Source organism: Streptomyces sp. NPDC058741 (assembly GCF_042746715.1).
Lineage (GTDB): Bacteria > Actinomycetota > Actinomycetes > Streptomycetales > Streptomycetaceae > Streptomyces.
This window is the reverse complement of the sequence record NZ_JBHYQH010000043.1, coordinates 9,378-57,669: the sequence shown is the minus strand read 5'-3', so window position 1 is coordinate 57,669 and position 48,292 is coordinate 9,378. Positions and strand designations below refer to the sequence as shown.

Here is a 48,292-nt window from a genome sequence, read left to right as displayed (position 1 = left end):
CACCGCGCCAAGCGCCACGACGTCGGCAAGACCGTCAAACGCGCCGAGACCATCAAGGAACACGAAGCCCGCCGAGGATAAACGTCAAGCTCAGGTGCCGTGCCCAAACCGATCGGGGACCGGGACCAGCGGCAGTTGTGGGAGAAGGCCATCAAGCAGCTCTCTCTGCCGTTCTCCGCCCAGTTCCTGGCACAGGAGTACCGGCACGTCATCCTCGGTCAGAACCTCCACGATCTCGACGCCTACCTGGGCGCGAGCCGCCGTGGTCGCGGCACCGGTCTCGGTGCTACACGCCGTCGGGAGGTGTGGAGCGGCGTTGAGCGGTTCGAACAGTTCCTGCGGGACCGCGGCGAGACCACGCACCTGCGCATCTGCGCCCGTGCGGCGGCAGTCCTCGCCGGCCGACCGGTGCCGTACGCCCATGTCGTCGTCGACGAGGCACAGGACCTGCACCCCGCACAGTGGCGTGTGCTGCGCGCCGCCGTCGCCCCCGGTGCCGACGACCTGTTCGTCACCGGGGACCCGCATCAGCGGATCTACGACTCCCGGGTGTCGCTGGGTTCGCTGGGCATCGCCACAGCCGGCCGCAGCTTCCGGCTGCGCGTCAACTACCGCTCCACAGAGGAGATCCTCTCCTGGTCCGCCCACCTCCTCGCACCCGTCACCGTCGGCGCGCTCGAGGGAGAGGGAACAGACTCGCTGGCCGGGTACCGCTCCCTGCTCCACGGTCGTCTGCCCCAAGTGCAGGGGTACGCCACCCGGCAGGAGGAGACCGGTGCCCTGGTGGAGCGGGTCCGAGCGCTGCTCGAAGAGGGCCTCGCCCCGCACGAGATAGGCGTGTGCGCACGCTTCAACTTGTCCCTGGACGCGGCCGAGAAGAAGCTGAGCGCCGCCGGCATCCCGGTGCTACGGGTCAGAGGTCAGACCGCGCAGAGGGCGGAGGGCGTGCGGTTGGCGACGATGCACGCGATGAAGGGGCTGGAGTTCCGCGCGGTATCGGTGCTCGGTGCCGCCGAGGGCACCGTCCCGTTCACCCGTGAGATCACCCCGCGTGAGGCGGATCCGCTCCAGCACGAGGCCGACCTGCTCCGCGAACGCTGTCTGCTCTTCGTCGCCTGCACACGTGCTCGCGAAACCCTGAGCGTGACGTGGAGCGGGACCAGGAGCCCGTTCCTCGCGCACAGGGCCTGACGAACCGCCCTGGCCCTGCCCTCATTGCTCCGGCGTCAGGGCGCCCGTCGCGAGACCGTCACGCGCGACCTCGGCGAGCTGCCGACTCAGCTCGTCGACCCTGCGCATTCCTTCCTCGAACGCGAGCAGGGCTCGGAAGGCAGAGCCGTACCGACGCTGATCGTCGATGCCCATGCGGGGGATGCGCGCACCTCTGCCGTCGAGACGGTAGGTCCCGCTCACGCTCGTGGATCTTCGGGCGTTGGCGGTGCTGCGCAGGAATCCCTGCAGATAGTCCGTGTCCAACTGCTCGCTGGCCGAGACGGGATCCTGCCCCTCGTACGTCACGAGCCCGGCGCGGGCGAGATCCGCGACACTGGTGGTGGCACCGTCCAGCGAACCCGACCCACCGCCCGGGGCGAGCCCGGGCAGGAGGGCAATGAGCAGCCGAATCTGGTCCTGCAGTTCCTTGCGCAGGGCGGCGTACTCGCCGGGATAGTCGCGGTGCGGGGGACGAAGATGGCAACCGGGTGTCAGATCGACCGTGTCGTCGAGAAGTTCGATCAGCGGTACGTCGGCGACTTGGTCCGGGCGTGGTTCCAGATCCCCGTCGGGGCTGTTGTCGGTCAGGTCGACCATGCGCACGGTGTGGTTCGTGTCCGCACCTGCTGTGTTCTCGGGGCGCCGGAGACACCACAGATGGACAGGCAGAGCGTGCGAGGTCGCTGTACCCGATGGCAGGGCGATGACCTGGCGCACGACGCCCCGACGTACGAGCTCCGCACGGATGCGGCGACCCGCCTTGCGGTAGGCGACGGAGGCCGGCATGACCATGAGGACATGACCACCTGGCACGGTGTGCGCATAGGCGTGCTGAAGCCACGCGAGCTCACCTTCGGCCTTGGACGGGGTGCCTAGGTCCCAGCGGGAGTCGAGCAGCAGTTCCTCCCGCCCCCACTCGGTCACACCGGCCGGAGGGTCACACACGACCAGATCAGCCTTGAGGTCCGGCCATTCGTCCGCACGCAGTGAATCTCCTGCCACGATGTGCACGCCCGTTCTGCCCAGCAGGTCAGCGCGCAACTGGGCGAACTGGGCACTGTCGGCATCCAGCTCCTGTCCTCGGCAACGCATTCCGGCTCCCGAGGCGACGGACAGGAGCAGCACCCCGATTCCGCAGGCGGGATCGAAGACCGTGGCCTCGGATGACAGTTCGGGAGCGAAGTAGCGCACGGCACGCACCACTCGCTCGGGCGTGATTTGGTCGGATCCGGCACGCCGAGCGGAGTCCATGAATCGTTCGGTCAGTCCGCTCACGACACCGGCGGGCGTTTCGGTGCGGGCCAGCCCTCGTATACGCGCGGCAATGTCATCCGGCACCACGGTTCCAGCCGTTCCGGCCAACACCGCGGCGACCTGCGCCAAGCCCCCGATCATCTGCTCGCCGTACACGGCCCGCATGGCCTGCCACAACTCGACCTCGGGTGAGACCTCCTGGCCTTTGCGTTGCTTGTCCAGCCATTCCTGGACCTCCGCGAGCGAGTAGAGCGGACTGTTCGCGGCCCCTCCCGCCGGAGCGGGAAAGTCGTCGTAGCGCCGACGCCAGTTGGATACAGCAGCCCGGGTGACTCCGGCCAGCCGAGCGATCTCGGCGCCGGTGACCAGTGGTCCGACCGATGAAGCGGCAGTGTCCGTCATAGCCACAGCGTACACGGGCACCAAAAACCTATCCAAGGTATCTTCCGTTAACAACATACACAAGAGTTGTCACTCTCTCCCGTGTACTTGATTCCCTGCTGAATTAGGGTGTCTCCCGGAACAGCTGACACCGAAAGCCGGGCGAGCGGACGCGTGAAGAACACCCCCGCACGGGCACCCGTCCGACATGACGCTCACCAAGCCGATCAGCCACCGCCCCCGGCCCAGCGCCCGGCTGCGCTACGGTGCGGCCGCGGCGGCGGTGGCAGCGGCCGCCGTGGCCGGGGGCAGTGCCGTCGACGCGGACAGCGCCTGGTACCGCACGCTGCGCAAGCCGGACTGGCAGCCGCCGTCCTGGGCGTTCGGCGCGGTCTGGACGCCTCTGTACGGGACGATCGCCTACGCGGCCGGGCACGCGCTCGGCCGCGTCGAGGCCGGGCCCGCCCGCCGGGCACTCGTGGGGAGCCTGGCGGTGAATCTCGCCCTGAACGCGGGGTGGAACGTCCTCTTCTTCGCACGCCGCAGCCCCGGGGCCGGGTTGGCCGGCACGCTGCTGCTCGATCTGAGCAACGCCGACCTGCTGCGGCGCACCGCCCGCGTCGACCGCACGGCGGCGCGGGCCCTCGTGCCGTACGCGGCGTGGTGCGGCTTCGCGACGGTCCTGAACGCCTCGATCGTCCGCCGCAACCGCTGACACCGTCCGCCCGACTGCGGGAAGGGACCCAGCCTGCAGTGGACCGCCAGCCGCCCGGCTGGACGTACCGCTACGGCGACGGCGGCGCCGTGCGACCGCGCCCCGCTGGACGTACCGCCGCCCGCAGGAGACCGCCCGCCGCCCGGCTGGACGTACCGCTACGGCGACGGCGGCGCCGTGCGACCGCGCCCGGCAGACGCGCCGCCGCCCGCGGTGGACCACCGCCAGCCGCCCGGCTTGGACGTGCCGCTAAGGGTACGGCGGCGCCGTGCGGCCCCGCACGGCTGTCGTGTACGCCTCCCAGTCGGCCAGGCCGCCCGCGCCCATGACCCCCGTGCCCGCTGCCAGGTCGGCGGCCGGCGTGCGGCGCATCTCGCGGCGGGCGACGTGGCTGACCAGGGCCGGGAACAGCGGCCTCAGCGGCTGGCACCAGCGCAGCCAGGGCGGTGCGTAGACGTGCGCGGCGCGCCGTTCGGCACCGGTGGTGAGCCAGTCGGCGACCTGGTCGGGGCTGTGCACGCGCCGGGCGAACCAGGGCTGGTGGGTGCGCAGGGCGCGCAGCACCGGATGGTCGTCGATGTCGTTGATCATGTCGGTGCCGGTCCAGTGCAGGTAGGCGATGCCCACCGCGATCCCGTCCGGTTCGACCTCGCCGCGCAGGGCCTGGGCGAAGGACTCGGCGCCCGCCTTGGAGGCGCAGTAGGCGCTCATCATGGGTGCCGACCCGAAGGCCGCGGTGGAGGCGACCTGCAGGAAGTAGCCGCGCGTGCGGGCGAGCTGGGGCAGGAAGGCGCGGGCGGTGTTGGCGGAGCCGACCAGGTTGACGTCGACGACGCGCCGCCACAGGTCGGCGTCGGTCATCCGGAAGGGGCCGCCCGCGGCGACGCCCGCGTTCGCCACGACCACGGACGCGTCGCCGAGCCGGTCGGCCACCTGCCGCGCGGCCTCGTCGAGTGCCTCCTGGTCGGTGACGTCGGCCTCCACGCACAGGCTGGGGGTGGGGAGCGAGGACGCGGCCAGGTGCAGGGTGTGCGCCTCCCGGCCGAGCAGCGCGACGCGCATGCCGGACGCGGACAGGCGCCGGGCCAGTGCCTCGCCGATCCCCCGGGCGGCTCCCGTGACGACGGCGACGCGCCCCCGCAGGGGCGAGTCGGGGGCTGCGGCGGCGCTGGTGCGCGGCCCTGGGGTGCGGTGCATGGCGGTCCTCGCTCTCGGCGGTGTGCGGAACGGCGTACGGTGCCCGCGGACGCCGCCCGTCGCCGTCACACGCGGGGGCGCATCGGGTACCCGGGACGGCGCTCCTCTACCGTCGGCCGGGGCACGTGGGGCGCACGGGGTGCGCGAGGCGGACGGAGGCGGGCGCGGGCGCACACTCGACGCCCTCGACGCCTCCGGCAGCGGGGCGGCCGTGGATCGGCGGGCCCGCGAGGCGGGGCCCGGTGGCCGTCCGGCCCCCGGCGGGGTGCCCGGGCCCCCGCCCGACGGCCCGGCTCCGGGGGCATCGCCCCTGTTCAGGCGGCTGCGGCGCAGCAGCCCGGGGCGGGACGGCCTCGTCGGACGAGGGTTGTCGCTATCGCGTCGCTCGGCGGTTCCGGCCGGTCGGTCCGCGGTCTGCTCGGCACCGGGGGCATGCGAGCAGCGGCCTTTCAGGGCGTAAAGCGACCGAGGAATGGATAGGGGCTATACGGCGCAACGCGGGGAGTGTCCGACGTGCCCGGGTCAGGGTGCGGCGGCGTCAGGGGAGGAGCGCGTATGGCCGGCCGGCCCTTGTATCTCGAACCGCGGCTGGAGCCGCGGCTGAGATCGCTCGTGGCGGCGACGGGGATGTTGCACGCGCTCACCGACGCGCTCGGTTCACCGCTGCACGTGGTGGTGCCGGAGCAGATCGCGGAGAACGTGGAGCGGTTCCGGTCGGTGTACCGCGCGCACCATCTGCCGGGGCAGGTCTTCTACGCCCACAAGGCCAACCGGTCCAGCGCCCTGCTGCGCCGGCTCGCGGCCACGGACGCGGGTGTGGACGTCGCGTCGCTGGGCGAACTGCGGCACGCGCTGGGCGCCGGCTTCACGGGCGACCGGATCACGGCCACGGGGCCGAAGAACCCGGAGTTCCTGTGGCTGGCGGCCCGCGCGGGCGTCACGGTCAGCGTCGACGGTGACGCCGAACTCGACCAGCTCGCCGCGCTGGTGCGGGGGCACGCGCTCGGCCGGGTGCGGGTCCTGCTGCGGCTGTCGGGGTTCGAGGCGTCGGGCGTGCGGGTGCTGAGCCGGCGCAGCCGCTTCGGCACGCCGGTGCCGGAGGTGAAGCCGCTGCTGGACGCGGTCGAGCGGCACACCGACGCGGTCGACCTGACCGGGGTCGCCTTCCATCTGGACACCACGAGCGTCGCGGAGAAGGCGACCGCCCTGGAAGGGTCCCTGGCGGTCCTGGAGGCCTGCCGCAGCCGGGGGCTACGGCCCCGGGCGGTGGACGTGGGCGGCGGGTTCGGCATCAGCTACCTCGCCGAGCGGGAGCAGTGGGACGCCTACACGAGCGAGCTGACCGCCGCCGTCCTGGGCCGCCGTCCGCCCCTGACGTGGGGCGGTCACGGCTACGGGCTGCGCGACGACTCCGGCACCCTGCGCGGCACGCTCGGCCTCTACCCCGGCCACCGTTCCGTCGCCGGCGCCGCGTACCTGGACGAGCTGCTGTCCCAGCCCGCCCCCTCCCTCGGCGGCCGCCCCCTGGCCGCGCTGCTGCTGGAGCACCTCTACGACCTGCACACCGAGCCCGGCCGGGCGCTGCTGGACCAGTGCGGGCTGACGCTGGCCCGTGTGCTGGAGGTCCGCATCCCGCCGTCCGGCGGTGAACTCCTCGTACGGCTGGCCGCGAAGGCCGACGACATCGCCCTGGAGGACCACGGTGTGCTCATGGACCCGGTCCTCGTGCCGAGAGGCGGGGGCGGGCCGGACGACGGGCCCGTCGCCGTGCACCTCTTCGGCAGCCTGTGCCTGGAGACCGACCTGATCACCCGGCGCACGGTGTTCCTGCCGCGCCGCCCGGCCCCCGGCGACCTGCTGGTCTTCGCCAACACCGCCGGTTACGCCATGGACTTCCACGCCACGCGCGCCCAGCACCAGCCCGCCGCCCGCAAGATCGCCGCCTGGCAGGACGGCGCGTCCTGGCGGTGGTGTCTCGACGACCAGTTCTGGCCGATCACGCCTTCGGGGGGAGTCCAGTGAGGTACGACAGCATCACCGAGGCGATAGGCAACACCCCGCTGGTGCGGATCGACCCGGCCGTGCACGGTCTGCGCCACATCGACCTGTACGCCAAGCTGGAGATGCTCAACCCCTTCGGCTCGGTCAAGGACCGGGCGGCCTGGAGCATGGCGGCCCCGCTGCTGCCCGAGGCGGTCGAACGGGGCAGCCAGGTCGTGGAGTTGTCGAGCGGCAACACGGCGAAGGCTCTGGCGGTCGTCGCCGGCATGCACGGCCTGCGCTTCAAGAGCGTCACCAACCGGATGCGCGTGCCGGAGATCAAGGACCTCCTGCTGCTGCTCGGCGCGGAGATCGAGGAACTGCCGGGCCAGAGCGAATGCCTGGACCCGACCGCGACGGACGACCCGCTGACCCTCTTCCACCGGACGCTGTCGGCCTCCGGCAGCGCCTTCCTGCACACCGACCAGTACTTCAACCCGCGCAACACCGAGGCCCATCTGACCGGCACCGGCCCGGAGATCGTGAAGGACCTGGACGGCCGGGTCCCGGACTGGTTCGTGGCGTGCGTGGGCACGGCCGGTTCCTCCACGGGCGTGGCCCGCGCGCTGCGCGAGGAGGACCCCAGCGTGCGGGTGGTCGGGCTGGTCGCGGCCAAGTCCGACTTCATCCCCGGCATCCGCACCATCGACGAGGTGCAGGAGGTCGGCCTGTTCGACCCGGAGACGTACGACACGATGGAGTCGGTGAGCGCCGACGAGGCCATCGAGGGCATGCTGACGCTGAACCGCCGCTGCGGGATCCTGGGCGGTCCCACGGGCGGGGCGGCCTACTTCGGAGCGGTCCGTCATCTGCGCCCGCTGGACGAGGAGTTGGGTTCACCTCACGAGGAGCCGGTCGAGCGGCGGACGGCGGTGTTCATCGTCTGCGACCGCGTGGAGAGCTATCTGGGCTACGTCCGGCAGCGGCGGCCGGACCTGCTGGGCCGGCCGCACCGCAGGAACTCCCCTGCCGACCTGTCGGACGCCGAGATCGCGCGGGCGCCGCAGGTCACGGTGGCCGAGGCCCGGCGCTGGATCGACGCCGGCGACCCGCTCGTGGTCGACCTGCGCAGCCCGTACGCCTACGCGGCCCTGCACATCGACGGGTCGGTCAACATCGTCGACGAGGTCTTCGGCGAACTCGTGCGGGGCGGGCTGCCGTTCAGCCGGAGCCGGCCGGTGCTGCTGGCGTGCCCGGTGGGCGAGCAGTCCGCCCGGTACGCGGCGCTGCTGACCCGGATGGGTCACCCGGACGTGCGCAGTCTGGCCGGCGGCGTCATCGCCTGGCGGGACGCGGGCGCGCCCCTGGTGCGGGACTGACCGCCATGACCGCACCGGCCACCGCCCTGGACGAACTCCGCTCCTGGCACGCGGCGTTGCGCGCCCAGTTCCCCATCGTCACCGCGCACCCGGAGCTGGCCTACCTGGACAGCGCGGCCACCGCGCAGAAGCCGCGGGCCGTCCTGGACGCCGTGCAGCGGTACCTGACGACGTCCAACGCCAACGCCGCGCGCGGCACCTACACCTGGGCCAACCGCACCACCGAGCTGGTCGAGCGGACCCGCGAGCGGGTCGCCCGGTTCCTCGGGGACCCGGGGCCGGACGGCTCGTCCGTCCACTTCACCGGCGGCACGACCGAGGGGCTGCGCACCATCGCCCGCGACTGGCTGCCGGGGTTCCTGCGCGACGGCGACGAGATCGTCGTACCGGACGCCGACCACCAGGCCAACATCGCGCCCTGGCTGGAGGCCCGGCAGTTGCTGGCCCGCCAGGGTGTGCGGGTGCGGGTGGTGCCGATGCCGTACCAGAGCGGCTCCGGGGACTACGACCACCGGGCGCTGGCGCGGCGGGCGGGGCCGCGCACCCGGTTCGTGGCCACCACCCATGTGCACCACGTGTACGGCGGCGACATGAACGTGCGGCGCATCCGGCAGGCCGTCGGCCCGGACGCGGTGATCTGCCTGGACGCGGCGCAGAGCGTCGGCCATCTGCCGGTCTCCGTCGCGGAGCTGGACGTCGACTTCGTCGTCTTCTCCGGGCACAAGGCACTGGCGCTGCCCGGCTCGGGGGCGGTCTGGGCCCGGCAGGCGCGCGGGCCGGCGTTCACGCCCGGCGGGTGGAGCGGCACCCCGAACACCGTGGGCATCGCCTCGCTGGAGGCGGCCCTGGACTGGCTGGACGCGGCCGGTGTGGCGCGTATCGAGCGGTGGACGGCCGACCTGGCGACCCGGTTCACCGACGGGCTGAGGCGGCTGGAGGCCTACGAGGTCCTCGGCTGCCCGCTCAGTCTGGCCGCCGACTCGGCGGTGCAGCGGCGGCGGGGCATCGTCACCCTGCGGCACCGGGCCGTCGACTCGGGCGACCTGGGTTTCATCCTGTTCAGCCACGGGTTCATGGTCCGCTCCGACCACCACTGCCAGGGGAACGCCGGCGAGAAGACGGGTTCGGTGCGGGTGAGTCTGCACGTGTACAACACCGTCGACGAGATCGACCGGTTGCTGTCCGTTCTGGCTTCACTCTCGTGACCGCCGCCTTTCTGCGTAATGAGAACCGTTTCCACCTGTAGGCTCGGAGCGGCAGGTGTCGGAGGCGAGGGCAAGGTGGCACGACCCGATGGGGCTGAGTCTGGCGACGGCGGAGCGGTGGGTGGAGCGCTGGGAGCTCCAGCAGCAGCGGTACGCCGTCGACCGCGAGGAGCGGTTCACGGTGATCGCCGACGTCGTCGAGCACGTCACGGCCGGGCGCCCGGCACCGCCCCTGGTCGTCGACCTGGGCTGCGGGCCGGGCTCCCTCGCGGCCCGGCTGGTGCGGCGGCTGCCGGACGCGGAGATCGTGGCCGTGGACCGGGACCCGCTGCTGCTGGAGCTGGGCCGCACCCACCATCCTGACGCGGCCCGTTACGTCGACGCAGAGATCGGCGCCCCCGGCTGGGTGTGGGCCCTGGACCTCGGCCGCCCCCTGGACGCGGCCGTCTCCACCACGGCCCTGCACTATTTCGACCGCGCCGCCCTGTTGCGCACCTACCGGCAGCTCGCCGGCCTGCTGCGCCCCGGGGGCGTCCTCGTCAACGGCGACCACCTCCCCCAGGACGCCACGGGACCGGCCGGGATCGCCGCCCACGTCGGCCACTGCCACGCCGGCCGGCAGCGGGTGTGCGCGCACGAGGACTGGGACTCCTGGTGGGCCGCCGTCGCCCAGGACCCCGAACTGGCCGACCTCCTCGCCGAGCGCCGCCGCCGGGCGGCCCCTCCCTGCACCGGCGGCCCGGCCGAACTGCCCCTCTCCGCCCATCTGGACCTGCTGCGGAAGGCGGGCTTCGCCCAGGCCGGCCCGGTCTGGCAGTACGGCGAAAGCTGCGTGGTCGTGGCGGTGCGCTGAGGGCCGGCGGCACACTCCCGTCCGTCCCCAGCGTCCCGGAGGGCACCCGTCCGCGCGCTGCCGAGTGGTGGGCCACAGCCGGTCGCCGGACCATGGACGCACAGTCCGCCCCAGGTCCATGCCGCGCGAGGAGCACCCCCATGACCACCGACGAGCACATCCCCCACGACGGCCACGCGCACGCCCACGGCGACGACTGCGGTCACCTGGCGTTCAGCCACGGCGACCACACCGACTACGCCCATGACGGCCACATCCACCGGATGCACGGCGACCACGCCGACGAGTGCGCGAACGGCGGCCACACGGTGCACCGCGACCACGACCACGAGCACGGCGAGGGCTGCGGCCATCTGGCCGTACGGCACGGCGACCACACCGACTACGTGCACGACGGTCACCGCCACGCCGCCCACGAGGGCCACTGGGACGACCACTGAGGCCCTCCCCTACCCCGGACGGACCGCTGGGCGCCGGCGCCGGCGACGGCGACGCGCAGGAACGACGGGACCGGCGGGCGCCCCGTCGAGCAGGGGCGCCCGCCGGTCCGTTCCGCGTGCCGGTCAGCCCTGGACCAGGGTGACCGCCTGTCCCGAGGTGGCGTGGAAGCGGGGCAGCGGCAGGCCGCTGAAGGTGCGCAGTTCCATCAGGGTGGCATCGACGTGCGCGGCACCGGCCACGAGCGCTCCGGCCGCGGTACGGCCCGTGTTCGCCCAGCGGTGCTCGGCGCCGTCGCACACGGCCCGGGTGCCGCCGATGCCGTGGCGGGCGCTGGAGGCGCCCTGGCTCACCGAGGAGCTGACGAAGACCGGCCCGCTGGAGCCGGTGCAGCGGTAGGTGCCGGACAGGGTGACGGTGCCGTCGGCGGCGAGGCGGCCCACGGCGTCGACCGTCACGGCCTCGGCCGGAAGGACGGTGGGCGCGCCCGTGTCCGCGGTGGCGGGCGCGGTGTGCGCGCCGGTGAGCAGAAGCAGCGCGGCACCGGCCGCCGCGCCGAGGAGGGGACGAACACGCATGGGGGGAACCTCACGAAGGGAGTGGAATGACCGTCTTCCACTCGTACCGGCCCCGCGGGTCGCCGCCCGTGACCCTCACTCCTTCGGTGGCGAGTCCGCCCCGGCCGTCGTGGAAGGGTCCCGGGAAGGTCCGGGGCGTGTCACGCTTCACGACGGCCCGTTCCGGTGCGTTCGGGACGGGAGCATCGTCTGTCCGTAGGAGTCATACGAGCCCTGCGGATGACCTACCGACGTGGAGGTGCGCCATGTGTGCCCACGAGCCCCAGTGCCCCGCGAACGACTCCCCCGGCGCGCACGTCGTCGCCGCCCACCCCGAGCAGGGCTGGAGCCTGCGCTGCGACGGGGTGATCGTCTTCGACGACACCGGCGAACTGCTGCCGGACGGCCGCGTGGTGGAGCCCCGCCGGGCGACGGCGGAGCGGCTGGCCGTCGCGGCCTGAGCCCGGGCCCAGGGGCTGTCGTCACACTCCCGTCGTCGCCCGGAGGGCGGCCCCGCGGCGTCCGGTGCGTGCTCTCGGGGTGCCGGGCGGACGTCCTCGTACCGGGCGTACTCGGGCTTTCGCCCGGTGCGGCGGAAGTGGGGGACCCCCCTGCTCGAAGAGCGTGGGGAAGTGCCAGGCGTCGCGGGGCAGACGGGAGTGTGACGACAGCCCCTACGGCAGCACGGCGAAGCCGTCGAGTTCCACCATGGCCTCCTCGTCCCACAGCCGGACGACCTCGACGACCGCCATGGCGGGGTAGTCGCGGCCCGCCAGGCTCCGCCACAGCCCGCCCAGTTCCGGGGCGTGCGCGCGGTACGCGGCGACGTCCGTGGCGTAGACGGTGACGCGGGCGAGGTCGGACGGCGTGCCGCCGGCGGCCGTGAGGGCGGCCAGCAGGTTGGTGAGGGCCCTCCCGAACTGCTCCGGCAGGGTCCCCCCGACCACCTTGCCGTCGGCGTCCAGGGCGGTCTGCCCCGCCAGGAACACCACCCGGGAGCCGGAGGCGAGGACGGCGTGGGAGAAGCCGGCCGGCGGGGCCAGGCCGGGCGGGTTGACGCGCTCGGTGCTCACTCGTCCTCCAGGTCCGCGTACAACTCCTTGGCGATGATGCCGCGTTGCACCTCGCTGGCGCCCTCGTAGATACGGGGGGCGCGCACCTCGCGGTAGAGGTGTTCGAGCAGATGACCGCGCCGCAGCGCCCGGGCGCCGTGCAGCTGGACGGCCGTGTCGACGACGTACTGCGCGGTCTCGGTGGCGAGGAGTTTCGCCATGGCGGAGCGCCGGGGCACGTCCGGGGCCTTCTCGTCGTACGCCGTCGCCGCCGCGTGGACCATCAGGCGGGCCGCCTCCGTGCGCAGGGCCATCTCGGCGACCTGGTGGGAGACGGTCTGGAGGTCCTTGAGCTTCCCGCCGAAGGCGTCCCGGGCGGCGGTGTGGGAGAGGGTCGCGTCCAGAGCGGCCCGTGCCATGCCGACCGCGAAGGCGCCGACGCTGGGGCGGAACAGGTTGAGCGTGCCCATCGCGACCCGGAAGCCCCGGTCGACATCGCCGAGCACGTCGTCGGCCGTCACCGGTACGGCGTCGAAGTCCAGGGCCCCGACGGGGTGCGGGGAGAGCATGTCGAGGCGGGTGCCGGTGAGCCCGGGCCGGTCGGCCGGCACGAGGAACGCGGTGACGCCCCGGGCCCCGGCGCCGGGCGTGGTCCGGGCGAAGACGGTGTAGACGTCGGCGTCGGGGGCGTTGGAGATCCAGCACTTCTCCCCGGTGAGGCGCCAGCGGGCGGGGCCGTCGGGGGTGGCGGCCAGGTCGGTGGGGTCCGGGGCGGATACCGGGTGGGGCGGACGGGCCGAGCCATCGGTTTCCCTCGCCGGCACGGCCGATGCCGTCGTCCCGTCGGCCGCGTGCCGCTCGGCCCTCAGCCCCAAGGCCGCCGCGTCGGATCCCGCCCCGGGCTCGCTGAGCGCGAACGCCGCGATCGCGGTGCCCTCGGAGACGGGGGGCAGCCAGCGGGCGCGCTGTGCCCGGGTGCCGTGGGCGTGGACCGGGTGGGCGCCGAGGCCCTGGAGGGCGAGGGCGGTCTCCGCCTCCGTGCAGCCGTAGGCCAGGGACTCGCGCATCAGGCACAGGTCGAGCGCGCCCGAGGTGAACAGGCGTCCCAGCAGGCCCGTCCGGCCGAGCTCGGCGACCAGGGGCCGGTTCACCCGCCCGGGTTCACCCCGGTCGGCCAGGGGGCGGAACCGGTCCGCGGCCAGGGCGCGCAGGTCGGCGCACCAGGCGAGTTGTGCCGGTTCGAGTGAGAATGCGGTCATCGCCGTTCCCTTCTCCGCCACCCTGCGTTCCGGCCGTGCCGTCCGAGGCTATCGCGTACCGTTGACTGTCGTCACCAGCACGATACGCTCCAGGGGCGAGCCCACCACGCCAAGGGGGCGAACCGTATGAACCCACGGGGCACGGCCCACGTCGACACCTTCGCCCGGGACCATCTGCCACCCCCGGACCAATGGCCCGACCTCCGCTTCGAACTGCCGGAGCTGCGCTACCCCGAGCGGCTCAACTGCGCCGCCGAACTGCTCGGCGGCCCGCCGGGCGACCGCCCCGCCTTCCTCACCCCCACCGGTGAGCCGTGGACGTACGCCGATCTGCGCGCCCGCGTCGACCGCGTCGCGCACGTGCTCACCGACGCCCTGGGCGTCGTGCCCGGCAACCGCGTGCTGCTGCGCGGCCCCACCACTCCCTGGCTCGCGGCATGCTGGCTGGCCGTGCTGAAGGCGGGGGCCGTGGCGGTGACGGTGCTCGCCCAGCAGCGCCCGCACGAGCTGGGCACCCTGTGCGAGATCGCCCGGGCGCGGCACGCCCTGTGCGACATCCGGGCCGTGGACGACCTGGCCAAGGCCGAGGTCCCCGGCCTGCGGATCACGGCCTACGGGGGTGACGCGCCGGACGACCTGCTCCGCAGACCGGCGCCGGACACGCCGTACGAGGCGGTCGGGACAGCGGCCGACGACGTGGCGCTGATCGCCTTCACCTCCGGCACCACCGGCCGCCCCAAGGGCTGCATGCACTTCCACCGGGACGTCCTGGCGATCGCCGACACCTTCTCCCGGCACGTGCTGCGGCCCCGCGCCGACGACGTCTTCGCCGGCAGTCCCCCGCTCGGCTTCACCTTCGGGCTCGGCGGTCTTGTGGTGTTCCCGCTGCGGGCCGGGGCGAGCGCGCTGCTGCTGGAGCAGGCCGGACCCCGGCAGCTGCTGCCCGCGATCGCGCGACACCGGGTGTCCGTCCTGTTCACGGCCCCCACCGCCTACCGCGCCATGCTCGACGACCTCGACGGCCACGACGTGTCGTCCCTGCGCCGCTGTGTCTCGGCCGGCGAGAACCTGCCGGCGGCCATCTGGCGGGCCTGGCGGGAACGCACGGGCCTGCGCGTCATCAACGGCATCGGCGCCACCGAGCTGCTGCACATCTTCATCTCCGCGGCCGACGAGCGGATCCGCCCCGGGACGACGGGGGTGCCGGTGCCGGGCTGGGAGGCGCGCGTGCAGGACGCGGACGGCGCGGCCGTGCCCGACGGCACGCCCGGTCTGCTGGCCGTGCGCGGGCCGGTGGGCTGCCGCTACCTCGCCGACCCGCGGCAGCGGGACTACGTGCGCGGCGGGTGGAACGTCACCGGCGACACCTACGTACGCGAGCCCGACGGGTACTTCCGGTACGTCGCCCGCGCCGACGACCTGATCATCTCCGCCGGGTACAACATCGCCGGACCGGAGGTGGAGGACGCGCTGCTGCGGCACCCGGACGTGGTGGAGGCGGCGGTGGTGGGACGGCCCGACGAGGCGCGCGGGCAGGTGGCGGTGGCCTACGCCGTCCTGAGGGAGGGCGCGCGGCGGCACGCGGAGGAGCTGCGCGCCTTCGTGAAGGCCGAGCTGGCCCCGTACAAGTGCCCCCGCGAGGTCGTCTTCCTGGACGCGCTGCCGCGCACGGCCACCGGCAAGCTCCAGCGGTTCAGGCTGCGCGCGGGCGGCGAGGCCGGGGCGGAGGACCCCGAAGGCGACCGGGGATGATCCGAACGACCTAAGATGATCAACGTGTCCGACCAGCATGCACCACGGTCTCTCATCGTCACGCTCTACGGCGCGTACGGGCGCTTCGTGCCGGGCCCCCTGCCCGTCGCCGAACTGATCCGGCTGCTGGCCGCGGTCGGCGTGGACGCCCCGTCCGTCCGCTCCTCGGTGTCGCGGCTCAAGAGACGCGGACTGCTCGTGCCGGCCCGCACCGCCCAGGGTGCGGCCGGGTACGGACTGTCGCCGGACGCGCGCCAGTTGCTCGACGACGGCGACCGGCGCGTCTACACCTCGGCGCCGCCCGGGGACGAGGGCTGGGTGCTGGCGGTGTTCTCGGTGCCGGAGTCGGAGCGCCAGAAGCGGCACGTACTGCGCTCCCGCCTGGCGGGCCTGGGGTTCGGTACGGCGGCGCCCGGCGTGTGGATCGCGCCCGCGCGCCTCTACGAGGAGACCCGGCACACCCTGCGGCGGCTGCGGCTCGACGGGTACGTCGACCTCTTCCGCGGTGACCACCTCGGCTTCGCCCCGACCGCGGAGGCCGTCGCCCGCTGGTGGGACCTGGCCGCCATCGCCAAGGAGCACGAGGCGTTCCTCGACCGCCACGAGCGGGTCCTGGACGACTGGCGCAAGCGGGAGGACACCCCGCCCGAGGAGGCCTACCGCGACTACCTCCTCGCCCTCGACTCCTGGCGCCACCTGCCCTACGTCGACCCCGGCCTCCCCCCGGAGCTCCTTCCGCGGGACTGGCCCGGCGTCCGCTCCTCCGCGGTGTTCCGCGAGCTGCACGAGCGGCTGCGGGACGCGGGGGCCGGATTCGTGGGACTGTGACGCGGCCCGAGCGGCGCCCCACCGCCCCTCCCCGCTGGACCCTGCGGCCCCGCGGGTACCCGTCACCGCGTTCCCGGACCCCCCACCCCAGGCCTTCCACTCCCCGGCAGACGCGGAGGCACGGAGAGAACGAGCGCCGAGCACGGAACGACAGTCAGGTTCCCGGCAGTCGGCTCTGATCGTGGTCGACATGATCAACGCGTACGACCACGCGGACGCCGAGCTGCTCGCGCCGTCCGTCGAGCGGGTCGTGCCTCTCAATCGCGGAGCTGATCGCCCGCGCCCGCGAGGCGGACGTCCCGGTGATCTACGCCAACGACAACTTCGGACGGTGACGCTCGCACCACGGTGAGCAGGTCGACGCCGCGCCGGCCCGGCCGCGCGCCGACCTGATCGAGCCGATCCGGCCGGACGACGAGTCGCTGTTGGTGATGAAGGCCCGCCACTCCGTCTTCCACGAGACCCCGCTCGCCTACCTCCTGTGGAGCCTGGGGGTCGGCCACGTGGTGCTGACCGGTCAGGTCACCGAGCAGTGCATCCTCTGCTCCGCGCTCGACCCGCACATCCGGCACCTGGACGTCACGGTGCCCAGGGACGCCGTCGCCTCCGTCCATCCACACCTGGCCTCGGCCGCGCTGGAGATGATGGAGCTCAACATGGGCGCCCGGATCATCACCGCGAAGGAGACGGGGTTCACGCGGGCCGGGGACCAGGACGGCGGCGGACGGCACGACGTCACAGACTGAGCCGCGGTTTCGGTGCGTCGGTGCGGCCCGTGCGGGGGCGGCGGCTGCCGGCGCGGTAGGGGGCCGGCCAGACCGCGCCCGGGCCCGTGTAGCCCTGCTCGGCCGCCGCGTGCAGGGTCCAGTGGGGGTCGTAGAGGTGGGGGCGTGCCAGGGCGCACAGGTCGGTACGGCCCGCCAGGATCAGGGAGTTGACGTCGTCCCAGGAGGAGATCGCGCCGACCGCGATGACGGGGACGCCGACGGTGTGGCGGATGCGGTCGGCGAAGGGCGTCTGGTACGACCGCCCGAACTCCGGCTGCTCCTCGGCCACCACCTGGCCCGTCGAGACGTCGATCGCGTCGGCGCCGTGCGCGGCGAAGGCGCGGGCGATCTCGACGGCGTCCTCGGCCGTGGTGCCGCCCTCCGCCCAGTCGGTGGCGGAGATCCGGACCGTCATGGGCCGCTCCCCCGGCCACACGCCGCGTACGGCGTCGAAGACCTCCAGCGGGAAGCGCAGCCGCTTCTCCAGGGAGCCGCCGTAGGCGTCGGTGCGCCGGTTGGTCAGCGGGGAGAGGAAGCCGGAGAGCAGATAGCCGTGGGCGCAGTGCAGTTCCAGCAGGTCGAAGCCGGCGCGGGCGGCGCGGCAGGCGGCTGCCGTGAACTGCTCCCGGACGTCGGTGAGCTGGGCGCGCGACAGTGCGCGCGGGATCTGGCCGGATTCCTTGTACGGGAGCGCGGAGGGGGCCACCAGGGGCCAGTTGCCCTCCGGGAGCGGCTCGTCCATGCCGTCCCACATCACTTTGGTGGAGCCCTTGCGGCCGCTGTGGCCGAGCTGGACGCCGAGCGCGGTGCCGGGTGCCCGGGCGTGCACGAAGTCCGTGATCCGCTTCCAGGCCTCGGTCTGGCGGCCGGTGTAGAGGCCCGCGCAGCCGGGCGTGATGCGGCCCTGCTCGCTGACGCAGACCATCTCGGTCATGACCAGCCCCGCCCCGCCCAGCGCCCGCGCGCCCAGGTGGACGAGGTGGAAGTCGCCGGGGACGCCGTCGACGGCCGAGTACATGTCCATGGGTGAGACGACGACGCGGTTGCGCAGGGTCAGTCCGCGCAGCCGGAACGGGGTGAACATGGGGGGCGTGCCGGGCGGGCAGCCGAACTCGCGCTCCACCGCCTCCGTGAAGCGGGCGTCCCGCAGCCGCAGGTTGTCGTGGGTGACGCGGCGGCTGCGGGTGAGCAGGTTGAAGGCGAACTGGCGGGGCGGCTGGTCCAGGTACAGGGCGAGGTTCTCGAACCACTCCAGGCTGGCCCGGGCCGCGCGCTGGGTGGAGGCGACGACGGGACGGCGCTCCGTCTCGTACGCGGCCAGGGCGTCCGGCAGGGAGACCTGTTCCCGCAGGCAGGCGGCGAGGGCGAGGGCGTCCTCGACGGCGAGCTTGGTGCCGGAGCCGATGGAGAAGTGGGCGGTGTGGGCGGCGTCGCCGAGCAGGACGACGTTGCCGTGGGACCAGCGCTCGTTGACGACCGTGCGGAACGTCGTCCAGGCCGAGTTGTTGGAGATCAGGGGACGGCCGCGGAGGGCCTCGGCGAAGATCTTGGCGCAGCGTTCGACGGACCCGGTCTCGCCGAGTTCGTCGAAACCGGCCGCGCGCCAGACCTCCTCGCGCATCTCGATGATCACCGTGGAGGCGTCCGGCGCGTAGGGATAGCCGTGCAGCTGCATGACGCCGTGCTCGGTCTCGGCGATCTCGAAGCGGAAGGAGTCGAAGGGGAGGTCGGCGGCGAGCCAGATGTAGCGGCAGCGGTGCCCGGTGATCCGGGGGCGGAAGACGTCCGCGTGGGCCGTGCGGGTGACGCTGTGCACGCCGTCGGCCGCGACGACCAGGTCGTGGGTCCGCGCGAGGTCCTGCGGGGCCTCGGTGCGGAACCGCAGGCGCACGCCCAGGTCGCGGCAGCGGGCGTGCAGGATCTCCAGCAGGCGCCGGCGGCCGAGCGCGGCGAACCCGTGGCCGCCGGAGGTGTGGCGGACGCCGCGGTGGACGACGTCGACGTCGTCCCAGCGGACGAAGTCGCGGCGCAGGGCCTCGTAGACCTCCGGGTCGGCGTGCTCGATGCCGCCGAGGGTCTCGTCGGAGAGGACCACGCCGAAGCCGAAGGTGTCGTCGGGGGCGTTGCGTTCCCAGACGGTGACGTCGCGGGCGGGGTCGAGGCGCTTGAGGAGGGCGGCGGCGTAGAGGCCGCCGGGGCCTGCGCCGATGACGGCCACGCGGAGGGGGTGGCCGGTGTCGTGGTGCGGCCGCGGGTGCGTCGCGGCCGGTCGTGCCTCGCGGCGGAGCCGCGGATCGGCGGGGGCCCGCGCCCCTACGGGGGCGTCCACTATCGTCCGCTCCATTTCGGGGGGCGCTTCTCCGTGAACGCCGCGTGGAACTCCGCGTAGTCCTCCCCGGTCATCAGCAGGGCCTGGGTCGAGGCGTCCAGCTCCACCGAGGCCGCCAGGGGCATGTCCAGTTCGGCCGTGAGGAGGGCCTTCGTCTGGGCGTGGGCGAGGGCCGGGCCCTCCGCCAGGCGCCGGGCCAGGTGCCGGGCCCTCTCGTCGGCCCGGCCCTCCTCGGTCAGTTCGCTGATCAGGCCGATGCGCTCGGCCTCGGCGGCGCGGACCGGGTCGCCCAGCATCAGCAGGCGGGTGGCGTGGCCCAGGCCGACGACCCGGGGCAGCAGGTAGGCGGCGCCCATGTCACCGCCGGACAGGCCGACGCGGGTGAAGAGGAAGGCGAAGCGGGTGGTGGGGTCGGCGACGCGGAAGTCGGCGGCCAGCGCCAGTACCGCCCCGGCGCCCGCGGCCACGCCGTGCAGTGCGGCGATCACGGGGAACGGGCACTCGCGGATCGCGCGGACCACCTGGCCGGTCATCCGGTTGAAGTCGAGGAGCCGGGCGGTGTCCATGGCGAGCGTGGCGCCGATGATCTCGTCGACATCGCCGCCGGAGCAGAAGCCGCGGCCCCCGCCGGCGAGCACCAGGGCCCGCGCCGACCGCTCCCGGGACAGCTCCGCGAGCAGGTCGCGCAGGTCGGCGTAGGCGCCGAAGGTGAGCGCGTTGAGCTTCTCGGGGCGGGCCAGGGTGACGGTCGCGACGCCGTCGGCGAGGTCGAGGCGCAGATGCTCCCACCTCGGGGTGCGGACGGCGGAGCCGGTGAAGGGACTCATGACGTGCGGCCTCCTCGGGCGGGCACTGCCTCACTGAGCTCTACCCCACGAAGTTATCACTCATCCGTGACTGTCGTCATGAGTGCGCGATAGACCGTCCGGGTGGGAATCCGGTGCGGGCTCCTCGACCCGGGCCGGTCACATGCGTCACAGATCGTCCACACGGACGTAACGGTGGGAGCGGGAGTGGGCGGCACGGCGTTCACCTGGGTAAGCCGTCCGCCAGGGGGCGAAGGCGCCCCCCGACGGCGCCCCCGACGGCGCCCCCCGACGGTGCCCCTCGGACGCCCGCGAGAAGCGGCGCCGTAGCCTTCATCAGGTTGAAAGCAGGATGTCCTGCTGCATGAACGGACCCGCCTTGTACGAACTCCCCTCAGCCCCCGCCTCCTGGCGCATCGCGCTGCCGCACACCACCGCGGCGGTGCCCGTGGCCCGCGCCCTGGTCCGTACGGCGCTGACCGAGCTGGACCACGGGGCGGACCGCGACACCGCGGAGCTGCTCACGGCGGAGCTGGTGGCCAACGCCGTGGAGCACACCTCCGGCGCGACGCCGGTAGAGCTGGTGGTGGAGCTGTTGCCGTCGGGCTGCAAGGTCGAGGTGCACGACGCCGACCCGGCCCCGCCCGGCGACCTCACCCGCCCGGCCGGCGGGCCGCCCGACCCCTGGCAGGAGCACGGGCGCGGACTGCTGCTGATCCGCGCCCTGAGCTCCTCGTGCGGGCACCGGCCCACCGATTCCGGCAAGGCGGTGTGGTTCAGGCTGGCTGCCGTGCCGGCTCAGCGGCGTCCGTCGGCGTGAGGGAGGCCAGCCGGGAGTTGCGGCGCTCGTGGAGCAGGTACAGGGCGACGCCCGCCGCCAGGAACACCGCGCACTGGATCCAGGCCGTCCGGCCCGTCTCGTACATCAGGTACAGGCAGAAGCCGACGCCGAGCAGCGGGGTGACGGGGGAGAGCGGCCCCCCGAAGGTGCGGGCCAGGCCCGGCTCGCGGCGGCGCGGCGCGATCACGGCGATGGTGACGACGGCCATGACGGCGAGCGTGCCGATGGCGCACAGGTCGACGACCGCGTCCAGTGGCGCGAAGGCCACGGGGAGCGCGAAGACCACCGCCGCGATCAGCGTGCCGGCGACCGGGGTGGAGGTCTTCGGCGAGACGTTCTCGAAGACCCGCGGGATCAGCCCGTCACGGGACATCGACATCAGGATCCGGGTCTGGCCGCACATGACCGCGAGCACCACGGAGGCGATGGCGACGACCGCGCCGAAGGCGATCACGGCACCGCCGGCCGCGGAGCCCGTGACCTGGTCGACCACGTAGGAGAGGGCCGCCGGGCGGCCGCCGGCCGCGTCCCCGCCGATGGCCCCGGTCGCGGCGAGCGCGACCGCGCAGTAGAGCAGCGTGACCCGGCCGATGCAGACGAGGATGGCGACGGGGATGTCCCGGCGCGGGTTCCCCGCCTCCTCGCCGGCCGTGGTGATCGCGTCGAAGCCGATGCACGAGAAGAAGGCGGCGGCGGTGCGCGCGCCGATGCCGGCGAGGCCGCTCGGTGAGAACGGGGTGAGGTTGCCGTCCCGGAAGACGGGTCGGCGCCGGACCCGGCCACCAGGCGGTCGGGCGACTTGTGGCGGGGCATGCGGGTGGTGCTCGTCTCTGATGGTGCGGACGTGCGACGGGTGGGTCGCGCGGGCGGCCGCGGAGTACGGGTGGTTTCGGGCCGCCGGTCAGCACAAGGCCTGTTCAGGCGAGGGTCGCCACCATGATCGCCTTGATGGTGTGCATCCGGTTCTCCGCCTCGTCGAAGACGGCCGAGTGGGCCGACTCGAAGACCTCGTCGGAGACCTCCAGGTACTCCAGGCCGTGGGCCGCGTGGATCTCCCGGCCGACCTCGGTGCCGAGGTCGTGGAAGGCGGGCAGGCAGTGCAGGAACTTCACGTCCGGGTTGCCGGTGGCGCGCAGGACGTCCATGGTCACGGCGTACGGGGTGAGGGCGGTGATGCGCTCGGCCCAGACCTCCTTGGGCTCCCCCATCGAGACCCACACGTCGGTGGCGACGAAGTCGGCGCCGCGGACCCCCTCGTCCACGGTCTCGGTGAGCGTGACGCGGGCGCCGCTGGTCCCGGCGAGCGCGCGGGCCCGGTCGACGACCGCCTCGGCAGGCCAGTACTCCTTCGGGGCGACGAGCCGGACGTCCATGCCGAGCAGGGCGCCGGTCACCAGGTAGGAGTTGCCCATGTTGAAGCGGGCGTCGCCGAGGTAGGCGAAGGCGGTCTCCGTCAGCGGCTTGGCGCAGTGCTCGGTCATGGTCAGCACGTCGGCGAGCATCTGGGTGGGGTGCCAGTCGTCGGTGAGCCCGTTGTAGACGGGGACCCCGGCGTACGCGGCCAGCTCCTCCACCTTCCGCTGGCTGTCGCCCCGGTACTCGATCGCGTCGTACATCCGGCCCAGCACCCGCGCGGTGTCCCGGACCGACTCCTTGTGCCCGATCTGGGAGCCGGAGGGGTCGAGGTAGGTGGTCGAGGCGCCCTGGTCGGCGGCCGCGACCTCGAACGCGCAGCGGGTGCGGGTGGAGGCCTTCTCGAAGATCAGCGCGATGTTGCGGCCCTGCAGGTAACGGGTCTCGGTCCCGGCCCGCTTGGCGGCCTTCAGCTCCGCGGCCAGCTCGACCAGGCCGCGGAACTCCTCCTCGGTGAAGTCCAGTTCCTTGAGGAAGTGGCGGCCGGCGAGGGCGGTCGGGACAGTCGCCATGGGGCGCTCCAGGGATACGGGGACACAGACTTCTGGAATACTATACGAAACTCAGCATGTCTATACAGTCGGGAGGGGCGGAGCGCGGCCCGGCGGGCTCACACGGGGTCGCGTTCGACCGGGCAGCTCATGCAGCGCGGCCCGCCCCGGCCCCGGCCCAGCTCGCTGCCCGGGATCTCTATGACCTCGATGCCCTGCTTGCGCAGATGGGTGTTGGTGGTGGCGTTCCGCTCGTAGGCGACCACGACGCCCGGTTCGACCGCCAGGACGTTGCAGCCGTCGTCCCACTGCTCGCGCTCGGCCGCGTGCACGTCCTGGGTGGCGGTCAGCACACGGATCCCGTGCAGGCCCAGCGCGGCGGCGATGGCCCGGTGCATGTGCTCCGGCGGATGGTCGGTGACCTTCAGCTCCTTCTCGCCGACGCCCGGCTCGATGGTGTAGGAGCGGAGCATGCCGAGGCCCGCGTACTGGGTGAAGGTGTCGCCGTCGACCATCGTCATCACGGTGTCCAGGTGCATGAAGGCACGCCGCTTCGGCATGTCGAGAGCCACGATCGTCTCCGCGGACCCGGCGGCGAACAGCTTGTGCGCGAGCATCTCCACGGCCTGCGGGGTGGTGCGCTCGCTCATGCCGATGAGCACGGCCCCGTTGCCGATGACGAGGACGTCCCCGCCCTCGATGGTGGACGGGTAGTCGGCCTGCCCCTCGGACCAGGCGTGGAAGTCCTCGTCGCGGAACAGCGGGTGGTGCCGGTAGATCGCCTCGAAGTGCACGGTCTCGCGCTGCCGGGCGGGCCAGCGCATGGCGTTGATGGACACGCCGTCGTAGATCCAGGCGGAGGTGTCGCGGGTGAAGAGGTGGTTGGGCAGCGGGCCCAGCAGGAAGTCGTCCAGCTCCATGACGTGGAAGCGCACGGAGGCCGGCTCGGGGTGCACGTCGAGGAACTCGCGCTTGGTCATGCCGCCGACCAGCACCTCGGCCAGCTCCCGCCCGGGCAGGTTCTCGAAGGCGGATCTGAGGTGGTCGGTGGCCAGGGGGCCGTACTCCTTCTCGTCGAAGACCCGGTCCAGGACGAGGGCCCTGGCCGCCGGGACCTCCAGCGTCTCGGCCAGCAGGTCACCGAAGAGGTGGACGGTGACGCCCCGGTCGCGCAGCACGTCGGCGAACCCGTCGTGCTCGGCGCGGGCCCTGCGCACCCACAGCACGTCGTCGAAGAGCAGCGAGGTCTTGTTGCTGGGGGTGAGCCTCTTGAGCTCGAGGTCGGGCCGGTGCAGGATGACGCGGCGCAGCCGCCCGGCCTCGGAGTGGACGTGGTATGCCATGCCTCCATCCTGACCGCCGAAGGGCGACTTGACTCGCCCCTCGCGCGTTTGCGACCGCTCTTGTTCGGGTTCCCTCGCGGGCAGCGCCCCCGCGGGCGGTCACCCGCGGGCGGTCACCCGCTGGGCAGCGGCTGCAGCAGCTCCGGCCGCGCGAGCATCCGGCGCGCGGCCCGCCCCGGCTCCAGCAGGGCCCGGGCGACGATCCAGCCGGACAGGGCGTGCGGCTCGGCCGGGTCGGACGCGAGCCGGCCGGCGTATCCGGCGAGCGCGGCGGCCGCGTCCCCGGCGGCGAGATGCTCGTCGGCGGTGCGCGGGGCGACGGGCCGCACGGCGAAGGCATGGGTGCGCACATCGGGCCAGGAGGTGCGGTCGGGGCGGAAGCGGGGGCCGTCCGGTGGGGTCTCCAGCGCGGGGTCGACGTTGCGCAACCGCCATTCGGTGCGGTGCAGGGCGGCGGCGGTGCGGGCGCGGGTGAGGGCGGCGTACGGCACCGGCTCGCGCAGCCAGCCGTCGAGGGTGCGGGCGAGACCGCTGACCAGGGCACGGCCCTGCACGGTCAGCCGGCCGCTGGTGCGCAGCGTGCGTACGGCCAGCCGGCTCTGCAGACGCCGCAGGGCGAAGAAGTAGGCGGCCCGCTCGGCCTCCTCGACCGCCGCCGCACCGGCCAGCCGGTCCCGCCAGAAGCCCGCGACGCCGGTGAAGGCGTACGCGCCGTGCAGCAGGCCGGTGAGGTGGCGGGGGTCGGTGCGCCAGGGGGCGTAGTAGCGCTCGGTGCCGTCGTCCTCCAGCAGCGGGAACAGGTGGAGGAGGGCGGCCAGTTTGCTGTGCTGGAGCTCGTGCACCAGGGTCTCGGCGAGGGCGAGCGCGGAGGCCGGGCGGACGATGAGCATGCCGCCGAAGGAGTCCCCGCTGGAGGCGGACACCTGCACGAAGGGCGGCGGGGGCGGGGCGGCGGCGGTGCGCCCGAACGGCACGACGGCCCGGATCATGGCGGGGTCGGCCCGCCCGGGGCCGGGAACGCCCGGACGGGCGAGGGTCCGCGCGGCCTCGCCGAACAACCGCTGCCACTCCCCGGCCTCCTCGGCGTCGAGCCGGGCGGGCGGCAGGTGGCCGTCCAGATCGCGGTAGGGGTCGAGGTCGTCGAGTGCGACGGAGACGGCCGTGCCGTCGTGGCCGGTGGTGGTGAGGGTCCGCAACGGCAGCCAGGTCTCCCCCTCGTCCCCGGCACGCCGCGCGAGCGGACGGCAGGTCACCCGTACCGAGCCGCTGGTGCGGTCCGGCCCGGTCACCTCCAGCGCTCCCCCGGCCGTCGTGGCCCGCCCGACGGCCGGACCCGTCCTCGCGCCGGGCAGTCGGACCATGCCCAGACCGGGCAGCGGCAACCGCCCGTCGCCGAGGGGAACGTCGAACGCCGCCGTCGTGCCCGCGTGCAAGGAGGCCGACAGGGCCAGGGCGCTCAGGTGGCCGGCCTCCACCCACAACGGGGGTCCGGTCGCCGTGCCGTGCACCCGGCGCAGCATGTGGCAGATCCAGCCGCCGGTCGCCGGGGCCAGCAGCAGGCGCTCGACCGGTTCGGGCGCCTTGTCGGCCGCCTCCTTGAGCACCCGCCAGGCCTCGGCGACCGGGGTGAGCGGGGTGGGCAGTGCGCGGAGGTGGTCGAGGAGGGTGCGCAGGAGCAGCAACCGCCGTGCGCGCTCGGCCCGTTCGAGGAAGGCGACGGCCGCTGCGGATCCGCCTCCGGCGGCCAGCTCCGCGAAGAGCCGGTCCGGCATGCGGAAAGGGGCGAGGTGCTGCTCGCTGGTCATCGTCGCGGGCCTCCGGTCGCTCGGGACATGCGTGGACCCCGGTGCGGTTGCGGGTGTCGCACCGGGCCTCTGCCGTCGGGACGGCCGGCGGCTAGTCGGCTCGGGCCCCCGAGCCCTCACCGCTCCTCATGCTGCTGCGGGCGCGCAGTACTTCGGTCAGCAGGCGCGTGCCGGGGGGCAGGGCGGGAAGCCCGTCCACGGCGCTCAGAGGCAGCGCCGCGAGATCCGCCAGATCGGATTCCCAGACATCGGTCCGCGCGGTGACGACGACCGGTTCGGGCCCGGCGGCTCCGGCACGGTGCAGAGCGGGCGGCTGGTCCAAGATGCTCCCCCTTCTCGCACGGTGGCACGCGATGCCCCGTGTCTTTCCATCATGGCCAATACCCCTCGGGGCGAAAACCGTACGATCACGCCACTGATCATCGTGGATCACGCCGATGTCCCGATGTGGTCGCCAACTCCGCCATTGCAGCGGCGAGTTCCTCCTTCATGTCCGGGTCGTCGTCGACGGCCACCACGGCGTCGAACAGTTCCCACAGCGCCTCGGGACCCCTGCGGGCCAGGCCTCCGAGGATGTTGACGACGTCGGTACGCGCCCTGCTGTGCCGGCGGAGTACGGCTGTGACACGGGGGTTCAGCGCGGCGACGACCGTCTGCCGTTCCTCCGGGTCGTTCATCAGGGGGTAGGCGAGGAGGGCCTCCACTGCGCGCTGCATCGCCGTGAGAGGGCGCGGCACGGCGTGCGGCGCGGCCGGGGGCAGGATCTCGGTCCGGTCGGGACCCTGAAGCCGGATCTCGGGATGCTGCAGAGTACGGCCCTCTTCCCTGAGGGCCGCGATGCGTGTTCGAACGGCCGGAAACAGTTCCTCCGGATCGGGTGGCGCGGGCAGCACGGCCGCCCGGTCGGCCAGCAGACCCAGCAGGACGTCGGAGAACAGACCGGTGGCACGGACCGGGTCGTTGGCCGCCGCCCTGCCCCGGCCGGCGGCCCGCAGCACGGTCTGCCGGTGCACGTGGGTGGGCCGCCCCACGGGCAGGGCGTCGGGGGGCAGCGCCTCCCGGAAGGCGAGGTCCTCCTCGAAGGTCTCGCAGGCGTCGACGATCCACATCTGCTCCCGCAGTCCCGGCACCGCGTCACCGGCGTACCGGGCGAGCGCGGAGTCGAGGTCGATGCCCACCTTGTCGGCGAGCCCCGCGTCCGAGCAGAACAGCCTCAGCCGCCCGGCCCGGTCCAGCACGCCGTGGCCGCCCCACCACACCCACAGCACGTCACCCTCGGCCGGGGAGAGTTCGCGGACGAGGACCCGGCGCAGGGTCGCCCGGTCCGCGCGCTCGTACGGCAGTTCCGGGTCGTACGACGGCCGGGGTGCCAGGTGCAGACGCAGTCGGGACCTCGGCACCCCGGCCTCCCGCAGCAGCCGCCAGAACCGGACGGCGTCCCGGGCCGGTCCGGGCAGCCGCCAGGCGTCGCCGGCCTCGTACGTCTCGATCCCGACGATCAGGGCGTGCACCCGGGCGGGATCGACGGACGGCGTCGGGCCGGTCACGTCAGACGGTCCGCGATGTGGCGGTACACGGCCGGGTTCGTCCAGTAGGCGCTGTGCGCGGCGGGGAACGGCTGGCCGCCGTCGACCGGAACGTCGGTGACGCGGCCCGGGAAGAGCTCCGCGCCGAGGTAGCCGAGCAGGTCGCGCGGATCGTACAGGTTGAGCCAGGCGGGGACGTGCGGTGGCAGGGGTGCTGGATGTTCGAGGCTGGGCAGGGAGCCCGACTCGTAGAGGAAGGGCCCCTGGGACCCCACCGTCACCAGGAGGCCGACCTGCGGCAGCGGGGCGGTGACGAGCGTGTCGAGGGCGATGATGCCGCCGAGGCTGTGGCCGACCAGGGCGACGGGCGGCTCCAGGCCGGCGACGAGGGTGCGCAGGCCGTTCCGGAAGGATGCGCCCCGGCTCAGGTAGCGCAGGACGTCGCCGGCGGCGGGGTGGGTGGCCTCGGTGAGGGCACGCCGGCGGCGCTCGACGGCGCGCGACACCACGGCTCCGCCGACCCGCAGCAGGGAGGAGCGCAGCCCCCGCTCGGCGCCCCGTGGCGGTGCGCCGAGCGCCTCGGCGATGCGGTCGGTGACGGCGTCCCGGGTCTCGCCGACGGGGACGAGCGGGGAATCGGTGTCGAGTGCGTCGGCGATGAGGCGTGCCGTCAGGGAGCGGGCCGCGACGACGGCGAGGGCCGCCGGGTCCAGCGCGTCGGCCGCGGGGCCGAGCAGGGGGTGGGCGGCCAGGTCGGTGCAGGCCCGGGGCAGTCCGGTGCCCAACTCGCCTGCCGGGAAGTCGCCTCGGCCGGCGAGTGCCGTGAGCAGCGCCCGTATGGACTGCTGCGGCGGGACCGAGCCCGGCGGCCGTTCGGCCACCGGTCCGGATCCGGCTGCCGCCGAGGCCAACTCGGCGTACGGGTCGTCGTAGAGGAGAGCCCACGCCGAGGTCGTCTCGTCGCTCTCGTCCGACCGTGCCGGGCCCTCGTACGGCCCGCGTGTGGTACCGGACCGGCGTGGCAGGCTCGCTCCGCCGGCCGCGAGCACGGCGCCGTGGGCCGCGCCCCATTCATAGGGCAGCACCCGAAGTCCGTCGCGCTGTGCGGCGAGTCCGGCCGTCACCCGCTCCAGCAGCGCGGTGAAGCCCGGCTCGCGGACCCCGGTGCCATGGACGAAGACGACCGTCGTCATGCGCCCCCCTGGTGTCCCGATCGCTGTCGTGTGAATCAACTTACCCACACAAGCGACGAGTTGAAGCTTCCCGGACGGAAGCGGCCCGCTGCCGGGGAGCTCCCGGACGGCGGGCCGTCATCCGTCACCGAGGATCACATGGGCATGGGAACGACGTCGCACTCGATGCGGCGGCGCTGGCGAGCGGCCTGGAGCCACGTGTGGTCGCTGCGCAGCACCGCCGCGAAGCCCTCCACCGCCCTGCGCTGCAGGACGTCCGCCTCGTCCGCGCGTCCGAGGCCCCGCAGATCGAGGGTGAGGTTGGACGTGCAGGCCAGGGTGAGGGGGTGGTCCTGGCCCGCCACCTCGCCGAGCAGCGGCAGGTTGGCGGAGTCGATCGCGTGCGCCCGTTCGAAGTCCAGCCGCGAGTAAGCGGTGTTGGCCCGGCCGATGCCGACGGTGAGGGCGATGATGTGACGCTCCCCGACCGTGCCGCTCAGCCGGCGCACCACGTCGTCCTCCAGCTCCTCGGCGGTGTCCAGCGCGCCCATGGCCCGCTGGGTGGCCGCCACGCTGGCCAGGGTCACGAGGGTGTGCGCGTGATCTTCGCCGAGGCGCCGCGCCAGCCTGGCCACCGTGGCCTCCGCGATCCGGAGCGACCCCTCCAGGTCCCCGGCCAGACGCCGGTCGACGCTGGCGTTGGTCGCCGTGGTGAGCGAGTCGAGGTGCTCGTCGCCGTAGCGGGACTTGAAGTTGCGCAGGGTCTCCTCGGTGAGCTTGGCGCCCTCGGAGAGATCGCCGTCCCGGCGGCGGCAGACTCCGAGGGAACGGGCGATCCTCAGTGTCAGGGGATGCTTCTCGCCCAGCGCGCTGAGCGCCTGGCGGTAGACGTCCTCCTGCCACTCGCGCGCCTCGGAGTAACGGCCCGCCTCGCGCATGTCGATGCCGACGCAGTGCAGGGTGTTGAGCGTGAAGAAGCTGGCGCCGCCGAGCAGCAGGTCGCGCTGGCGGGCGGTCTCCTGGTCCAGCGTCAGCGCTTCGGTGAAGTCGCCGCACAGTCTCAGGTCGACACCCCAGCTGTGGCTGGCCCGCAACGTGGCCGGATCGTCGGGCCCGAACAGCGAGCGGGCCAGTTCGGTGGCCTCCCTGCCCAGGTCCCGTGCCTCCCGGAAGCGGCCCTGGTAGCGGTGGGCGTCGGACATCTCGCACAGGGAGTCGATGAGCTCCTCGGGCTCCACCTCCATCCGGCGCGACACTTCCAGCGCCTTCTCGGTGAGCGGGATCGACTCGGCGATCTGGCCGACCTGACGCAGGAGGAAAGCGAAGCCCTTGGTCATCCGGACGACGTAGATGTCGTCCTCGCCCGAGGCGGCGAGCCAGGCGCTCCACGCCTGCCGCCCGAAGGACGCGGCGCCCTCGTGGTCACCCCAGTAGTAGAGGAACCACATGGTGTCGTAGACCAGGTCGCGCACATAGGGGTCGGTGCTGGTGACCGCCTGGGACGCGAGGACGTGGGGCAGCAGCGCCTGGTAGTCGCGCCACTCCTGGGAGGATCCGAAGGGACCGCGGTTGGCGGCGGACAGCAGCTGGTGGGCCGCGTCCCGCATCCGCTCGCGTTCCTCTTCGCTCAGCTTGGCGAGGAGCACGGTCTGGAGCAGGCGGTGCATCTGCAGGGTGCCCGCGCGCGGGTCGACCTTGATCAGGGAGAACTGGCTGAGATCGCGGATCGCCCGGTTCAGTCGGATGGGCTCACGCAGCATCGGGTCGATCTGCGGGGTGATGTTGACGCCCCGGCTGCTGCGCAGGATCGACCTCGGGATCGGCTCGGGGGCCATGCTGGCGCAGATGTCGAGCAGTTGGCGGGCCCCCGGGTTGTTCTGCCGGATCCGCTCCAGCGAGATGTCCCAGGCCGCGGCGACGGAGACCGGGTAGTCGGGGCTCTGCTCGATCTCCAGGATCTCCGGGCTGCGCTGGGCGAGCAGGTCGAGGTACTCGTCGACCTCCATGCCGGTGACCCCGAGCCAGGCGCCCGCCTGCTCCACGGCGAGCGGGAGGTCGCCGAGCGCCTCGGCCAGCCGGTCGGCGTCCTCGCGTGGCAGGTCCCGGGCGCGCTTCTGCAGCAGCTCGATGGACTCGTCGCGCTCGAAGACGTTCACCGGAAGGGAGGTCGCCACCCGTTCCCAGCCCCGGTTCCGGGAGGTGACGATGACCTTGCCCGGCCCGTTGTGCGGGAAGTAGCCGCGCACCGCCTCGATGTCCTCGGCGTTGTCGAAGACCAGCAGCCAGTTGTCGTACGGCGTCCCGGTGCGCAGCGCCTCCAGTACGGCGGGCACGGCGGTGTTGGCGGCGGCGGCGCCGAGACCGTCCTGGCCGGACGGTGCGACGCCCAGCTGGGAGGCGAGGGAGGAGAGCGCGGCCAGGATGAGGCTCTCGCGCTCGGCGGGGATCCAGCAGATGATGCGGTAGTCGCGCTGGTGCGTGTAGATGTACTCCAGCGCCAGCTGGGACTTGCCCACACCACCGAGCCCGTGCAGGGCGTTGGGCAGCACCGCGGCGGTGTCCTGCGCGGCGAGCTGCTCCTCCACGGCCCTCAGCAGCGCCTGGCGGCCGACGAACGATGTGTTGCGCATGGGCACGTTCACCAGTAGGGCCGGCGTTGCGGTCGTGGTGCGCTGCATGAGCGGCTCTGCCTCCGGGGTCTGTTGTCGGTGCGCCTCGGCCGTCTCCGACGGCGCGGTTTCCTCTGTCGGATCGGGAACTGCCGCATCCGGGTTACTGTCCACTGAGCCGGATGGAGTCGTTTCGCCCGGGATATTCACCTGTGGGGGTGGCTGGGCGGACGGGCTGTTCTCCACGTGTTGGGCCGCGTCGGCCGGAGCGTTCCGGGACAGGTTCGGTTCGATGCGCCTGGCCCGGTCGGCGTAGGGCCCCGACAGCGCGCGCATCACGGCCAGTTCGCTGCGCGCCCAGCCACGCTCCGCGGGGTCGGGGAGCCTGGTCCGCAGCGGGTCGTGCAGGGCGGCGCGCAGGGCCACGCCCCGCTCCCCGGCGGCGGGCAGCTCACCCACCAGGCTGACGGTGCGCGCGAGTTGACTGCGTGTGGTGGTCGCGAGCAGGGCTTCTCTGACGCCCTCGGCGAACTCGGGACGCCCTTCCCCTCCCCCGTCCCAGTCGATGAGCCCGCCCATGAGGATCTCGGCGAGGTGGTCGGGGCCGGCCTCCGGCATGACGCGTCGCCGCAGCTGCTCGACGAGGTCGAAGTCGAAGGGGACGGCGGCCAGTTCGGTGGCGAGCCGGCGGGCGGAGGGGGTGGCGAGGCTGAAGAAGCGGCGTACGGCGGCGGTGGCGGCCCGGGGCAGGCGCGGGGCGCGCAGTCCGGGGGCGGGCGCACCCTTGCTGAGGGTACCGGCCAGCACCACGGGCAGCGAGCGCCGCACGCCCCGCCCACCGGTGACCAGGTCGCACCAGGCGGCGAGGGAGGCGGGCTTGAGGGAGAGCACCGGGACGGCGACGGAGTCGTCGCCCGCCTCGGGCAGTGGACGCATCGGGTCGGGGCCGCCGGGCGGCGCCCAGTGCCCGAGGCTGCCGTTGGGGGCGCCGAAGCCCCCCGCCTCCAGGACGGCCGGGTAGGGGTAGAGCGAGGACCGGTGGCGCAGGTGCGGCGGCAGGAGGTGGACCAGGGCGGTGGGGCCGGCGTGGGCGAGGCGGCCGAGGAGGTCGTCGGCGGCGGTGGCGGCCCAGCCGTGGGCGAGTCCGTCGGAGACCACGAGGAAGATCCGGCTGCCCCGGCCGTCGATCAGCTCGGCGGGGCCGGCGACGGGCCGTCCGGTGGCCCAGCGCAACGCGGCGGGACCGGTGCGCGGCACGGTCACCCGGAGGGTGCGCACGTTCCGGAAGGCACCGCTGTGCTCGGCGGCGCGGGCGAGGCGCGCGGCACTCTCCTGCCAGATCCGCATGGTGGGCCCGTCGTCGAGCAGCAGCACCAGCTCGAAGGCGGAGATGCGGGAGGGACGCAGGAACGGCATCCACAGTCCGTCGACGAGTCCTTGTTCGGCCGTGGTCTCCTCGTCCAGCTCCAGGCGGTCGCGGGACGGAATGCGGCGGGCCAGCTGGTGCAGGGCGCGCGCGAGCAGCGCGGTGAGGCGACCGGGCCGTGACGGGTCGGGTTCGGGGCCGGGCAGCAGCGGCGGCCCGAAGCGCAGGGTGAGGCGGCCTTCGGGGTGGGGTGAGACGCGGTCGCGGGCCGGGATGGCGGTGCGGCCGCCGGGAGGGTCCGGGTCGGCGGGGGTGCGGTGCGCGGGCGGAGGCTGGGCGGGGACGTCGTCGTCGGCCTCGGGGCGGCCGGGGAGTTCGTCGTCGGTCCCCGCCGGGCGGGACGGGCTGCGGGCCTCGGGGTCCTGCGGGAGGACGGCCTGCTCGGCGGGAGTCCCACCGGCTGCTCCGCCGGGGCCGGTGCACCGGCTCCGGTGCGCGGCGAGCCACACGGCGTCGGCGACTTCCTGCCAGCGCGGTACGAAGGGTTCGGGAGCGGCGGGGACCCGGTCTGCGCGCTCGCTCGTGAACGCGAGCGGCTCGGGGTACACCGAAGGAGGCGGCGGTCCCGATGCGGGATCCCCGCCGCCCGGTCCGGATGCGCGCTCCCGGGTCATCAGCGGCCCTTCGCGAGGTCGCGGAGCAGCAGTTCGACGAGCTTACGCCCGTCACCGTCCGCCTGGAAACCACCCGCGGTAGTCATCTGGACAGCGTTGAGCAACTGGTCGAGGGAGTGCACGCCGCCCGCCTGGACGCGTTGGACGAACAGGTCGACGAGGTCCTCGGTGCCGCGCGGCCGCAGCCCCAGGTGTCCTTCCACCATGGCCAGTAGTTGCTCCCGGGTGGGGGTGCGCATCTCCATCGGCAGGCAGCGGCGGCGGAAGGCGGCGGGAAACTCCCGCTCCCCGTTGCTGGTGATCACCACGACCGGGAACTCCCGGCACTCGACGCGTCCGTCACGCACCACCGCCCGGCCCCCCGGATCGCTGGTGTGCACGCTCGCCGCGTCAGCGGCGTCGCGCACCAGCTCGGGAACCTCATAACTTCCATTCTCCAGAACGTGCAGCAGGTCGTTCGGCAGGTCGATGTCGCTCTTGTCGAGTTCGTCGACGAGAAGCACCCGGGGCCGTTCGTAGGGCAGCAGGGCGGTACCCAGCGGCCCCAGTGTAATGAACTCGCCTATTACCGGCGCAAGTTGACGATGATTGGAGGCGGGCGAGGAGTTGACGTCCTGTTCGATGTCGCCTTCGAACACCGGCTCCGTCCGCGCCGTGTCGCGCAGCCCCGCCTGCCAGGCGGCGATGGCCTGGGCGCGGCCCATGGCGTCGTGCACGTACAGGCCGTCGCGCAGGCTGGTACGGCTCACGATGTTCCATTCGAGCACCCGGCCGAGCCCCAGCTCACGCGAGATCAGGTAGGCGAGCGTCGACTTGCCGACGCCGGGCGGGCCGGTGACCAGCAGCGGGCGGCGCAGCAGCAGCGCGGCGTTGACCGTCTCGATCTGCTCCTGGTCGAGCTGGGGTGTCAGGCCGCCCGGGCCCAGGCGGCGCAGCGCGGCCTCGGCGTCGTCCGGGGGCGGGGCCTCGACCGGGTCGCCGCGGAACCTGCGCCAGGGCGGCGGGTCCGGCAGCACGGGCGGGGTGTCCCGCGGGTGCCCGGTGGCGTGGAAGACACGCCAGCCGTCCGCGGCCGTCGGTTCCTGTGCGCTCATGCCGGAGCCTCCTGGTTCAGCTGGCCAGATCGTCGGGGTCGGTGGCCTGGAAGTCGACGACTCGTGTGGGGTCGTCCCACATGAAGCCGACATTCCGGGCGAGATACTGGACTGCGTCCTCCGTGCCGCTCTCGGCGTTCAGCCGCATGCGGTGCATCACGGCGGGCAACTGCACCGGCAGCGCGACGGCCGCGAAGACCGCGGTCACCACTTCGCGCCTCTCCTCCACGAACACGCCTCTGCGGTCCCAGACGGCCAGCCCTATCCCCTCCGCGATCGCCGCTTTGAGCGCCTCCAGGGCCGGCGCGCCGGTCGGCGCGTCCAACAGCACTGCCGTCCTCTTTGATTCCCCGGCGAGAGCGATCTGCCACGCGCGCAGTCGCCGGGCGTCCGCCTCCCTCCAGGCGTGCACGGTGATCCCGTGCCGCCTGAGCGCCGCCCAGCGGCGCTGCCACTGCTGCCGGACCACGGCGTTGTCCGTACGCATGCGTTCCAGACTGCGTAGGTGCACCCCGTACCGCAGACCGAGCGGAGTGGGTTCGGCGTCGCCCACCGCGAACGTCAACCCCGCCACATCGTGGTTGAGCAGATCGTACGGAAGGACGAACTCTATGTACGCAAGCGGTTCCTGAAGCCCGCTCGAGTCCGGTTCGCGGGGCACCAGCCAGAGCTGGGTGCCGTGCCGGAGCGCTCGGTCGACCGCTCGGCCGAGCTCGTCGAGGGGGATCGTGGCCGGCTCGCCCGGGCGCGGGTCCCAGCGGCCCGGCGTCGCGTTCGTCCAGGTCCGCACGGCCACGTCCGTGCTGCCGTCCCGGGCCGGCTCCACGGCGACAACGAGGGTGCGGGGGATGTCGGGCGACCACACCACCGCGGCGCGCCTGTCCCGGCGGGCCGCCAGCTGCGCGCTCAGTCCCGCGCGCCCGGCCCAGTCGTCGGTCCACGCGGTCAGCGCGAGGCGGTGCTCGGCGGTCCGGGCGAGACGGGCCGCGTGGTCGAGGAGGAGGACGACGGGGGGCAGGCCGTCGTCCTGCGCGTTCCATTCGAGCAGGTGGGTGAAGAGCTGTTCGGGGGTGAGCCCGTCGGGGAGGTCGAGGCCGACGAGTTCCTCCGCCAGCCCGTCCCGTAACCGCGCCGCGGGCAGATCCCCGCGGCTCAGCGCGACGCGGGCGCTCTTCTCGTCCTCCTTGGACAGCGGCCCGGCGAGGGCGGGGGCGGGGGCGATGAGCCGTGCGAGCTCGTCGCCGGCCGGGGCGCCTTCGAGGATGCGGACCACCCCGACCAGTACGTGCTCCCCGCCCGACACGCTCAGCGCGGCGGTCACCAGACTCACCACGTCCTCGCGGAGCCTCACACCGCGGATGTCCACCTGCCGGCGGAGCTGGCCGGCCAGGAGAGCGGCGAACTGCACCCGGCTCGGCGCGTCCTCGACACAGCCCAGCTCGCACAGGACGTCCGTGAGCCGTAACAGCAGCTCCAACTCCGGCTGTTGCCCGGACCCGCCGGGCGCCGTACCTGTCTGCACCGACTGTCCCCCCGAGTCGGTTCACCTGCCTGACCGACCAGCGAAGTTAGCACGGCAACCCCTGGTTAACCAGGGACTGCTGAGGATCCGCGCCGGGACCTCCGGCCGGCGTCACGCCGCGTCGGCGAGGGCCGGCCGGAGGCCTGGAGCCGGGGTCACAGCCGCGGGTCCACCGGCTCCGACTCCAGCGCCAGCACCGCGAACACCGCCTCGTGCACCCGCCACAGCGGCTCGCCCTCCGCCAGGCGGTCCAGGGCCTCCAGACCGAGCGCGTACTCGCGGATCGCCAGGGACCGCTTGTGGTTGAGGAACCGGGAGCGCAGGCGGGCCAGGTTCTCGGGGCGGGTGTACTCCGGGCCGTAGATGATCCGCAGGTACTCGCGGCCCCGGCACTTGATGCCGGGCTGGACCAGGCGGCCCTGGCCGTCGCGGACGAGGGCGCCGACCGGCTTGACGACCATGCCCTCGCCGCCGCGGCCGGTCATCTCCAGCCACCAGTCGACGCCGGCCCGGACCGACCCCGGGTCGGCGGTGTCGACGTAGAGGCGGCGGGTGGTCTGCAGCAGGCCGCTGCCGTCGTGCTCGACGAGCCGGTCGAGCAGGGCCAGCTGCTCGTCGTGCGGCAGCGCGGCGAGGCTGCGCCCCTGGACCGCGAGGATCTGGAACGGCGCCAGGCGGACGCCGTCCAGGCCGTCGGTGGTCCAGCAGTAGCGGCGGTACGCCCGGGTGAACGCGGCGGCGTCGGCCGCCCGTTCGCCGGTGCGGGCCAGCAGGCCGGACACCTCCACGCCGCGCTCGGCAGCGCCCCGCAGCGCGGCCAGCGCCTCGGGCAGCGCCGCGCCCGAGGCGGCGCCCACGGCGGCGTACTGCGAGCGCAGCAGCCCGGACGCCTTCAGCGACCAGGGCATCAGCTCGGCGTCGAGCAGCAGCCAGTCCGTCTCCAGTCCCTCCCAGAGGCCGGCGTCGCCGATCGCCGCGCGGATCCGGCCGAGGATCTCCTCGGTGAGTGCCGCGTCGTCGAAGAACGGGCGGCCGGTGCGGGTGCAGAGGGACCCGCTGGAACCGTCGACGCCGAAGCGCCTGCGCGCCGTCTCCGCGTCGCGGCACACCAGGGCCACCGCCCGCGAGCCCATGTGCTTCTCCTCGCACACGACCCGGGCGACGCCGTCCCGCTCGTACTCGGCGAAGGCCTCGACGGGGTGCTCCAGGTAACCGTCGAGGTGACTCGTCGCCGTCGGGGCCATGGTCGGCGGGAGGTACGGCAGCAGCGGCGGGTCCACCGCGAAGCGGCTCATGATCTCCAGGGCCGCCGCCGCGTTCTCCTCGCGGACCGCGATCCGGCCCTGGTGGCGGGTCTCCACGACCCGGCGGCCCCGGACGTCCGCCAGGTCCAGCGGTCGCCCGTCGTGCCCCCCGGGCGCCTCGGTGCGCAGCGGCTTCAGCGGCTCGTACCAGACCCGCTCGGCCGGTACGTCGACCAGCTCGCGCTCCGGCCAGCGCAGCGCGGTGAGCTTGCCTCCGAAGACCGCGCCGGTGTCCAGGCAGATGGTGTTGTTGAGCCAGGTGGCCTCCGGGACCGGGGTGTGGCCGTAGACCACCGCCGCCCGGCCGCGGTACTCCTCCGCCCACGGGTAGCGCACGGGCAGGCCGAACTCGTCGGTCTCCCCGGTGGTGTCGCCGTACAGGGCGTGGCTGCGGACCCGGCCGGAGGTGCGGCCGTGGTACTTCTCGGGCAGCCCGGCGTGGCAGACGACCAGCCGGCCGCCGTCCAGGACGTAGTGGCTGACGAGGCCGTCGAGGAACTCCCGTACCTCGACGGCGAACTCCTCGCTCTCGCGAGCCATCTGCTCGATGGTCTCGGCGAGGCCGTGGGTGTGCTGGACCCTGCGGCCCCGCAGGTAACGGCCGTACTTGTTCTCGTGGTTGCCGGGCACGCACAGGGCGTCGCCGGACTTGACCATCGCCATCACGCGGCGCAGCACGCCGGGGCTGTCGGGGCCGCGGTCGACCAGGTCGCCGACGAAGACGGCCGTACGGCCCTCGGGGTGGACGCCGTCGACGTAGCCCAGCTTGCCGAGCAGCGACTCCAGTTCGGCGGCGCAGCCGTGGATGTCGCCGATGATGTCGAACGGCCCGGTGAGGTGGGTCAGGTCGTTGAAGCGCTTCTCGGTGACGACCGTGGCGTGCTCGGCCTCCTCGACGCCGCGCAGCACGTGCACCTTGCGGAAGCCCTCGCGCTCCAGGTGCCGCAGGGAGCGGCGCAGCTCGCGGGTGTGGCGCCGGATGACCCGGTGGGGCATGTCGGCGCGGTCGGTGCGGGCCGCGTTGCGCTCGGCGCACACCTCCTCGGGCACGTCGAGCACGATGGCGATCGGCAGCACGTCGTGCTTGCGGGCCAGGTCGATCAGCTGCCGACGGGCGTCGGACTGGACGCTGGTGGCGTCCACGACCGTGCGGCGGCCGGCGGCCAGGCGCTTGCCGGCGATGTAGTGCAGGACGTCGAAGGCGTCCCCGGTCGCGCTCTGGTCGTTCTCGTCGTCCGAGACCAGGCCGCGGCAGAAGTCCGAGGAGATCACCTCGGTGGGCTTGAAGTGCCTGCGCGCGAACGTGGACTTGCCGGAGCCGGAGGCGCCGATGAGCACCACCAGGGACAGGTCGGTGACGGGCAGCACGCGCCCCTCGCGTACGTCGGTCATGCCGCCTTCGCCTCCTTCGGGCTGGTCAGTGTGAACACGGCCATCTGGGTGGGCGGCCCCACCTCGGGGTCGTCGGGTCCGACGGGTTCGAACGCGACCGTGTAGCCGTGCCGTTCGGCCACCGCCCCGGCCCAGGTGCGGAACTCCGCGCGGGTCCACTCGAAGCGGTGGTCGCCGTGCCGGACGTGGCCGGCCGGAAGGGACTCCCAGCGCACGTTGTACTCGACGTTCGGGGTGGTGACGAGGACCGTGCGCGGACGGGCCGAGCCGAACACGGCGTACTCCAGGGCCGGCAGCCGGGGCAGGTCGAGGTGCTCGACGACCTCGCTCAGCACGGCGGCGTCGTAGCCCTTGAGGCGGCGGTCGGTGTAGGCGAGCGAGCCCTGCAGGAGCGTGACGCGGGAGGCCTGCCGCTCGCCCATGCGGTCCAGCTTCAGCCTGCGGGAGGCGATGGTGAGGGCGCGCATCGAGACGTCGACACCGACGATCTCGGTGAACGCCGGGTCCTTGAGCAGCGCCTGCACCAACTGGCCCTGCCCGCAGCCGAGGTCGAGGACCCGGGCGGCTCCGGACCGCTTGAGGGCCGCGAGGATCGCGTCCCGGCGCTGCACGGCCAGCGGGGCCGGCTTGTCCTCGGTCCCGGTCTCCGCCTCGACCGCGTTGTCGATCGCCTCGGCCTCGCCGTCGATCGCCTCGACCGCGTTGTCGATCGCCTCGACCTCGCTGTCGTCGGCCTCCGCGAGCCGCACCAGCTCCAGCCGCTCGGTCGCCTGCCGGGTCAGCGACCGGCGGCGGGACAGGTAGCGGTGGGTGATCAGCCTCTGCTCAGGGTGGCCGGGTAGCCAGCCCTCGCCGGCCCGCAGCAGTTTGTCGATCTCGTCGGGGGCGACCCAGTAGTGCTTGGCGTCGTCCAGGACGGGGAACAGGACGTAGAGGTGGCGCAGGGCCTCGGCGAGGGTCAGCGCGGTGGAGTCCAGGGCGAGTCGCGCGTATCGCGAGGCGCCCCACTCGGGGAACTCGGTGTCCAGCGGTACGGGATCGGCGGTCACCTCCCAGCCGAGCGGCTCGAACAGCCGGCGTACCAGGTCCGGTCCGCCGCGGGCGGGCAGCGCGGGCACCTCGACCCGCAGGGGCCTGGCCTGCCCGGGCAGTTCCGGACGGGCGTGGCAGACGCCCTTCATCGCGCTGGAGAATACGCTGCTCAGCGCCACGGCGAGTAGTGAGGAGGCCGCGTAGGGGCGGTCGTTGACGTACTGGGCGAGGGCCGCGTCCGGGGCGCCCCGGCCCTTGCCCTTGCTCTTCCTGACCAGTGTCACCGCGTCCACCTCCAGCATCAGGGCCGCGGTGCAGCGCCGGACGTCCGCCTCGGGGTAGAGGACGTGGGCCGTCCCGGAGGAGGTGGAGAACGCCTGCGCCTTGTCGGGATGCTTGTGCAGCAGGTAGCCGAGGTCGGTGGCGGGGTGCTCCGGGGTGCCGGTGGTGCTGATGGTCAGGAACATGCGGAGGGCCTCTCCGGCTGGGTGGACGACTGCGGTGCCGTGCGCGCGAAAGCCCCCGGGACCGGTGATCCCGGGGGCTCGGCTGACGACGCCCACAGCTTCGCACACCTGTGCCCACCAGCGCCTTCGTTTATCGAGGGCGGGTGGACGGGGGCCGTTACGACAGCTGCGACCGCACCTGCGAGGAGATCAGCTCCAGGTGGTCCAGGTCGTTCAGGTCGAGGACCTGGAGGTAGACGCGGCGGGAGCCGATTCCGGCGTAGCGGCCGATCTTGTCGACGACCTCGGACGGGGAGCCGGCCAGGCCGTTCAGCTTCAGCTCGTCGACCTCGCGGCCGATCGCGGCGGCCCGGCGCGCGACCTCCCGGTCGTCCCGGCCGACGCAGACGACGAGGGCGTTGGAGTAGGTCAGGTCGTCGCCCTTGCGGCCGGCCTCCTCGGCGGCCGCGCGCACGCGGGCGAACTGGCGCTCGCTGTCCTCGACGGAGGCGAACGGCATGTTGAACTCGTCGGCGTACCTGGCGGCCAGCCGCGGGGTGCGGGTCGGGCCGTGACCGCCGACGAGCACCGGGATCCTCTCCTGCGCCGGCTTGGGCAGCGCGGGCGAGTCGGTGAGGTCGTAGTAGGTGCCGTGGAAGTCGAAGGTCTTGCCGGGGGCCGTCGACCACAGGCCGGTGACGATCTCCAGCTGCTCCTCGAGGCGGGCGAACCTCTCCCTGGGGAAGGGGATGCCGTAGGCCTTGTGCTCCTCCTCGAACCAGCCGGCGCCGAGGCCCAGCTCGATACGGCCGCCGGACATCTGGTCGACCTGTGCGACCTGGATGGCGAGCACGCCGGGCAGCCGGAAGGTGCCGGCGGTCATCAGGGTGCCGAGGCGGATGCGCTTGGTCTCGCGGGCGAGTCCGGCCAGGGTGATCCAGGCGTCGGTGGGGCCGGGCAGGCCGTCCGCGGAGCCCATGCGGAGGTAGTGGTCGGAGCGGAAGAAGGCGTCGAAGCCGAGGTCCTCGGTGGCCTTGGCGACGGTGAGGAGAGTGTCGTAGGTCGCCCCCTGCTGGGGCTCGGTGAAGACGCGGAGATCCATGTTTCCATCCTGCACGCCGGGTCCCGGGGCCGAGCAGCCGGTCTCCCGGCCCGCCCGTCCCCGGTCGGGGAAGATTCGTCCATAGCGCGAATGCCCCGTGACGGGCCCGGTGACCGGCCCCGTCCATGATCGTTTGGCCGGGGCGGAGCCGGAGCCCCCGGCACCCGCACCGGCCGCTGACCGCCGGGGCGTCACCCGCCTCACCCGCGTCGGCCTCCCCCCGGGGGCCCGGGGGCCCCAGGGGCGAGGAGGGCTTCACGTCGAAAGAGAGCGTGCCGCGGCAGGGTGGGACCGGGAAGCCGAAAGGGCTGTTGCAGCAGATGGGGGAGCTGATGGCGGCGTTGAGCGCGGATCTGTCGCGGGAGACGCCCCCATCGGACCTCCCCCTTGATCCGGCCTGAACCCCAGGACCGGCGTGCGCGTCGGCACCCAAGTCCGCGCCGGTGTCACGGGATGTCGTACCGCACGAGTGACCGGGCGAGGGGTTCGCCGCTGCGCCGGGCGTAGGTCATCCGCTCGCGGACCTCCCGCAGGGTGCGGGGCCGGTAGCCGGGCCCGCAGCAGCAGCTCCTGTGGAAACGGACGCCGGCGTGCAGCAGCACGGACAGCGTCCGCCAGGCGGCGGTGTCCCGGCGGGGGGGTACGGCGAAGGCGGAGCCCACGTGGACCAGCGGCCGGGCGCAGCGGGGGCAGACCCGCCGCCTGCCCTCGTCGTAGGACTGCTTGTAGAGGCCCGGCAGGGCAGGCAGACGTAGGAACTCTTTCCGTGCACGCCGGCAGCGTAGGCGCCGCCCGGCGCCGCACGACGGATCACCGGACGGGCGCCCGCGCGCTTCCTCGCCCCGCAGCCGTGCGGCCTCCGCAGAGCGGGGTGCCGCTCAGCCCGCCTCCCGCTCCGGTAACGCCTGCTCACGGTCCGCGAGTCTGCGGAGCATCTCCAGGACGCGGTCGCGGGACTCGTCGGCCGCGTCGATGGCCTCCATGCACTGCCAGTACGTGCCCTCGCCGTCCGCGGCGCAGGCCAGGCCCACGAGGGCGATGCCGACCTCGCCGAGGAGGCCGCCGAGGTAGAGGAGCGTGTGGCGGGCGTCGCCCAGCTCCGTGAGCTGGCCCGCGCGCAGCTCACCGGGGGCCAGCTCGGGCGGGTCGAGGACGCCGCAGCCACGGCCCGCCAGCTCCGTCAACCCCATTGCCTCACCGCGTAGTTCGGGTGGTCCGGCGATGGCGAGGCGGCTGCCTATGGCCTGCGCCAAGGCCTGCGCCTGCCACACCTCGGCCATGAGCTGCCGCGTCTCGCCACCCGCTGCCAGGGACCGCCTGCTCGTCACGATGAGCCGCACCGCGTCCATGCGCTGCCCCCGTCTGTCCGACGCGCTCCGCGCGTCCGTCGCCCGAACTCCCTTGTTCACTACCCAGAGTGAAGGAGTGTGAGACCAAAAGCCAGAGGAAGGCGGAAATGAGCGGACAACGATTGGGATAAGGGCCAGTTTTCGATTACGCAGAGTACAAGGGGACTCTGGTCTTCCATGGCAGCGCTGGGCCGGGCTACCGGATCGGGAACCTCCGTTCGTTCCGGTCGATTTTCGCCGCCAGCGCCGCCAGCGGGTCGATGCCGAGCACCTCGCACAGCTGGAGGAGGTACGCGAGCACGTCGGCGATCTCGTCGGTGACGCGGTGCGCGGTGTCCTCGTCCGCCATCACCCGGGACGACTCCTCGGGCGTCAGCCACTGGAAGATCTCGACCAGTTCGGACGCCTCCACGCTGAGTGCGGCGACCAGGTTCTTGGGGGTGTGGTACGGCTGCCAGTCGCGCGCGGCCGCGAACTCGGCCAGCCGGCGCTGCAGCCCCGCCACGTCCAGGGGTGCGTCGCGGGGGCCGGGCTGCGGTGCGTCCAGGGGGTCAGTCACGGTCCAGGTGTACCACCGTGACGCCGTCGGTCCCAGTGGCCCACGAGGCGTCGCTGACCGCCCCCACCAGCCGGAGGTGGCCCCGCTCGCACATCCGCGCCGCGAGGCCGAGGAGCTCGCGGCGCTGTCCCGGGTCCAGACCGCGGTCGAAGCCGTCGGCGAGGACGGTGAGCGTCTGCAGGGCGGGGGGCACCTCGCCGGCCGGGTCGACCTCCAGGACGCCGGGGCCCGTGAGCAGGACCAGGGCGAGGGCGAGGTAGCGCAGTTCGCCGTCGCCGAGCCGTCCCACCCGCGTGCGGACGCCGTCGCCCCGGTCCAGGGCCGCGCCGACCGTGTGGCCGGCGCCGGGCAGGGCGAGCACGTCCGCCACCGGCCCCGCGCAGCCCGCCCGTACCGCGGCCACCAACTGCGCGTGCCGCCGCGCGCACTCGGAGCGGGTGCGCCACAGCACGTCGGCGAGGTTGGCGCAGTCGCCGAGCAGACGGCCGGAGCCGGCGGGGACGGGTTCGCGCATCCGGGCCGGTTCCGGGTCGCAGGCGAAGACGGAGCGCAGGGCGACGACCGTCTGCTCGGCGGCGGCCAGCACCCTGCGCTGCCCGGGCGTCCGGCCGGCGACGCGCAGCGGCAGCAGGGCGGTGCCGAGCCGGTCGTCGGGCAGCGGGCCGTGGGGGACCGGGGTCGGCCCGGACGTGTGCCAGGCGGCCTGGACGGCGCGCTTGCCGGGGTCGCTCAGGGCGGTCTGCAGCAGGACGAGTCCGTCGGCCGTCAACCGCTCGCCGGCGACGCGGAGTTCGGGTTCGGCCTGCACGGCGACGTCGAGCCGGACCGGGCCCGCCGGGCCGTCGGACGTACAGCCGATGCGAAAGCCCCGGCGGCCCTGCGCATCGGGCCGGGCCTCCTCCGGGACGCAGCCGGCGGGGTCCGGGAACGCCTCGCCGAGCGCGGCGCCGCCGCCGAGCCGGGCGAGCGCCTCGTACGCGCGCAGCGCGCCGGTCTTGCCGGAGCCGCTCGGGCCGGCGAGGAGGGTGAGGGGGCCGAGCGGGAGCGCGGTGCGGCGGTGGGTGGTGAAGGCGGACAGGCGCAGTTCGGTGAGGTGCGGGCGGTCGGGGCGGACGGGCAGGGCGGCCGGTGCGAGGGGGGCGGGTGCGGGGAGCTGGGTCATGTCCGGACGGTAGGGCTCCGGCAAGGGGACGAACCGTTCCGCCTGCGGGAGCTTCCTACGATCGGGCGATCCGGCGGGCCGTTCTCCCCGACCTTTCCGGCCTTCCCGACTTTCCCGACCTTCCCGGCACTGGGGATCTCCGGCGGGCCCGTGTCAGGTTCCCGGTGGGCCGCGTCAGGCCCCCGATGGGCACGCGTCAGGCTCCCGGGAGCCCCACGCCCTCCATCAGGCCCGTCACCTCGGTCCCGGCCGGCGTCAGCAGGAACACGTTCCGGTCGACCCGGTGCATCCCGCTGGCCAGGCCGAAGACGACCCCGGTACTGAAGTCGAGCACGCGCCTGGCGACCTCCGCCTCCGCGCTCGTCAGGTCGAGCAGCACGGGCACGCCCGCCATCAGCGTCTCGGCCACGTCACGCGCGTCGGCGAAGACGTTCACCCGCAGCACCACGAAGCGCCGCCGCGTCTCCGTCCGGGCCTCGGGCCGGGAACGGTGGTCCACGGAGGACGGCCAGGCGTCCCGGCCCCGCAGCGGCACGACCTGGGCGAGCCCCTCCCACTGTTCGTCGGTGACATCGTGACTGTTCACCGGCATGCTCCGTCCTGGCTCGCACTGGCTGTCTGCATCGGGCAATTCTTGCGCAGAGTCACCCGTTCAGCCCAACTGCGACACGCTCAGCGACCTCATTGCACCGGACAACGACCTGCCGGAGGCGGCCGGGCACGCGCGTGCGCCCGGCCGCGCGGCTTTCTCTACACGGCCGTAGAATCCGGGAACACCGGCGCGACGGTGAACGTTGTCCGGATGAGAACCGACACGTGAGGAGCGCCTTCTTGTCCGCCAGACCGACGGACCCTCCGGGGCACAGTCCCGGACCACCCCGCCACGAGTTCACTGATCGCGGCACAGGGCGGGGTGGTGTTCGATGAGTGCCGTCCAGGCCCTGTCGGGCCTGCTCGCCGTGTTCGTGCTGACCGCCGGCACCGGCTACTTCGTCGCCCAGGAGTTCGCCTACGTCTCCGCCGACCGGCTCGCCCTCGCGCGGGACGCCGAGGCCGGGGACCGCCGGGCCGCCCGCGCGCTGCGGGTGCTGGAGCGGCTGTCGTTCATGCTGTCGGGCGCGCAGCTCGGCATCACCGTCACCGGGCTGGTCGTCGGCTTCATCGCCGAGCCCTCGGTGTCCGCGCTGCTGCGGCCCGCCCTGTCGGGACTGGGCCTGCCGGACGCCGCCGTGAGCGGCACCTCCGTGGTGCTGGCGTTCGTGCTGGCCACGGTCGTGCAGATGGTGCTGGGCGAGCTGGCCCCGAAGAACCTCGCCATCGCCGTGCCGGAGCGGCTGGCGAAGGCGCTGGCCCCGTCCACGCTGGCGTATCTGAAGGTCGTCGGCCCGGTCGTGCGCGTCTTCGACGGCGCGGCGAACAGGCTGCTGCGCAAGGTCGGCATCGAGCCGGTCGAGGAGCTGCACCACGGCGCGACGCTGGAGGAGCTGGGCCATCTGATCGGCGAGTCCCACGAGCGGGGCGCGCTGACCGGGGACACCGCCGCGCTGCTGGACCACGCGCTGGAGTTCTCCGAGCGCTCGCTGGACGAGGTGATGGTGCCCCGTGCCGACGCCGTGTTCGTCCGCCGGGACGCCGCCGCCGAGGAGGCGGTCGGCCTGATCGCCCGGTACGGCCACTCCAACTACCCGGTCCTCGGCGACCACCCGGACGACATCGCGGGAGTGCTGGGCGTGCGCGAACTGATGGCGCTGCCCGCCGGCCGCCTGGCCGGGGCACGCGCCGGCGAGGTGGCCCGGCGGCCCCTGCTGCTGCCGGACACGCTCGCACTGCCCGACGCGGTGGCGCGGATGCGGGAGCACGACGACGAGTTCGCGGTCGTCCTCGACGAGCACGGCGGCGTGGCCGGCATCGTCACCTACGAGGACATCGCCGAGGAACTGGTCGGTGACATCGCCGACGAGTCCGACCGGGTCACGCTGCTCGCCGTCGCGGACGGCGACGGCTGGCTGGTGGACGCCGGCCGCCGGGTGGACGAGGTGGCCGAGGCCACCGGTCTCCGGCTGCCGGAGGACGACGGCTACGACACCGTGGCCGGCCTGGTCGTGGACCGGCTCGGCCGCTTCCCGACGGTCGGCGACCGGGTCATGGTCGAGCTGGACGGCTCGGGCCGCGCGGTGATCGACGTGCGCACGCTGGACCGGCACGTCGCCGACCGCGTGCGGATCAGCACGCTCGTGGACAGCGCGGCAGCCGAGGAAGCGGAGGAGATGGCGTGAGTTTCCCGACGGCGGTCTTCGTGACCGTGCTGCTGCTGATCGGCAGCGGCTTCTTCGTGGCGGCCGAGTTCGCCCTGGTCGCCGCCAAGCGGCACCGCATGGAGAAGGCGGCCGCCGAAGGGCGGCGCGGCGCCGGGGCGGCCCTGGCCGGCATGCGCGAGCTGTCCCTGATGCTGGCCGGCGCCCAGCTCGGCATCACGGTGTGCACGCTGGGCCTGGGCTCGGTGTCCAAGCCGGCCATCTCCCACGAGCTCGACCCGGTGCTGCACCGGCTGGGCCTGCCCAGTGCCGTGAGCTACGGCGTGGCGTTCGCCGTCGCCATGGTCGCGGTGGTGTTCCTGCACATGGTGGTGGGCGAAATGGCGCCCAAGTCCTGGGCGATCGCACACCCCGAGCGTTCGGCGATGCTGCTCTCCCCGCCCTTCCGGGCGGTGGTGCGCACCGTGCGCCCGCTGATCCGGCTGCTCAACCGGATGAGCAACGCGCTGGTGCGGCTGTGCCGGGTGGTGCCGCGCGACGAGCTGGCCCCGGTGCACGACCGGGAGCAGCTGACACACCTGGTGGAGGAGTCCGAGCGGCTGGGGCTGATCAGCGCGACCGACTCGGAGCTGCTGACCCGTTCGCTGACCGAGCCGGAGACGCCGGTGGCCGCGCTGCGGATCCCCGCCGCCGAGATCACCTGGGTCGAGGGCGCCGCGGACGTCGACGCCCTGCTGCGGACGGCCGCGGCCCAGGACCGCACCCGGCTGCTCGTCCGGGAGGACGGTGCCGTACTCGGCTCGGTCCACGCCCGCGACGCCCTGGTCGCCCGGGCCCGGGGGCGTGCGACCACCGCGCGGGAGCTGGCGCGGCCGGTGCCGGAGCTGACCGAGGCCGCCACGGTCGCCGACGCGATCGAGGTGCTGCGCCGCCGCCGGTCCTCCCTGGCCGTGATGCGTGACGCCTCCGGGCGGCTGACCGGCCTGGTGACCCTGGACGATCTGCTGGCCCGGCTGCTGCAGCCGGCCGCGGCGGCCTGAGGGGAGCCGGGCCGGAACCTCCCGCACATCTGCACACCGCGCGCCGGGCGGCGGCACACCTCCCGGTGCGCGGCCGGTTCCGCCGCCGCGGAGGGGGAACTTGGCACCGAAGTGCCCGCTTCGCGCCGCGCGGCGCAACCCTTTCCGGGGCGCCGGGGCGGCGGTCCGTGTGAAGGAATGGGGCTGTCCGGTGACTCCGCGGTCATACAGGTGAAGACGGCCCGGGACATGCGCCGGGCGCGCTCGGCGGGAGATTGGCCCTCTTCTCCGGGGAGTGCTTTGATCCTGCGCACGGCGGAGCAGCCGGGCCGGAATCCCGGTCCCCGGATTCCGGCGCAGCCCGCGCTCACCGTCATGTGCGAGACATTCACGCGAAGGGAAAACACCCCCATGAACCTCACTCCTCAGGTCGACACCGCCGAGCTGTCCGACGGCGACCTGGAGCTCGTCGCCGGCGGCACCGCGGGCGTCGACGCCTCCGCGAGCCTCGTGGGCGGCCTGTCGGCCGGTCTGACCGGCCCGGTGACCAGCGAGGTCCGCGCCGGCCTGCAGGCCACGCTGTCGCCGGAGGACGCCGCTGCGAGCGGGCACGCGGGCGTGCACACGGCCTCCCTCTGAGCGACGCCGGGCGAAGGGCCCCGGAATGCGCATGCGCGCATTCCGGGGCCCTTCGCGTTGACCGTGGGGCGATCCTTCTCCACACCCGTGGGGCAAGCTGTTCGCCTTACCCGCGGGGCAAGCCCTTCGCCTTACCGCGGGCCAAGCCCTTCGCCTTACCGCGGGCCAAGCCCTTCGCCTTACCGCGGGCCAAGCCCTTCGCCTTACCGCGGG

At 73.6% G+C, this 48,292-nt stretch carries 37 protein-coding genes and 3 pseudogenes; 15 read left to right on the top strand and 25 right to left on the bottom strand.

Going from position 1 to position 48,292, the window contains the following annotated elements; translation table 11 throughout:
• Nucleotides 1-84 precede the first annotated feature (84 nt).
• Nucleotides 85-1,191, top strand: a pseudogene (locus tag ACFW6P_RS26885) (3'-5' exonuclease); the annotation flags it as partial.
• A gap of 21 nt (nucleotides 1,192-1,212) precedes the next feature.
• Here ACFW6P_RS26885 and ACFW6P_RS26880 read toward each other — a convergent pair.
• Complete coding sequence (locus ACFW6P_RS26880) at nucleotides 1,213-2,868, bottom strand: N-6 DNA methylase (protein WP_386425071.1); 1,656 nt, start codon at nucleotides 2,866-2,868, stop codon at nucleotides 1,213-1,215.
• A gap of 187 nt (nucleotides 2,869-3,055) precedes the next feature.
• Between ACFW6P_RS26880 and ACFW6P_RS26875 the strand changes: the two genes are divergently transcribed.
• Nucleotides 3,056-3,562 carry a TspO/MBR family protein gene (locus tag ACFW6P_RS26875; protein ID WP_386425068.1) on the top strand — a complete coding sequence of 169 codons (507 nt, stop codon included), beginning with the start codon at nucleotides 3,056-3,058 and terminating at the stop codon, nucleotides 3,560-3,562.
• Nucleotides 3,563-3,811: 249 nt separating this feature from the next.
• Here ACFW6P_RS26875 and ACFW6P_RS26870 read toward each other — a convergent pair whose 3' ends face one another.
• Nucleotides 3,812-4,759 (bottom strand): SDR family oxidoreductase, encoded by a 948-nt coding sequence (locus tag ACFW6P_RS26870; protein WP_386425065.1) that lies wholly within the window; start codon nucleotides 4,757-4,759, stop codon nucleotides 3,812-3,814.
• A 555-nt stretch (nucleotides 4,760-5,314) separates the two neighbouring features.
• Here ACFW6P_RS26870 and ACFW6P_RS26865 point away from each other — a divergent pair.
• The 5 genes from ACFW6P_RS26865 to ACFW6P_RS26845 all read left to right on the top strand — a co-directional run bounded on the left by ACFW6P_RS26865 (nucleotide 5,315) and on the right by ACFW6P_RS26845 (nucleotide 10,616).
• Nucleotides 5,315-6,781: a Y4yA family PLP-dependent enzyme gene (locus ACFW6P_RS26865; RefSeq protein ID WP_386425062.1), complete on the top strand. Its 1,467-nt coding sequence runs from the start codon at nucleotides 5,315-5,317 to the stop codon at nucleotides 6,779-6,781.
• A complete protein-coding gene (locus tag ACFW6P_RS26860) occupies nucleotides 6,778-8,118 on the top strand; it encodes a pyridoxal-phosphate dependent enzyme (RefSeq protein ID WP_386347604.1) in 1,341 nt (446 codons plus the stop codon). Before ACFW6P_RS26865 ends, ACFW6P_RS26860 begins: the two co-directional genes overlap by 4 nt.
• A 5-nt stretch (nucleotides 8,119-8,123) precedes the next feature.
• Nucleotides 8,124-9,323 (top strand): aminotransferase class V-fold PLP-dependent enzyme, encoded by a 1,200-nt coding sequence (locus tag ACFW6P_RS26855; protein WP_386347601.1) that lies wholly within the window; start codon nucleotides 8,124-8,126, stop codon nucleotides 9,321-9,323.
• 88 nt (nucleotides 9,324-9,411) lie between these two features.
• Nucleotides 9,412-10,176 (top strand): class I SAM-dependent methyltransferase, encoded by a 765-nt coding sequence (locus ACFW6P_RS26850; protein ID WP_386347599.1) that lies wholly within the window; start codon nucleotides 9,412-9,414, stop codon nucleotides 10,174-10,176.
• A gap of 140 nt (nucleotides 10,177-10,316) precedes the next feature.
• Nucleotides 10,317-10,616: a hypothetical protein gene (locus tag ACFW6P_RS26845; protein WP_386347596.1), complete on the top strand. Its 300-nt coding sequence runs from the start codon at nucleotides 10,317-10,319 to the stop codon at nucleotides 10,614-10,616.
• 123 nt (nucleotides 10,617-10,739) lie between these two features.
• Here ACFW6P_RS26845 and ACFW6P_RS26840 read toward each other — a convergent pair whose 3' ends face one another.
• The gene (locus tag ACFW6P_RS26840; protein ID WP_386347594.1) at nucleotides 10,740-11,192 is read right to left on the bottom strand and encodes a DUF6299 family protein; all 453 of its coding nucleotides are present in this window, start codon (nucleotides 11,190-11,192) and stop codon (nucleotides 10,740-10,742) included.
• Nucleotides 11,193-11,437: 245 nt separating this feature from the next.
• Between ACFW6P_RS26840 and ACFW6P_RS26835 the strand changes: the two genes are divergently transcribed.
• Nucleotides 11,438-11,632: a DUF5999 family protein gene (locus ACFW6P_RS26835; RefSeq protein WP_386347591.1), complete on the top strand. Its 195-nt coding sequence runs from the start codon at nucleotides 11,438-11,440 to the stop codon at nucleotides 11,630-11,632.
• A gap of 213 nt (nucleotides 11,633-11,845) precedes the next feature.
• On the opposite strand, the gene ACFW6P_RS26830 is transcribed toward ACFW6P_RS26835, so the two are convergent.
• Both ACFW6P_RS26830 and ACFW6P_RS26825 read right to left on the bottom strand, forming a co-directional pair.
• Nucleotides 11,846-12,244 (bottom strand): RidA family protein, encoded by a 399-nt coding sequence (locus ACFW6P_RS26830; protein ID WP_386347589.1) that lies wholly within the window; start codon nucleotides 12,242-12,244, stop codon nucleotides 11,846-11,848.
• The gene (locus ACFW6P_RS26825) at nucleotides 12,241-13,482 is read right to left on the bottom strand and encodes an acyl-CoA dehydrogenase family protein (protein ID WP_386347586.1); all 1,242 of its coding nucleotides are present in this window, start codon (nucleotides 13,480-13,482) and stop codon (nucleotides 12,241-12,243) included. The genes ACFW6P_RS26830 and ACFW6P_RS26825 overlap by 4 nt, the downstream gene beginning before the upstream one ends.
• A gap of 126 nt (nucleotides 13,483-13,608) precedes the next feature.
• Between ACFW6P_RS26825 and ACFW6P_RS26820 the strand changes: the two genes are divergently transcribed.
• From ACFW6P_RS26820 to ACFW6P_RS26810, 3 genes and pseudogenes are all read left to right on the top strand, one after another.
• Entirely contained in the window at nucleotides 13,609-15,234 is a 1,626-nt protein-coding gene (locus tag ACFW6P_RS26820; RefSeq protein WP_386425059.1) for an AMP-binding protein, read from the top strand.
• Between the two features lie 15 nt (nucleotides 15,235-15,249).
• A complete protein-coding gene (locus tag ACFW6P_RS26815) occupies nucleotides 15,250-16,062 on the top strand; it encodes a PaaX family transcriptional regulator C-terminal domain-containing protein (protein WP_386347580.1) in 813 nt (270 codons plus the stop codon).
• A 190-nt stretch (nucleotides 16,063-16,252) separates the two neighbouring features.
• Nucleotides 16,253-16,808: pseudogene (locus ACFW6P_RS26810) on the top strand (cysteine hydrolase family protein).
• Here ACFW6P_RS26810 and ACFW6P_RS26805 read toward each other — a convergent pair.
• Together ACFW6P_RS26805 and ACFW6P_RS26800 are read right to left on the bottom strand one after the other, a co-directional pair.
• Entirely contained in the window at nucleotides 16,798-19,173 is a 2,376-nt protein-coding gene (locus ACFW6P_RS26805) for a bifunctional salicylyl-CoA 5-hydroxylase/oxidoreductase (RefSeq protein ID WP_386347577.1), read from the bottom strand. The pseudogene ACFW6P_RS26810 and the gene ACFW6P_RS26805 overlap by 11 nt on opposite strands.
• On the bottom strand, nucleotides 19,158-19,985 hold the full coding sequence (locus ACFW6P_RS26800; protein ID WP_386347574.1) for an enoyl-CoA hydratase family protein: 828 nt from the start codon (nucleotides 19,983-19,985) through the stop codon (nucleotides 19,158-19,160). The genes ACFW6P_RS26805 and ACFW6P_RS26800 overlap by 16 nt, the downstream gene beginning before the upstream one ends.
• A gap of 343 nt (nucleotides 19,986-20,328) precedes the next feature.
• Between ACFW6P_RS26800 and ACFW6P_RS26795 the strand changes: the two genes are divergently transcribed.
• Nucleotides 20,329-20,784 carry an ATP-binding protein gene (locus ACFW6P_RS26795; RefSeq protein ID WP_386347572.1) on the top strand — a complete coding sequence of 152 codons (456 nt, stop codon included), beginning with the start codon at nucleotides 20,329-20,331 and terminating at the stop codon, nucleotides 20,782-20,784.
• Here the strand turns inward: ACFW6P_RS26795 and ACFW6P_RS26790 are convergent.
• The 18 genes and pseudogenes from ACFW6P_RS26790 to ACFW6P_RS26705 form a co-directional block, all read right to left on the bottom strand.
• Nucleotides 20,741-21,640, bottom strand: a complete 900-nt coding sequence (locus tag ACFW6P_RS26790) for an APC family permease (protein WP_386348085.1) — start codon at nucleotides 21,638-21,640, stop codon at nucleotides 20,741-20,743. The two genes, ACFW6P_RS26795 and ACFW6P_RS26790, sit on opposite strands and share 44 nt — an antisense overlap.
• An 82-nt stretch (nucleotides 21,641-21,722) precedes the next feature.
• Nucleotides 21,723-22,730, bottom strand: a complete 1,008-nt coding sequence (gene argF, locus ACFW6P_RS26785) for an ornithine carbamoyltransferase (RefSeq protein WP_386347569.1) — start codon at nucleotides 22,728-22,730, stop codon at nucleotides 21,723-21,725.
• 98 nt (nucleotides 22,731-22,828) lie between these two features.
• On the bottom strand, nucleotides 22,829-24,052 hold the full coding sequence (locus tag ACFW6P_RS26780) for an arginine deiminase (RefSeq protein WP_386347567.1): 1,224 nt from the start codon (nucleotides 24,050-24,052) through the stop codon (nucleotides 22,829-22,831).
• A 113-nt stretch (nucleotides 24,053-24,165) separates the two neighbouring features.
• Nucleotides 24,166-25,857, bottom strand: a complete 1,692-nt coding sequence (locus tag ACFW6P_RS26775) for an HEXXH motif domain-containing protein (RefSeq protein WP_386347564.1) — start codon at nucleotides 25,855-25,857, stop codon at nucleotides 24,166-24,168.
• A 91-nt stretch (nucleotides 25,858-25,948) separates the two neighbouring features.
• A complete protein-coding gene (locus tag ACFW6P_RS26770; protein WP_386347561.1) occupies nucleotides 25,949-26,179 on the bottom strand; it encodes a hypothetical protein in 231 nt (76 codons plus the stop codon).
• A 97-nt stretch (nucleotides 26,180-26,276) separates the two neighbouring features.
• Nucleotides 26,277-27,404, bottom strand: coding sequence for a caspase family protein (locus ACFW6P_RS26765; protein ID WP_386347558.1), 1,128 nt, complete (start codon nucleotides 27,402-27,404; stop codon nucleotides 26,277-26,279).
• Nucleotides 27,401-28,576: a hypothetical protein gene (locus tag ACFW6P_RS26760; RefSeq protein WP_386347555.1), complete on the bottom strand. Its 1,176-nt coding sequence runs from the start codon at nucleotides 28,574-28,576 to the stop codon at nucleotides 27,401-27,403. Before ACFW6P_RS26760 ends, ACFW6P_RS26765 begins: the two co-directional genes overlap by 4 nt.
• 134 nt (nucleotides 28,577-28,710) lie before the next feature.
• Nucleotides 28,711-33,204, bottom strand: a complete 4,494-nt coding sequence (fxsT, locus tag ACFW6P_RS26755) for an FxSxx-COOH system tetratricopeptide repeat protein (protein WP_386347552.1) — start codon at nucleotides 33,202-33,204, stop codon at nucleotides 28,711-28,713.
• Nucleotides 33,204-34,298 carry an AAA family ATPase gene (locus ACFW6P_RS26750; protein WP_386347549.1) on the bottom strand — a complete coding sequence of 365 codons (1,095 nt, stop codon included), beginning with the start codon at nucleotides 34,296-34,298 and terminating at the stop codon, nucleotides 33,204-33,206. The genes fxsT and ACFW6P_RS26750 overlap by 1 nt, the downstream gene beginning before the upstream one ends.
• A 16-nt stretch (nucleotides 34,299-34,314) precedes the next feature.
• Nucleotides 34,315-35,820 carry a hypothetical protein gene (locus ACFW6P_RS26745; protein WP_386347546.1) on the bottom strand — a complete coding sequence of 502 codons (1,506 nt, stop codon included), beginning with the start codon at nucleotides 35,818-35,820 and terminating at the stop codon, nucleotides 34,315-34,317.
• Nucleotides 35,821-35,975: 155 nt separating this feature from the next.
• On the bottom strand, nucleotides 35,976-38,516 hold the full coding sequence (locus ACFW6P_RS26740) for a polynucleotide kinase-phosphatase (RefSeq protein WP_386347543.1): 2,541 nt from the start codon (nucleotides 38,514-38,516) through the stop codon (nucleotides 35,976-35,978).
• Complete coding sequence (locus ACFW6P_RS26735; RefSeq protein WP_386347540.1) at nucleotides 38,513-40,015, bottom strand: 3' terminal RNA ribose 2'-O-methyltransferase Hen1; 1,503 nt, start codon at nucleotides 40,013-40,015, stop codon at nucleotides 38,513-38,515. The genes ACFW6P_RS26740 and ACFW6P_RS26735 overlap by 4 nt, the downstream gene beginning before the upstream one ends.
• Nucleotides 40,016-40,172: 157 nt before the next feature.
• Nucleotides 40,173-41,096 carry an LLM class F420-dependent oxidoreductase gene (locus ACFW6P_RS26730; protein WP_386347537.1) on the bottom strand — a complete coding sequence of 308 codons (924 nt, stop codon included), beginning with the start codon at nucleotides 41,094-41,096 and terminating at the stop codon, nucleotides 40,173-40,175.
• Nucleotides 41,097-41,542: 446 nt separating this feature from the next.
• Nucleotides 41,543-41,868, bottom strand: a pseudogene (locus ACFW6P_RS26725) (deoxyxylulose-5-phosphate synthase).
• 106 nt (nucleotides 41,869-41,974) lie between these two features.
• A complete protein-coding gene (locus ACFW6P_RS26720; RefSeq protein WP_386348082.1) occupies nucleotides 41,975-42,445 on the bottom strand; it encodes a DUF6099 family protein in 471 nt (156 codons plus the stop codon).
• 196 nt (nucleotides 42,446-42,641) lie between these two features.
• Nucleotides 42,642-43,004 (bottom strand): nucleotide pyrophosphohydrolase, encoded by a 363-nt coding sequence (locus tag ACFW6P_RS26715; protein ID WP_386347534.1) that lies wholly within the window; start codon nucleotides 43,002-43,004, stop codon nucleotides 42,642-42,644.
• Entirely contained in the window at nucleotides 42,997-44,166 is a 1,170-nt protein-coding gene (locus ACFW6P_RS26710; RefSeq protein ID WP_386425056.1) for an ATP-binding protein, read from the bottom strand. The genes ACFW6P_RS26715 and ACFW6P_RS26710 overlap by 8 nt, the downstream gene beginning before the upstream one ends.
• A gap of 196 nt (nucleotides 44,167-44,362) precedes the next feature.
• On the bottom strand, nucleotides 44,363-44,758 hold the full coding sequence (locus ACFW6P_RS26705) for a cell division protein SepF (protein ID WP_386347529.1): 396 nt from the start codon (nucleotides 44,756-44,758) through the stop codon (nucleotides 44,363-44,365).
• A gap of 331 nt (nucleotides 44,759-45,089) precedes the next feature.
• On the opposite strand from ACFW6P_RS26705, the gene ACFW6P_RS26700 reads away from it, so the two are divergent.
• The 3 genes from ACFW6P_RS26700 to ACFW6P_RS26690 all read left to right on the top strand — a co-directional run bounded on the left by ACFW6P_RS26700 (nucleotide 45,090) and on the right by ACFW6P_RS26690 (nucleotide 48,079).
• Nucleotides 45,090-46,442, top strand: a complete 1,353-nt coding sequence (locus ACFW6P_RS26700; protein ID WP_386425053.1) for a hemolysin family protein — start codon at nucleotides 45,090-45,092, stop codon at nucleotides 46,440-46,442.
• Nucleotides 46,439-47,461: a hemolysin family protein gene (locus ACFW6P_RS26695; RefSeq protein ID WP_386347523.1), complete on the top strand. Its 1,023-nt coding sequence runs from the start codon at nucleotides 46,439-46,441 to the stop codon at nucleotides 47,459-47,461. Before ACFW6P_RS26700 ends, ACFW6P_RS26695 begins: the two co-directional genes overlap by 4 nt.
• Before the next feature lie 390 nt (nucleotides 47,462-47,851).
• A complete protein-coding gene (locus ACFW6P_RS26690) occupies nucleotides 47,852-48,079 on the top strand; it encodes a hypothetical protein (RefSeq protein WP_386347520.1) in 228 nt (75 codons plus the stop codon).
• Nucleotides 48,080-48,292 lie beyond the last annotated feature (213 nt).

Bases quoted from the DNA above. Each gene is read 5' to 3' on its own strand.
- ACFW6P_RS26880 (WP_386425071.1), bottom strand. From the start codon at position 2,868: ATGACGGACACTGCCGCTTCATCGGTCGGACCACTGGTCACCGGCGCC.
- ACFW6P_RS26875 (WP_386425068.1), top strand. From the start codon at position 3,056: ATGACGCTCACCAAGCCGATCAGCCACCGCCCCCGGCCCAGCGCCCGG.
- ACFW6P_RS26870 (WP_386425065.1), bottom strand. From the start codon at position 4,759: ATGCACCGCACCCCAGGGCCGCGCACCAGCGCCGCCGCAGCCCCCGAC.
- ACFW6P_RS26865 (WP_386425062.1), top strand. From the start codon at position 5,315: ATGGCCGGCCGGCCCTTGTATCTCGAACCGCGGCTGGAGCCGCGGCTG.
- ACFW6P_RS26855 (WP_386347601.1), top strand. From the start codon at position 8,124: ATGACCGCACCGGCCACCGCCCTGGACGAACTCCGCTCCTGGCACGCG.
- ACFW6P_RS26850 (WP_386347599.1), top strand. From the start codon at position 9,412: ATGGGGCTGAGTCTGGCGACGGCGGAGCGGTGGGTGGAGCGCTGGGAG.
- ACFW6P_RS26845 (WP_386347596.1), top strand. From the start codon at position 10,317: ATGACCACCGACGAGCACATCCCCCACGACGGCCACGCGCACGCCCAC.
- ACFW6P_RS26840 (WP_386347594.1), bottom strand. From the start codon at position 11,192: ATGCGTGTTCGTCCCCTCCTCGGCGCGGCGGCCGGTGCCGCGCTGCTT.
- ACFW6P_RS26835 (WP_386347591.1), top strand. From the start codon at position 11,438: ATGTGTGCCCACGAGCCCCAGTGCCCCGCGAACGACTCCCCCGGCGCG.
- ACFW6P_RS26825 (WP_386347586.1), bottom strand. From the start codon at position 13,482: ATGACCGCATTCTCACTCGAACCGGCACAACTCGCCTGGTGCGCCGAC.
- ACFW6P_RS26820 (WP_386425059.1), top strand. From the start codon at position 13,609: ATGAACCCACGGGGCACGGCCCACGTCGACACCTTCGCCCGGGACCAT.
- ACFW6P_RS26815 (WP_386347580.1), top strand. From the start codon at position 15,250: ATGATCAACGTGTCCGACCAGCATGCACCACGGTCTCTCATCGTCACG.
- ACFW6P_RS26805 (WP_386347577.1), bottom strand. From the start codon at position 19,173: ATGGAGCGGACGATAGTGGACGCCCCCGTAGGGGCGCGGGCCCCCGCC.
- ACFW6P_RS26800 (WP_386347574.1), bottom strand. From the start codon at position 19,985: ATGAGTCCCTTCACCGGCTCCGCCGTCCGCACCCCGAGGTGGGAGCAT.
- ACFW6P_RS26795 (WP_386347572.1), top strand. From the start codon at position 20,329: ATGAACGGACCCGCCTTGTACGAACTCCCCTCAGCCCCCGCCTCCTGG.
- argF (WP_386347569.1), bottom strand. From the start codon at position 22,730: ATGGCGACTGTCCCGACCGCCCTCGCCGGCCGCCACTTCCTCAAGGAA.
- ACFW6P_RS26780 (WP_386347567.1), bottom strand. From the start codon at position 24,052: ATGGCATACCACGTCCACTCCGAGGCCGGGCGGCTGCGCCGCGTCATC.
- ACFW6P_RS26775 (WP_386347564.1), bottom strand. From the start codon at position 25,857: ATGACCAGCGAGCAGCACCTCGCCCCTTTCCGCATGCCGGACCGGCTC.
- ACFW6P_RS26760 (WP_386347555.1), bottom strand. From the start codon at position 28,576: ATGACGACGGTCGTCTTCGTCCATGGCACCGGGGTCCGCGAGCCGGGC.
- fxsT (WP_386347552.1), bottom strand. From the start codon at position 33,204: ATGACCCGGGAGCGCGCATCCGGACCGGGCGGCGGGGATCCCGCATCG.
- ACFW6P_RS26750 (WP_386347549.1), bottom strand. From the start codon at position 34,298: ATGAGCGCACAGGAACCGACGGCCGCGGACGGCTGGCGTGTCTTCCAC.
- ACFW6P_RS26740 (WP_386347543.1), bottom strand. From the start codon at position 38,516: ATGACCGACGTACGCGAGGGGCGCGTGCTGCCCGTCACCGACCTGTCC.
- ACFW6P_RS26735 (WP_386347540.1), bottom strand. From the start codon at position 40,015: ATGTTCCTGACCATCAGCACCACCGGCACCCCGGAGCACCCCGCCACC.
- ACFW6P_RS26730 (WP_386347537.1), bottom strand. From the start codon at position 41,096: ATGGATCTCCGCGTCTTCACCGAGCCCCAGCAGGGGGCGACCTACGAC.
- ACFW6P_RS26720 (WP_386348082.1), bottom strand. From the start codon at position 42,445: ATGGACGCGGTGCGGCTCATCGTGACGAGCAGGCGGTCCCTGGCAGCG.
- ACFW6P_RS26710 (WP_386425056.1), bottom strand. From the start codon at position 44,166: ATGACCCAGCTCCCCGCACCCGCCCCCCTCGCACCGGCCGCCCTGCCC.
- ACFW6P_RS26705 (WP_386347529.1), bottom strand. From the start codon at position 44,758: ATGCCGGTGAACAGTCACGATGTCACCGACGAACAGTGGGAGGGGCTC.
- ACFW6P_RS26700 (WP_386425053.1), top strand. From the start codon at position 45,090: ATGAGTGCCGTCCAGGCCCTGTCGGGCCTGCTCGCCGTGTTCGTGCTG.
- ACFW6P_RS26690 (WP_386347520.1), top strand. From the start codon at position 47,852: ATGAACCTCACTCCTCAGGTCGACACCGCCGAGCTGTCCGACGGCGAC.